This window comes from Streptomyces sp. ISL-94, assembly GCF_018614075.1.
Taxonomy (GTDB): Bacteria; Actinomycetota; Actinomycetes; order Streptomycetales; family Streptomycetaceae; genus Streptomyces.
On the sequence record NZ_JAGGOZ010000048.1, the window covers coordinates 1 to 49,573 of the forward strand.

General features: G+C 72.1%; 45 protein-coding genes and 3 pseudogenes. 24 read left to right on the forward strand and 24 right to left on the reverse strand.

From position 1 onward, the window contains the following. Positions 1 to 390: transposase (locus J7E94_RS17150; RefSeq protein WP_215016319.1), on the forward strand; the 390-nt coding region annotated here is incomplete at its 5' end. Positions 391 to 398: 8 nt separating this feature from the next. Here J7E94_RS17150 and J7E94_RS17155 read toward each other — a convergent pair. Next, complete coding sequence (locus J7E94_RS17155) at positions 399 to 1,124, reverse strand: TetR-like C-terminal domain-containing protein (protein WP_215016320.1); 726 nt, start codon at positions 1,122 to 1,124, stop codon at positions 399 to 401. Positions 1,125 to 1,474: 350 nt separating this feature from the next. Here J7E94_RS17155 and J7E94_RS17160 point away from each other — a divergent pair, with 350 nt between their 5' ends. The 4 genes from J7E94_RS17160 (at position 1,475) to J7E94_RS17175 (ending at position 4,576) form a co-directional block, all read left to right on the forward strand. After that, the gene (locus J7E94_RS17160) at positions 1,475 to 2,038 is read left to right on the forward strand and encodes a hypothetical protein (protein WP_215016321.1); all 564 of its coding nucleotides are present in this window, start codon (positions 1,475 to 1,477) and stop codon (positions 2,036 to 2,038) included. A 103-nt stretch (positions 2,039 to 2,141) separates the two neighbouring features. After that, positions 2,142 to 2,615 (forward strand): hypothetical protein, encoded by a 474-nt coding sequence (locus J7E94_RS17165; protein ID WP_215016323.1) that lies wholly within the window; start codon positions 2,142 to 2,144, stop codon positions 2,613 to 2,615. A 119-nt stretch (positions 2,616 to 2,734) separates the two neighbouring features. Beyond that, positions 2,735 to 3,331 (forward strand): hypothetical protein, encoded by a 597-nt coding sequence (locus J7E94_RS17170; RefSeq protein ID WP_215016324.1) that lies wholly within the window; start codon positions 2,735 to 2,737, stop codon positions 3,329 to 3,331. Positions 3,332 to 3,580: 249 nt separating this feature from the next. Next, positions 3,581 to 4,576, forward strand: a complete 996-nt coding sequence (locus J7E94_RS17175) for a serine/threonine-protein kinase (RefSeq protein ID WP_215016325.1) — start codon at positions 3,581 to 3,583, stop codon at positions 4,574 to 4,576. A gap of 70 nt (positions 4,577 to 4,646) precedes the next feature. On the opposite strand, the gene J7E94_RS17180 is transcribed toward J7E94_RS17175, so the two are convergent. From J7E94_RS17180 to J7E94_RS17200, 5 genes are all read right to left on the reverse strand, one after another. Then, positions 4,647 to 4,880 (reverse strand): response regulator transcription factor, encoded by a 234-nt coding sequence (locus J7E94_RS17180; RefSeq protein ID WP_215016326.1) that lies wholly within the window; start codon positions 4,878 to 4,880, stop codon positions 4,647 to 4,649. A 203-nt stretch (positions 4,881 to 5,083) separates the two neighbouring features. Then, positions 5,084 to 7,519, reverse strand: coding sequence for a SpoIIE family protein phosphatase (locus tag J7E94_RS17185; RefSeq protein WP_215016327.1), 2,436 nt, complete (start codon positions 7,517 to 7,519; stop codon positions 5,084 to 5,086). Between the two features lie 115 nt (positions 7,520 to 7,634). Continuing rightward, positions 7,635 to 8,345 carry a 4'-phosphopantetheinyl transferase superfamily protein gene (locus tag J7E94_RS17190; protein ID WP_215016328.1) on the reverse strand — a complete coding sequence of 237 codons (711 nt, stop codon included), beginning with the start codon at positions 8,343 to 8,345 and terminating at the stop codon, positions 7,635 to 7,637. Positions 8,346 to 8,352: 7 nt separating this feature from the next. Next, on the reverse strand, positions 8,353 to 13,191 hold the full coding sequence (locus tag J7E94_RS17195) for a type I polyketide synthase (RefSeq protein WP_215016329.1): 4,839 nt from the start codon (positions 13,189 to 13,191) through the stop codon (positions 8,353 to 8,355). 32 nt (positions 13,192 to 13,223) lie between these two features. Continuing rightward, entirely contained in the window at positions 13,224 to 15,554 is a 2,331-nt protein-coding gene (locus tag J7E94_RS17200; protein ID WP_215016331.1) for an efflux RND transporter permease subunit, read from the reverse strand. A gap of 222 nt (positions 15,555 to 15,776) precedes the next feature. On the opposite strand from J7E94_RS17200, the gene J7E94_RS17205 reads away from it, so the two are divergent. Further along, positions 15,777 to 15,932 (forward strand): DUF6131 family protein, encoded by a 156-nt coding sequence (locus J7E94_RS17205; protein WP_215016332.1) that lies wholly within the window; start codon positions 15,777 to 15,779, stop codon positions 15,930 to 15,932. Positions 15,933 to 16,035: 103 nt separating this feature from the next. Here the strand turns inward: J7E94_RS17205 and J7E94_RS17210 are convergent, their stop codons facing one another. The 7 genes and pseudogenes from J7E94_RS17210 to J7E94_RS17240 all read right to left on the reverse strand — a co-directional run bounded on the left by J7E94_RS17210 (position 16,036) and on the right by J7E94_RS17240 (position 20,891). Continuing rightward, on the reverse strand, positions 16,036 to 16,599 hold the full coding sequence (locus J7E94_RS17210; RefSeq protein WP_215016333.1) for a hypothetical protein: 564 nt from the start codon (positions 16,597 to 16,599) through the stop codon (positions 16,036 to 16,038). Between the two features lies 1 nt (position 16,600). After that, on the reverse strand, positions 16,601 to 17,143 hold the full coding sequence (locus tag J7E94_RS17215) for a hypothetical protein (protein ID WP_215016334.1): 543 nt from the start codon (positions 17,141 to 17,143) through the stop codon (positions 16,601 to 16,603). A gap of 444 nt (positions 17,144 to 17,587) precedes the next feature. Continuing rightward, positions 17,588 to 18,112 (reverse strand): annotated as a pseudogene (locus tag J7E94_RS34635) (type 1 glutamine amidotransferase domain-containing protein); the annotation flags it as partial. An 81-nt stretch (positions 18,113 to 18,193) separates the two neighbouring features. Then, positions 18,194 to 19,204, reverse strand: coding sequence for a glutathione S-transferase family protein (locus J7E94_RS17225; RefSeq protein WP_215016336.1), 1,011 nt, complete (start codon positions 19,202 to 19,204; stop codon positions 18,194 to 18,196). Between the two features lie 9 nt (positions 19,205 to 19,213). After that, entirely contained in the window at positions 19,214 to 19,978 is a 765-nt protein-coding gene (locus J7E94_RS17230) for a metallophosphoesterase (RefSeq protein ID WP_215016337.1), read from the reverse strand. Next, complete coding sequence (locus J7E94_RS17235) at positions 19,975 to 20,229, reverse strand: hypothetical protein (RefSeq protein WP_215016339.1); 255 nt, start codon at positions 20,227 to 20,229, stop codon at positions 19,975 to 19,977. Before J7E94_RS17235 ends, J7E94_RS17230 begins: the two co-directional genes overlap by 4 nt. Then, entirely contained in the window at positions 20,226 to 20,891 is a 666-nt protein-coding gene (locus J7E94_RS17240) for a nucleotidyltransferase family protein (protein WP_308345191.1), read from the reverse strand. Before J7E94_RS17240 ends, J7E94_RS17235 begins: the two co-directional genes overlap by 4 nt. Before the next feature lie 164 nt (positions 20,892 to 21,055). On the opposite strand from J7E94_RS17240, the gene J7E94_RS17245 reads away from it, so the two are divergent. From J7E94_RS17245 to J7E94_RS17280, 8 genes are all read left to right on the forward strand, one after another. Further along, the gene (locus tag J7E94_RS17245) at positions 21,056 to 21,727 is read left to right on the forward strand and encodes an HAD family hydrolase (protein WP_215016341.1); all 672 of its coding nucleotides are present in this window, start codon (positions 21,056 to 21,058) and stop codon (positions 21,725 to 21,727) included. A gap of 127 nt (positions 21,728 to 21,854) precedes the next feature. Beyond that, on the forward strand, positions 21,855 to 24,287 hold the full coding sequence (locus J7E94_RS17250) for a SpoIIE family protein phosphatase (RefSeq protein WP_215016342.1): 2,433 nt from the start codon (positions 21,855 to 21,857) through the stop codon (positions 24,285 to 24,287). A gap of 450 nt (positions 24,288 to 24,737) precedes the next feature. Beyond that, the gene (locus J7E94_RS17255; protein ID WP_215016343.1) at positions 24,738 to 25,958 is read left to right on the forward strand and encodes an ATP-binding protein; all 1,221 of its coding nucleotides are present in this window, start codon (positions 24,738 to 24,740) and stop codon (positions 25,956 to 25,958) included. After that, a complete protein-coding gene (locus tag J7E94_RS17260) occupies positions 25,955 to 26,356 on the forward strand; it encodes a roadblock/LC7 domain-containing protein (RefSeq protein ID WP_215016344.1) in 402 nt (133 codons plus the stop codon). The genes J7E94_RS17255 and J7E94_RS17260 overlap by 4 nt, the downstream gene beginning before the upstream one ends. Then, complete coding sequence (locus J7E94_RS17265) at positions 26,353 to 26,730, forward strand: DUF742 domain-containing protein (protein WP_215016345.1); 378 nt, start codon at positions 26,353 to 26,355, stop codon at positions 26,728 to 26,730. Before J7E94_RS17260 ends, J7E94_RS17265 begins: the two co-directional genes overlap by 4 nt. Next, a complete protein-coding gene (locus J7E94_RS17270; RefSeq protein WP_215016346.1) occupies positions 26,705 to 27,298 on the forward strand; it encodes an ATP/GTP-binding protein in 594 nt (197 codons plus the stop codon). The genes J7E94_RS17265 and J7E94_RS17270 overlap by 26 nt, the downstream gene beginning before the upstream one ends. A gap of 8 nt (positions 27,299 to 27,306) precedes the next feature. After that, positions 27,307 to 28,656, forward strand: coding sequence for a cytochrome P450 (locus tag J7E94_RS17275; protein WP_215016347.1), 1,350 nt, complete (start codon positions 27,307 to 27,309; stop codon positions 28,654 to 28,656). 225 nt (positions 28,657 to 28,881) lie between these two features. After that, on the forward strand, positions 28,882 to 30,060 hold the full coding sequence (locus J7E94_RS17280) for a tryptophan dimethylallyltransferase family protein (RefSeq protein ID WP_308345195.1): 1,179 nt from the start codon (positions 28,882 to 28,884) through the stop codon (positions 30,058 to 30,060). Positions 30,061 to 30,076: 16 nt separating this feature from the next. Here J7E94_RS17280 and J7E94_RS17285 read toward each other — a convergent pair whose 3' ends face one another. The 4 genes and pseudogenes from J7E94_RS17285 to J7E94_RS17300 form a co-directional block, all read right to left on the reverse strand. Beyond that, entirely contained in the window at positions 30,077 to 31,414 is a 1,338-nt protein-coding gene (locus J7E94_RS17285; RefSeq protein ID WP_215016348.1) for an FAD-dependent oxidoreductase, read from the reverse strand. Between the two features lie 302 nt (positions 31,415 to 31,716). Further along, a pseudogene (locus tag J7E94_RS17290) lies at positions 31,717 to 31,788 on the reverse strand (30S ribosomal protein S14); the annotation flags it as partial. Beyond that, positions 31,787 to 32,473, reverse strand: a pseudogene (locus J7E94_RS17295) (aldehyde dehydrogenase family protein); the annotation flags it as partial. The pseudogenes J7E94_RS17295 and J7E94_RS17290, both read right to left, overlap by 2 nt. Before the next feature lie 54 nt (positions 32,474 to 32,527). Further along, complete coding sequence (locus J7E94_RS17300) at positions 32,528 to 33,856, reverse strand: GAF domain-containing protein (protein ID WP_215016349.1); 1,329 nt, start codon at positions 33,854 to 33,856, stop codon at positions 32,528 to 32,530. A gap of 246 nt (positions 33,857 to 34,102) precedes the next feature. Between J7E94_RS17300 and J7E94_RS17305 the strand changes: the two genes are divergently transcribed. Continuing rightward, positions 34,103 to 34,288: a hypothetical protein gene (locus tag J7E94_RS17305; protein WP_215016350.1), complete on the forward strand. Its 186-nt coding sequence runs from the start codon at positions 34,103 to 34,105 to the stop codon at positions 34,286 to 34,288. Between the two features lie 341 nt (positions 34,289 to 34,629). Here the strand turns inward: J7E94_RS17305 and J7E94_RS17310 are convergent, their stop codons facing one another. Together J7E94_RS17310 and J7E94_RS17315 are read right to left on the reverse strand one after the other, a co-directional pair. Further along, positions 34,630 to 35,019 carry an SAM-dependent methyltransferase gene (locus J7E94_RS17310; RefSeq protein WP_215016352.1) on the reverse strand — a complete coding sequence of 130 codons (390 nt, stop codon included), beginning with the start codon at positions 35,017 to 35,019 and terminating at the stop codon, positions 34,630 to 34,632. A 31-nt stretch (positions 35,020 to 35,050) separates the two neighbouring features. Then, a complete protein-coding gene (locus J7E94_RS17315; protein WP_215016354.1) occupies positions 35,051 to 35,830 on the reverse strand; it encodes a hypothetical protein in 780 nt (259 codons plus the stop codon). Between the two features lie 135 nt (positions 35,831 to 35,965). On the opposite strand from J7E94_RS17315, the gene J7E94_RS17320 reads away from it, so the two are divergent. After that, positions 35,966 to 36,880: an oxygenase MpaB family protein gene (locus tag J7E94_RS17320; protein ID WP_215016355.1), complete on the forward strand. Its 915-nt coding sequence runs from the start codon at positions 35,966 to 35,968 to the stop codon at positions 36,878 to 36,880. A 99-nt stretch (positions 36,881 to 36,979) separates the two neighbouring features. Here the strand turns inward: J7E94_RS17320 and J7E94_RS17325 are convergent, their stop codons facing one another. Next, positions 36,980 to 37,579 (reverse strand): class I SAM-dependent methyltransferase, encoded by a 600-nt coding sequence (locus tag J7E94_RS17325; protein WP_215016356.1) that lies wholly within the window; start codon positions 37,577 to 37,579, stop codon positions 36,980 to 36,982. A gap of 167 nt (positions 37,580 to 37,746) precedes the next feature. Between J7E94_RS17325 and J7E94_RS17330 the strand changes: the two genes are divergently transcribed. The 5 genes from J7E94_RS17330 to J7E94_RS17350 all read left to right on the forward strand — a co-directional run bounded on the left by J7E94_RS17330 (position 37,747) and on the right by J7E94_RS17350 (position 42,797). Continuing rightward, positions 37,747 to 38,526, forward strand: coding sequence for an MHYT domain-containing protein (locus tag J7E94_RS17330; protein ID WP_215016357.1), 780 nt, complete (start codon positions 37,747 to 37,749; stop codon positions 38,524 to 38,526). A gap of 122 nt (positions 38,527 to 38,648) precedes the next feature. Continuing rightward, positions 38,649 to 41,297 carry an ATP-binding protein gene (locus tag J7E94_RS17335; RefSeq protein ID WP_215016358.1) on the forward strand — a complete coding sequence of 883 codons (2,649 nt, stop codon included), beginning with the start codon at positions 38,649 to 38,651 and terminating at the stop codon, positions 41,295 to 41,297. Beyond that, positions 41,297 to 41,740 carry a roadblock/LC7 domain-containing protein gene (locus tag J7E94_RS17340; RefSeq protein WP_215016359.1) on the forward strand — a complete coding sequence of 148 codons (444 nt, stop codon included), beginning with the start codon at positions 41,297 to 41,299 and terminating at the stop codon, positions 41,738 to 41,740. The genes J7E94_RS17335 and J7E94_RS17340 overlap by 1 nt, the downstream gene beginning before the upstream one ends. A 17-nt stretch (positions 41,741 to 41,757) precedes the next feature. Beyond that, positions 41,758 to 42,138, forward strand: a complete 381-nt coding sequence (locus J7E94_RS17345) for a DUF742 domain-containing protein (RefSeq protein WP_069919003.1) — start codon at positions 41,758 to 41,760, stop codon at positions 42,136 to 42,138. Further along, positions 42,138 to 42,797, forward strand: coding sequence for an ATP/GTP-binding protein (locus tag J7E94_RS17350; RefSeq protein WP_251056799.1), 660 nt, complete (start codon positions 42,138 to 42,140; stop codon positions 42,795 to 42,797). The genes J7E94_RS17345 and J7E94_RS17350 overlap by 1 nt, the downstream gene beginning before the upstream one ends. A 35-nt stretch (positions 42,798 to 42,832) precedes the next feature. On the opposite strand, the gene J7E94_RS17355 is transcribed toward J7E94_RS17350, so the two are convergent. After that, on the reverse strand, positions 42,833 to 43,261 hold the full coding sequence (locus J7E94_RS17355; RefSeq protein WP_215016361.1) for a PPOX class F420-dependent oxidoreductase: 429 nt from the start codon (positions 43,259 to 43,261) through the stop codon (positions 42,833 to 42,835). 106 nt (positions 43,262 to 43,367) lie between these two features. Between J7E94_RS17355 and J7E94_RS17360 the strand changes: the two genes are divergently transcribed. Then, positions 43,368 to 43,766: a roadblock/LC7 domain-containing protein gene (locus J7E94_RS17360; protein ID WP_215016362.1), complete on the forward strand. Its 399-nt coding sequence runs from the start codon at positions 43,368 to 43,370 to the stop codon at positions 43,764 to 43,766. A 93-nt stretch (positions 43,767 to 43,859) separates the two neighbouring features. Then, positions 43,860 to 44,732, forward strand: coding sequence for a DUF6397 family protein (locus J7E94_RS17365; RefSeq protein WP_215016363.1), 873 nt, complete (start codon positions 43,860 to 43,862; stop codon positions 44,730 to 44,732). Here the strand turns inward: J7E94_RS17365 and J7E94_RS17370 are convergent. From J7E94_RS17370 to J7E94_RS17380, 3 genes are all read right to left on the reverse strand, one after another. After that, positions 44,696 to 45,097, reverse strand: coding sequence for a YchJ family protein (locus J7E94_RS17370; protein ID WP_215016364.1), 402 nt, complete (start codon positions 45,095 to 45,097; stop codon positions 44,696 to 44,698). The two genes, J7E94_RS17365 and J7E94_RS17370, sit on opposite strands and share 37 nt — an antisense overlap. 8 nt (positions 45,098 to 45,105) lie before the next feature. After that, positions 45,106 to 46,020, reverse strand: coding sequence for an acyl-CoA thioesterase II (locus tag J7E94_RS17375; protein ID WP_215016365.1), 915 nt, complete (start codon positions 46,018 to 46,020; stop codon positions 45,106 to 45,108). A gap of 79 nt (positions 46,021 to 46,099) precedes the next feature. Beyond that, entirely contained in the window at positions 46,100 to 48,622 is a 2,523-nt protein-coding gene (locus J7E94_RS17380; protein WP_215016366.1) for an RNA helicase, read from the reverse strand. Between the two features lie 145 nt (positions 48,623 to 48,767). On the opposite strand from J7E94_RS17380, the gene J7E94_RS17385 reads away from it, so the two are divergent. Beyond that, positions 48,768 to 49,559 (forward strand): metal-dependent hydrolase, encoded by a 792-nt coding sequence (locus tag J7E94_RS17385; RefSeq protein ID WP_215016367.1) that lies wholly within the window; start codon positions 48,768 to 48,770, stop codon positions 49,557 to 49,559. The last annotated feature ends 14 nt before the right edge of the window (positions 49,560 to 49,573 follow it).

A 49,573-nucleotide genomic window follows, 5' to 3' on the forward strand; every position in this document is an offset into this window, starting at 1 on the left:
ATCGCCAGCATGCCCGGCATCGGCCCGCTGCTGGGCGCGGAGTTCCTGGCCGCCACCGCCGGCGACATGAGCCGCTTCGGCAGCTCCGACCGCCTGGCCAGCTTCGCCGGAGTCGCCCCGGTTCCCCGGGATTCCGGCAACATCAGCGGCAACCTCCACCGGCCAAGGCGCTACCACCGCGGCCTGCAACGCGTCTTCTACACCTCCGCGCTCATCAGCATCCGTAACTGCGACGAATCCCGCCGCTTCTACGAACGCAAGCGCGCCGAAGGCAAGCGACACACCCAGGCCGTCCTCGCCCTGGCCCGCCGACGCGTCAACGTCCTGTGGGCCCTCATTCGTGACGGAAAGCGCTTCCAACGTGAACTCCCTGTCACTGCGGCCGCTTGACAAAAGCATTAGGAGGTGTGCTCGCCCAAGGGGACCTCGAGCCCGATGCTCTCGGCCGCCACGGCGATGGCGTAGTCGAAGAACGCGGCCTCGTCCCGGACGCTGTCGTGGGTACGGCTGAAGACCTGGAACACCAGGAGGCCGATCAGATTGCTCCACAGGACGATGCCGCGCTCGATGATGTCCGAGAACGGAGCCTCGGGCACGCCGCCGAAGGCCTCCACGGCCGCCGGCAGGAGCAGCGGCGGGCCGGGCACCGTCCGCCGGGGCGGGGTGAGCGCACCGCGCTCGAGCGCCGACCGCACGATGCCGGCCAGCACCCCGGGCGTACGCGAGGCGGCCGGGACCGTGTCCTGCGGGGCGTGGTAGCCGGGCACGGGCGAACCGTAGATCAGCGTGAACTCGGCGGGGTGGTCGAAGGACCACCGGCGCAGGGCGCGCGTCACCGCGAGGAGCCGCGCACCCGCTGACGCCCCGGCGTCCCCGGCGGCCTGGTCGGCCTGCTCCATCGCGGCGCCGGACGCGTTGTAGGCGTCGATGACCAGCGCGGTCAGCAGGTCGTCCCGGTGCGGGAAGACGGCTTCTACATCGGTGAGGGCGAGACCGCTGTCGCGCGCCACGGCGTCCAGGGACAGCCCTCCGCCGCCCAGCTTCTCCAGCTGCTGACGTGCGGTGTCCTTGATCACCGCCGACGGCGTCGCGTGGTCGGCGGTGGAACTCGTTGCGGAATCCATGGCGGAACCGTACCCGTCGGCACCGGCCGTCGTGAGCGCGGTCCCACGAGCAGCTCGCGCAGGCGATCCGATCCGGCCACAGGGGGCCCAGCGATGCGAGGGAGCCGCTTCGGGGGGCTTTTATCCGACGTTGAGGAGGGCGTCAAGTCCCGACTTTCCGCAACATGACCGGGGGGTGCCCCCCGGGGTTTATTTGTGGAGCGGAAAGGCCTCACCGGAAACGGAACGAGGCACCAGGGCAGAGACGGAAGGCCTCCTCCCGGAGGGTTCCTCCTCTCCCCGACACCACCGCACCGTCCCGAATCCCCGGGCACACCTCAATGAATCATCACGTTAATTAGGAGAACATCATGAACCGCAAGATTCGTATCGCGACGCTGGTTGCTTCCGCTGCATTCATCGGTGGGGGAATCGTCCTTCCGGCCTCCGTGGCAACGGCGGCTCCGATGCCCGGACACGTGGCCACCGCGCTCCCGCTCGACGGAGGCGCCGGAGGCAAGGGTGGTGCGGGCGGCAGCGGCGGCCTCGTCGGAGGCGGCGGCGGTTCCGGCGGTGCCGGCGGCGGCAGCGTCCTCGGCACCGGTGGTAAGGGTGGCGAAGGCGGTACCGGTGGCGACGGGCTCCTCGTCGGTGGCGGCGGCGGTGGCGGCGGCGGTGGCGGCGAAGGCCGCATCGGCGGCGCGGGCGGCGGCGGCGGCAAGGGCGGCGCCGGAATCCTCCAGGGCGGCGGGGGCGGCGCCGGCGGTGGCGGCGGCGACGGCTGGCTGATCGGCGGCAAGGGCGGCAAGGGCGGCACCGGCGGCGCCAGCATCTTCAAGGGCGGAGCCGGCGGCGACGGCGGCGCAGGTGGCCTCGGCGGCCTGATCGGCGGCCTCGGCGGCGACGCCGGTGCCGGTGGCGCCTCCCTCTTCTAATCCGAGCACCGAAACGGGGTGGAGGCCTTCGCGGCCTCCCCCCCACCCTCCACCCGCTTCCCTCCCGCACCTCTACTTCTTGATCACACCAACGGAGACCCCCATGTTCACGATTTCCTGGCAGCGTCCGCTCATCCTGGCCGCGACCTCGTTCGCTCTGGTCACCGGTACTGCCGTCGCCGCTCAGGCGTCGGAGCACCACGCTCCGGCAAGCATCAGCTCGTCGGCCGTGGCGGACCTGCCCGCACCCTGCGGGGGCGGCGGCGAAGGCGGCAAGGGTGGAGAGGGCGGCAAGGGCGGCAAGCCCGGTAAGCCGGGTCAGCCCGGCAAGCCCGGCCGGTCCGGCGGATGCAGCCTGCGTTTCGAGGACCTGCCGGACAAGTCGAAGTCGGAGCTGACGGTGGTGGACAAGGTGCGCATCGTGCTGACTCTGCTGGCCGACGACTCGGACAAGACGCAGGAGAAGATCGCTGACAAGTACGACATCTCGAAGGAGGAGCTCGACACCTGGAAGGAGCACTACGAGGAAGGCAACTGGTTCGCGCTGATGGGAGAGGACTTCCCCTTCTCCCACTGAGGAACAAGGGTGGGAACGCAGGGGAGGAAGGGCTCCCCGGCCCCCTGTGGGCCGGGGAGCCCGTGTCTTTCGGTACCGGAATCACCCACTGAATCAATTTCTTCGCAAGGGAGAATCTCATGCGCGTGCACTCTTGGAAGTTCCGTCTCGGTATGGCCCTCTCGACGGCTCTGATCGGTGCCGGTGCCATGGCGACCACCGCCACGGCGGCTCCGGCAGCCCCCGCGGCCCAGGCCCTCGCCGGCCGGCAGCACGGCCTCGCCTTCCCCGACGGCGACAGCGGGCAGCGCGGCGACCGAATCAGCGCCGGCACGGTGCTCGGCAAGCTCCAAGGGGGCACCGGCGGCGTCCAGGTGGGCAAGGGCAGCGTCCGCGTCGGCGACAAGGTCTGCGCGGGCCAGTGCAACGGAACGGTCAACGGCACCAACGGCAGCAACGGCGGAGTCTGCGCCGGGCTGTGCGACGGCAGCGCCAACGGCGGCGCCGGCACCAACGGCGGGCCGGGCGGCAACGGCCAGAACGGAGGCAAGGGCGGGGTCTGCGTCGGGACGTGCCGCGGCAGTGTCAATGGCGGCGACGGAGGCAACGGCGGGGACGCGCTGCCCGCCGGCGACGGCGGGGCCGGCGGCTGGGGCGGCGACGGCGGCATCTGCATCGGCCTCGGCTGTGAGACCAGTGGTCAGGGCGGCCGCGGTGGCGCCGGCGGCCAGGGCTGACCGGATCCGGCGGGGTGCGAGGCCGGCGGGGTGGACGTGGAGCCGGTGGGGGGAGCACCTCGGGGAGCACCGCTGGGAGGAAATGCCCGCTCGTCCGAGCGGGCATTCGTGTGGATCACTGGATAGACTTTCCCATGAGCCATGTCGTCCGACTACCGAGGACGGGGTCGACGTGATCGGCACCTTTGCCCGTGGGCACCACAGCGACGCTGAGCCGTTGTCGCGCCGGCCGGCTGCGGGGGGTGTCTGATGGGGGCGGCATCGAATCTGAGCCAGTACACGGGCCGGCCCTCCGGCCTGATCGGCCAGCAGATCGCGGGCTACCGGATCGAGCGACTGATCGGCCGCGGCGGTATGGCGGTCGTCTACAGCGCGAAGGACCTGCGCCTGGACCGCACGGTCGCGCTCAAGCTCATCGCCCCGGAGCGGGCCCGCGACGACACCTTCCGCCGCCGCTTCACCCATGAGTCGCGGGTCGCTGCGAAGATCGACCACCCGCACATCGTGCCGATCTACGAGGCCGGGGAGACCGAGGGCGTCCTGTACATCGCCATGCGCTACGTCTCCGGCCTGGACCTACGGGCGATGCTGGACCGGGACGGCCCGCTGCCCGCCGCGACCACGCTGCGCATCGCGGCCCAGGTGGCATCCGCACTCGACGCGGCCCACGCGCACGATCTGGTGCACCGGGACGTCAAGCCCGGCAACGTCCTGATCGCGGCGGGCACCGACAGCGACCACCCGGAACACGTCTATCTCACCGACTTCGGACTGACGAAGAAGTCGCTCTCCCTCAGCGGGATCACGAGCGCGGGCGAGATCGTCGGCACGCTCGACTACATGGCGCCGGAGCAGATCTCCGGCCGGCCGGTGGACGGCAGGTGCGATCTCTACAGCCTCGCCTGTCTCGTCTACGAATGCCTCACCGGCGGGCCGCCCTTCCAGCGCGAGGAGGACATGGCACTGCTGTGGGCGCACCAGTACGACCCGGCTCCGCTCCTGACGGAGCGGAAGCCGGGTCTCGCTCCCGCTGCCGACGAGGTCATGGCGAAGGCCCTGGCGAAGGCCCCCGAGGACCGTTACGAGTCCTGCCTGGAATTCGTGGCGGCCCTGCGCGCCGCGACCGGGACCGGCGCCGGCGCGGGCGCCGACCCGCACCCCCCCGCGGGTCCCCGGCCTTCCGGGGTTTCGCGGGGCCCCGTGCCGCCACCGGAGCCGCCGGCCTGGGCCGGGGCGGTCTTCTAGGGGTGTCACACAGGAGCGCCGGCCGCCCTGAGGGCGGCCGGCGCTGCTTGACGACTGGGGTGGCTGGAGGTCACAGCCCCAGGGAGATGGCCAGTCGGGTCATCTCGGCTGTGGTGTTGATGCCCAGCTTGGCCCGGATGCGGCGGAGGTAGGCGTCGACCGTGTGCTTGGAGAGCCCCATGAGGCGGGCCGTCTGGAGGTAGGTGCAGCCTGCGGCGATGTAGCGCAGGGCCTCCTGCTCACGCGGGGCCAGCGCGGGTGCGGGGGCTTCGGCGACGTGCGGCATGGTGAGGGTGAGGCTCATGGGATTTCCTCCGACGGATCGGTCAGGTCATCGCTGCTCACTCCCTCGGAAGCAGAGGGACATCTACCGGAATGTCGGTTTTTGTCCCTAAGAAGACCTTGACCGGTCGACTTCATGAGCTTGTCCGTCGACTGTCACAGCCGTGTCACAGGGAACGTTCTCACGCATAATCCGCAGCACCCGACGCCGCAGCACCCGACGCCTCAGAACCCGACGAGGGACTGCTCGGCCCAGATGGTCTTCCCCACCGGGGCGTGCCGGGTGCCCCAGCGCTCGGCCAGCTGGGCGACCAGCAGCAGGCCCCGCCCTCCCTCGTCGAAGATCCGGGCCCGCCGCATGTGCGGGGCGGTGTTGCTCGAGTCGGAGACTTCGCAGATCAGGGTGGTGTCCTCATGGATCAGCCGCAGCTGGATGGGCGGCTCGCCGTAGCGGATGGCATTGGTGACCAGTTCGCTGACCAGCAGCTCGGTGACGAAGGAGGCCTCCTCCAGCCCCCAGGCCGTCAGCTGGTCGGTGGCGTGCCGGCGGGCGTGGGCGACGACGGAGGGGTCGGAGGACAGGTCCAGGACGACGACCTTGTCCGCGTGCAGGGCCCGGGTCCGGGCGACCAGCAGGGCGACGTCGTCGTCGGGGCGGTGGGTCAGCAGGGCGGTCAATACGCGGTCGCAGACCGTTTCCAGCGTCGAGGCGGGACGGGCGAGGGCCGCGAACATCTTGTCCAGGGCCTCGTCGATGTCGTAATCACGGTCTTTGAGCAGGCCATCGGTGTAAAGGGTGAGGATGCTGCCCTCGGGAAGCTCGACCTCCACGGTCTCGAAGGGCAGGCCCCCCAGGCCCAGCGGCGGGCCGGCCGGGACGTCGAGGAGGTACACGGAGCCCTCCGGGGAGACCACGGCGGGCGGGGGGTGGCCGGCCCGGGCGACCGTGCAGCGGCGGGTGACCGGGTCGTAGACCACATACAGGCAGGTGGTGCCGATGCCCCCGGCGGCGTCCCCGGAACCGTCCCGGTCCGTGTCGTCGGCGGACAGGTGGATGATCAGGTCGTCGAGGTGGGTGAGCAGCTCGTCGGGCGGCAGGTCGACATCGGCCAGGGTGCGTACCGCCGTGCGCAGCCGGCCCATGGTGGCGGCGGCACGGATGCCGTGGCCGACGACATCGCCCACGACCAGGGCCACCCGCGCGCCCGACAGCGGGATCACGTCGAACCAGTCACCGCCCACACCGGCCTCGGTACCGGCGGGCAAGTAGCGGGAGGCGATCTCGACGAGTGCCGCCTGCGGGGGGAGCGTATGCGGGAGCAGACTGCGCTGCAGTGTCATGGTGCTGGTGTGCTCGCGGGGGTACCGGCGCGCGTTGTGGATGCTGACGGCCGCGGTGTTCGTCATCTCCTCGGCACGCGACAGGTCCTCCTGCTGGAAGGGCTCGCGGCTCTGATGACGGCTGAAGACGGCCAGGCCGAGCGTGATACCGCCGGCGCGCAGCGGCACCACCATGATCGAGTGGGTCCCGTACGCGCCGGTCCAGCCGGCTGCGGGGTCCTGGGCCACCCATCGGATGATGGCCGGATCGGTTGTCCCGAACACGGCGCCCCGCCCCGTGGCCAGACACTCCACGGGGGGCGACAGAGCCGGATAGACGGTCGTCTCTCCGACCGCGACCTGGGACTCCGGGCTTCCTTCGAGGATCGAGCGCACCGCGGTACGGCACACGGTGACCGGTCCCGCCACGGTCCGGGAGGACGGCTCGTCCCCGCGCGGGAGCGGGTCCAGCAGGTCGACGGCCGCGAAGTCGGCGAGCCGCGGGACTGCGGCGTCGGCCAGCTCCTGCGCGGTGCGGGCGCTGTCCAAAGTCGTACCGATACGGGCGGCGGCGACGTTCGGCACGAGCATCTGCGGCAGATCGCCCTCGATTTCGGTCTTGTCGTGCGCGGCCAGGGACACGGCGCGCACGCGGCCGTCCGGGTCCCGCAAGGGCGCCAGCGTGGTGGCCCAGCCGTGCTCCGCGCTCGCCCCCGTGGGGCGGACGAAAGCATCCACGTACTGCGGCTCACCGGTCTCCAACGCCAGGCGCATCTTCCGCTCGGTCTCGTCGCTCACGGGATCCGGCGCGAGCTCCGGCAGACGCAGCCCCCGCATCTCGGCCTCCGTGAGGCACAGGGTGCGCTCCATGCCGGCGTTCGCCCGCACCAGCCGCAGGTCCGCGTCGAAGACCGCCAGGAAGCACGGGGACTGGGCGAACGCCCATTCCTTCAGCGATGCGTCCCAGGCGGGGCCGGGCTCGCCCGCCACGGCGGACACCACGGTCCACTTGGCGGTCCCGCCCGTGGACGTCCAGCGGTGCGCGATCAGCCCCACCTCCAGCCGCCGGCCGTCCCGGTGCCGCAGTGCCACGGTGCCGCTCCACCGCTCCTCCTCGGCCGGGATCCGCTGCGCCGCATCACCGGCGCCTTCGGCGAGCAGGTCGGCAGCGGGCAGCCCCACCACCTGGGAGGGGGCGTAGCCGAGCAGCCGTTGGGCACCCTCGCTCCAGTCGGTGACGGTGCCCTCCTCGTTGACGGTGGCCGTGGCCGAGTACGCCGACTCAGGGGAGAAGTCCGTCTCCTCCGGCCGCTCACCAGGAGAGCTGGGAAGTCGCTCCATCGCCGCTCATCTCGCCCTCGCTAGTTCTTGCCCGCTGTCCCACGGGAACCTGCACGGCCAGGGGCTCCACTGACAAGCATGATCCGGCGGGGCAAGGAGCACCAACGCAGTGCTGTCACGAGGGACACCCAGCCGACCGGGCCGGGGGAGGGGCCGCCGGAAGGTTCGGCGGCGCGGCCGGGTGCGCGAGGACCAGGGCGAGGACCGCGTCTCCCGTCTGCCACACCATCGCGCGGCGCCGTCCGCCGAGTACGGGCGGCCGAAGGCCGAGGATCACGATGCGGCGCGGAGCGGCGCCCAAGATGCCGCTCCGCTCGGCCTTGACCGCGGCTTCCTTCAGCGCCCACGCGCCGGCCATGGCCTCGGGCCGGTCCGTGCCGATGAGGGAGAGCTCCTCGGGCGAGAGGAGATGGTCCGCGACCCTGCGTACCGCGGCGGCCGAGACCGTTTCGCACAGGTCCACTCCGACCGGTCCCGGTGCGAGCGCCGCGGCGACGTGGTGGGCGGTGTGGCTGATGGAGACGTGCACGCCGGGCATCGGACGGCCGCGGACGACGACGCGAGGGCTGCCGTCGTCCCGGGGGAGGATCTCCACCTCGGTCGCCGGAGCGCCGAGCGCTTCGCCGGCCAGGCGCTTGGCGAGCAGCCGGCCGGCCGCCCACTCGGCCTGCCGCCAGACCGGCAGCGCGTGGACCACGCGCTGTTCGGCCGGTGAGAGAACCGGTGCCTGGTGGAGGTCGGGGCGCCGGGCCACGATGACGGAGGCTCCGCCCCATCGGTGGATGCGGCCCGGCGCCGGCGGGATCGACCGGAACGTGGTGTCCATGGCGGGATCAGGCGGCGCGGGCCGTGTCCGGGTGCCGCAGCCCCAGCGCCAGCGCGGTCACGGTGTGACGGATCTGGTCGGGCGTGTGGTCAGAGGTGATGAAGAAGCGCAGCCGGGCCATGTCCTCGGGCACGGCCGGGTGGAGGATGGGGTTGACACTGATGCCCTGCTGGAACAGCGTCTCCGCGAGCCGCAGGGTCTTCAGCGAGTCCCCGACGATGCACGGGACGATCGGCGTGTCGTGGCTGTCCCCGATGGAGATGCCCGCCTCGCGCGCCAGGCGGACGAACAGCGCGGCGTTCTCCGCGAGGCGTGCCACCCGCTGCGGCTCGGCCCGCAGCACGCGCAGGGCCGCCAGGGACGCGGCCGTGTCGGCCGGCGTCATGCCGGCGCTGTAGACGAACCCCGGAACGGTGTAGCGCAGGTACTCGATCACGGAGCGGGTCCCGGCGACGTAGCCGCCGCAGCTCGCCAGCGCCTTGGACAGCGTGCCCGACCACAGGTCGACGGCTGAGCGCTCCATGCCGTGGTACTCGCCGATCCCGCGCCCCGTCGCGCCGATCGTTCCGATGCTGTGGGCCTCGTCGATCATCAGCAGCGTGCCGTGCCGGCGCTTGACCTCGACGAGGGCGGGCAGGTCGGCGATGTCGCCGTCCATGCTGTAGACGCCCTCGATGACGATGAGCACCCGCCGGTACTGGTGGCGGACCTGCGTGAGGATGGCGTCGAGGGCTTCCGCGTCGTTGTGGGGGAACGGCCGCCGGGTCGCGCCGGAGAGCTTGCAGCCCTGCAGGATGCTGTCGTGGGACAGGGAGTCGTGGATGACGAGGTCCCCGGGCCCGACGAGGTGCCCGATCACGGTGACGTTGGTGGCGTGCCCGTTGGCCAGGGTGATCGAGGCCTCGCATCCGAGCTGGTCGGCGAGTTCCGCTTCGAGTTCCAGGTGGAGCGGACGGCTGCCGGACAGCAGCCGGCTGGCCGACACCGACGTGCCGTAGCGTTCGATCGCTTCCTTCGCCGCCTCGTTCACCCGGGGGTGCGTCGCCATGCCCAGGTAGTTGTAGCTGGAGAACGAGACGAGCTCCCGGCCGTCGATGACGGTCGTGTCCGTCATGCCGCCTTCGTGGACGAGGAAGTACGGATTGGGCAGCTCCATCTCCTGGAGCGTGGCGATGCGCTCGGTGTGGGCGGTGATCTCCGGAAAGCACTCGATGCGCGTGTCCTCTTCGGGCAGCGCGGAGGTGGTGGGGGCGGCCGGGGAGGCGGCCGGCTCCGTCCGGTCCGTGTGCGTCGGGTCGGAGTGCGGGGGCACCACGGTGAGGTGGGCGGGCGGCGTCGGCGGGGCGTCCTCGCCGTCGTCGGCGCGCTGTCCGGGGACGGCTGCCGGCGGGGCGCCCGCGGGGCCCCTCGCGATCAACGCGGCGATCTTCCCGACGGTCGGCCGGTCGGCGGCCTTTTCGTCGAACCTCCACTGCGGCCACAGCCGCTTGAGGGAGACGAACAGGTCGGTCAGCATCAGCGAGTCGAAACCGAGATCGTCGATCAGCAGCTGGTCGTGGTGCAGATGTTCCATCGGGAAGGCGCTGATCCGGGCCACGTGGGCGAACACGGCGTCGGTGACCTCGTCGATGCTTCCGGTCGGCGCAGGCTGTTCGTCTGCCGGTGCGCGGGAAGCGGGCGGGCCGGCGGCCTCGGGGAGGGCCGCGGGGACCTCGGGGACCTGGGAGGTCTCCGGAGCAGGGACGGGCGTGGAAGCGGGCACAGGTGCGGTTTCGGCTGTCGGAGGTGCGACGACCGGCGCGGCGACCGGGGCGGCCGGTGCGGCGTGGTTCTGCGCGGGGAGGGCCTCGGTGAGGCGGCTGAGCAGTGTCGCCTGCTGCTGGACGAGCGTGAGCAGTTCGGCCATCGGGTCGTTCGCCGTGTCGTTCACGGGGTGGTCCACGGGGATGTTCATCGAGTTCTCCTGAGGCGGTGCGGACTGGGTCATGAGGGGGGAGGCGGGGGAGGGGTCCTTCTTCGCGGGGCGCCCGGCCGACGTCCAGTAGGACTGGGTGTCGAGCTTCGCCACCGGCAGGTCCAGCAGACGGCGGTCCGCCGCGGGCACCCATGCGCGCGGGTCGACCGGGGCGCCCAGGACCGCGAGCCGGGCGAGGGCCAGAACGAAGCTGCGTCCGCTGTCCGGGGCCGCCCCTGCGGCGGGGATGACGTGGACGTCGCCGTGGCCGACGAGGTTGCGGCGCACGGAGGAGAGGAGCGAGTTGCCGCCGGTCACCTGGAGGAAGACGCGGGCCCCCTGGTCGTAGGCCGTACGCACGGCATCGTCGAAGTGGACCGGCGTGGACGCGTGCCGGGCCCACAGGTGGCGCAGTCGCTCGGGGTCGGTGCAGACCTCCGCGTTCACGGACGAGACGAACGGCAGGACGGGGACGGCGATGGTGCGGTCGGCGAGATCGGCGCGCATGGGCTCCTCGACGGAGGCCAGCAGCGGCGAGTGGAAGGAGTTGGACACCTCGAGCGTCACCGTGACGACCCCGGCCTCGGCGCAGGACCGCCGCACCGCGTCGAGCCCTCGCGGTGCACCGCTGACCACGACCTGCCGCGGCTGGTTGAAGCAGGCGAGCCACACGTCGTCGATGCCGTCCATGAGTCGGCGGCAGGTCTCCCTGTCGGTCTGTACGGCGAGCATCCCGCCGCGGAGCTCGGTTTCGGCCTCACGGAGGGTCGTGCCCCGGTGGACGAGCAGCCGGATGGTGTCCTCGTCGGTGAGCGCTCCGGCCGCCGCGGCCGCGGCGAACTCTCCGACGCTGTGGCCGAGCGCGAGGTCGGGAGTGACGCCGCAGCCGGCGAGGAGACGGGTGGCGGCGATCTGGACGGTCCCGAGCAGGGGCTGGCACACCTCGGTGGCGGCGATCCGCCGCCTGAGCTCCTCGGCGTCGCCGCGGGGGTTCGCGGCCTGGCCGTACAGCAGATCGGTGAGGTCGAAGCCGGTGTCCCGGCGGGCCACCGCGCTGAGGAGGCCGACCGTCGTCCGGAAGCCGGTGAACCTCTCGTAGAGGTCCTGCATCATCCCCGGCCGCTGACTGCCCTGCCCGGGGAAGAGGAAGGCGATGCGGCGCTGCGCGGCCGGCAGGGGGGCGTCGGCGGCGAAGGCGCCGTCGCCGAGGTCGCCCCTGGCGCCGTCCTCGAGCTGCTGGCGGGCCTGGCGCAGCCGCCTGGTGAACGCCTCCGTGTCGGCGGCCACGATCGCGAGGCGGGCCGTCAGCGGCTTGCGCGAGCCCAGGGTGTGCGCCAGTGCCGCGATCGGCACGCCGGGCGCGCGCTCCACCGCGTCGAGTACCTCGCCGATGTGCCGGTCCAGCAGCTCGGGGCTGCCGGCCGACAGCAGGACGAGCTGCGGTCCGGTGCCTCCCGTGCCTCCCTTGCCTTCGGCGCCGCCGGCGTCGGCGGTGCGTGCCGAGGGGTGGCAGAAGGGCGCCGCGGGCGGCTCCTCCAGGACCACGTGGACGTTCGTGCCGCCGAAACCGAACGAGCTGACGGCGGCACGCCGCGGGGCGGCCGCGCTCGGCCAGGGCCGCGCGGTGTCGGCGAAGCGCAGGCCCGCGGCGGAGATGCCCAGCTCCGGGTGGGGGGTGGTGTCCGGCTGCGGCACGATCGTGCGGTGGTGCACGACCAGCGCCGTCTTGATGAGTCCGGCGATGCCCGCCGCGGACAGGGAGTGCCCGATGAGGGCCTTGCCCGCGGCGAGGTAGCACAGGCTGGTGTCTTCGTCGGGGTACTCGGTGCGCAGCCGGCGCAGTGCCTCCACCTCGGAGCGGTCGCCGGCGGCGGTGCCGGTGCCGTGGGCTTCCAGGAAGCCCACGGAGGACGGGGCGACCCCCGCGTCGTCATAGGCCCGGCGCATGGCGCGCAGCTGGCCTTCGGGGGCGGGGGCCAGCGGCCCGGGGGACGCGCCGTCGTTCGCCGAGCCGATGCCCTTGATCACCGCGTAGACGCGGTCGCCGTCGGCCAGCGCGTCGGCCAGCGGCCGTACGATCACGGCACCCGCGCCCTCGCCCAGGACGAAGCCGTCGGCCCCCTCGTCGAACGGGCGGCACACCCCGGTGGCGGACAGCGCGCGGAGCTTGGAGAAGCCGACCAGGCTGTCGGGCGTGAGGTTGACGTACACGCCGCCGACGACCGCGATCCGGCAGTTGCCCTGGCGCAGCTGGGCGATCGCCTGGTCGAGGGCGACCAGGGAGCCGGAGCAGGCGGCGTCCACGGCGAAGCTGGGGCCGCCGAGGTCGAACTGCCGGCTGACGGTGCCGGCCGCCATGTTGAGCAGGCTCCCGGGAAGGGTGAACGTCTGGATGGCGCCGAGCTGCGCCGCCTGCTCCCTGACGGCGTCGAGGCCGCCGCGGTCGTCCGCTGCGAGCGACTCCTCGGCCAGGGTGATGGCCCGCAGGGGGGCCGTCATGAGGTCCTTGTAGTCGGACACCGACATCCCGATGAAGACCCCGGTGTTCTCGCGGTCGAAGTCTCCGCGGCCCAGCCCCGCGTCGTCGAGTGCCTCGCGGGCGACGTCGAGCACCAGCCGGTGCTGCGGGTCCATCGCACGGGCGCGGGCGGGCGGCACCCCGTAGTGCAGGGCGTCAAAGCGGTCCACGTCGTCCAGGAAGGCGACCTGGTCGGTGTAGGCGGCATTGCGGGCCGACGGGTTGTCGGGCGAGTGGAAGGTCTCGTGGTTCCAGCGCTCCCTCGGGACGGCGGAGAACTGTCGTTCGCCGCTCATCAGGAGCTTCCAGTAGGCGCGGATGTCGGGGGCGCCGGGGAAGCGGCAGCCGAGTCCGGTGATGGCGATGTCGGTCATGAGGGGTCTTCCTTGCGGTGGCGCCCTGATGGTCAGCGGCGCGCGTGGACGGGGGAGTGGATGCGGGTGTGCGTGTGCGGGTCCGGATGGGCGCGGGCGGCGGTACGGACCGGGATGCGGCCCGGGGGGCACCGGCCTGGCGGGCGTCTCCCGGCGGTAACCGGGGGCGGAGGTGGCGCCGGGCGCGGGACCTTGCGCCGCAGCAGCCGCGGTGCCCACCAGTTCAGGTCGCCCGCCAGCCGCATGAGCGCCGGTACGAGGACACCGCGCACGAGCGTGGCGTCGAGGAGGACGCCGAGGCCCGCGCCGATCCCGAAGAACTGCAGGAGGGAGACCCGGGAGGTGCCGAAGCTCAGGAGGGTGAACGCGAGCAGGGAACCGGCGGTCGTGACGATGCCGCCGGTGTGCGCGATGCCCGAGATGATCGAGCCGGCGTTGTCCTCCCCGGCCTCGTGCGCCTCCTTGATGCGCGCGAGGACGAACACCTCGTAGTCCACCGAGAGTCCGAAGACGATGCAGAACAGCAGCACCGGCATGGTCGTACTGAGCGGTCCGGGGGTGAATCCGAGCAGGTCGCGCAGATGGCCGGACTGGAAGATCCACACCATGGCCCCGAGGACGGCCACGAGGCTCAGGGCGTTCAGCGCGATGGCCTTCAGCGGCAGCAGCAGGCTGCGCGTGAAGCCGAGCAGCAGCACGAAGGTGGTGAGGGTGATCACGGAGAGCGCCGGCGGAATCCGGTCTCCCACCGTGTCCTTGGCATCGACGAGTACGGCGCTCGGTCCGCCGACGAGGACCTCGCCGCCGGCCGGGGCGGGAGTCGCGCGGATGTCGTGCACGAGCTTCTGGGCAGCGCGCGACTGGGGGTCGGCCAGCGGCACCACGGAGAGCAGGCTCGTTCCGTCACCGGCGGGCACGGCGGGCACGGCGGGCACGGCGGTGGATCCGGCAGAAGCGGAGGCCGCCGCCTTCTCGCCGTTCCGGAAGCTGCCGCCGGGCCCCCCGACCTGGGCGACCTGGGGCAGCGCGGACAGCCGGCGGGCGTAGTCCTCCTGAGCCGGCGCGGACGGGGCACCGGTGAGGACGACCGTGAGCGCGCTGGAGCCCTTCATGTCGAACGCCCCGCGCACCAGGTCCCCGGTCTGCCGGCCGGCCGTGCTCACCGGCAGCGCCCGGTCGTCGGGGGTGGCGAAACCGGCGTGCGCGAACGGCCCGGCGAGCACCGCCAGGAGTCCGATCACCGGCAGCGCCGCGAGCAGCGGGCGGCGTACGACGATCCGCGCCAGCCCCTCCCAGAAGCGCGACCCCGAACCCTGCCGCACCCGGCGGCGCCACGGCACGGCCCAGGCGTTCACCCGGTGCCCGAGCAGCGCGAGCAGGGCGGGCAGCACGGTCATGGCGCTCACCGCCGCGATCGCCACCACGGCGATGCCCGCGTAGGCGAAGGAGCGCAGGAAATACGGCGGGAAGACCAGCAGCGTCGCGAGCGCGGCGGATACCGTCGCGGCACTGAACCCGATCGTGTGGCCCGCGGTGCGCACGGTGCGTATGGCCGCGTTGCGCGGGAGGTAGCCGAGGGCGAGCTCCTCACGGAACCGCGAGACGACCAGCAGCCCGTAGTCGATGCCCAGCCCGAGGCCGAGCGCCGTGGTGAGGTTCAGCGCGAAGACGGAGACGTCGGTGACGGCGCCGAGGGCGCTCAGGACCAGCAGCGTCCCGGCGATGGCCAGGACCCCGATCAGCAAGGGCAGCGCAGCGGCCACCACACTGCCGAACACCAGGACCAGCAGGATCAGCGTTCCCGGCAGGACGACGGACTCGGCGCGCTTCAGGTCGGACTCCGAGAGGTCCTGGAGCTCGGCGTCGACGAGCGCGGTCCCTCCGGCGTGCACCGTCAGGGCCGTCGTGGAAGCCGCCGGGCCGGTCAGCTCCTTGCCGAGCTGCTTGACCCTGGCTCCGAGCTGCTCCCCCTCGCCGTCCACGTGCGCGACCAGCATGGCCGCGCGGCCGTCCCGGCCGCGCAGCTCCGGCGCGCCGCCGGTCCAGTACGAGGTCACGGCGCTCACCTGCGGCTGGGCTGCGAGGAGCCTGGTCAGGTCCTCGCCCGCGGCCCGGGCCGCCGGGTCGTCGACGGAACCGCCGCGGGCCTCCGCGACGACGACCAGGTTGGGGGACGCACCCAGGCGCTCGGCCGCCACGAGGGCGGCACGGCTGGACTCGGATCGGGGGTCGTCATATCCCTGCGTCTTCAGCCGGCCGGTCGCGTCCGCGCCGAACACCGCGGAGAGCACGAGGAACACCAGCGCGGCGAGCAGCACGAGTCGGGGGCGGCGGGTCACGAAGACCCCTGCGCGACGGGACATGGCTGCCTCTGCTCCGGACGGGTGTCGCTCCTGCTCTGGTGCAGGGCGGCGGATATCCACCGTGCCCGGAGGAGGGCTGAGGCCGTAGCCCCTGCTGTTCGTTACTTGACAGGAGCAGGTGAGGCGGTCTCCGGGGGTTCGGACTTTCGCCGGAGAGGCGTGAAGCGCCTCAAAAGTGGTACACGCAGGGAGTCCGGACTTGCGTAGGACAAGGAGAAACTCATGATCATCCTCGGCGTAATTCTGCTGATCGTCGGCTTCGTCACGGGGCTGTCCATCTTGTGGACGATCGGCCTGATCCTCGTCCTGGTGGGTTTGGTGCTGTGGGTGCTCGGCGCGGTGGGGCACGCGGTCGGAGGCCGGCGGCACTATTGGTGAATGCCCGCGGCCGCGGTCGCGGCGCGTTCAGCTCGCCACAACGCCCGGCAGGCTGCCTCTCACGAGTGAGAGGCAGCCTGCCGGGCGTTGTGGCGCAGTGCGCTCAGGTCTTCAGCAGGCGGTTGAAGAACGAGCGGTAGTGCTGGAGCGCCATCCGCAGGTCCTCCGTGGCCACGTCGTCGCCGCGCTGCCACTGGCCCTCCAGCTCCTGCTTGTACGTGGCGAAAGTCCCGGCGAGGCTCTGCATGACCTCGGCCACCAGGGTGTCCGCCGAGGTGACCGCGGCCCGCGGGTCGTCGACGAAGCGGCCCTGGATCTCGCTCCAGGCCGTGCGGTACCGCTCCGCGTCCCCGGGGGCGAGCAGCGGCTGCTCCTCGTCGCTCCCGGCGTCTGCTCCGGTCGCCGCCCCGTCGTCCGCGGACCCCGCGTCCCGATCGGTGGCGGGCTCGCCGATGTCCTGATCGGTCATGGGCTCGCCGAAGCCCCGATCCGTGGTGGGCTCGCCGGCATCCCGGTCGGTGGCGGATTCGCCGGGCATGGCGTCCCCGGTCGCCTGGCCCGGGTAGACCGCCGTCTCCCGCTCCTCGCCCGCCTGATCCGCCTGTGCGAGATCCTCCGTGCTCAGGCCGGATGTGGTCTCCCGTTCATCGTCGTCGTGGGTCTGCATGTCACTGGCTCCTCTGATCCGTGAGCAGTTCCTCGAACAGGGCGCGGTAGTGCACCATCGCCCCGCGCAGCTCCTCCGTCGTCGCCTGTCCCTTCGCACTCCGCGCCCTGACCTCGTGCGCGGCCCGGTAGTGGTCCAGCGTGCGGCTGTGCTCGACCGACAGGTCGCGGACCGCTCCCCGGTATCCCTCGGTCGGGTAGCCGCGCTCCGTCATCAGCCTCGACACCAGGTCGTCGGCTTCGTCGACGGCGCCCGCAGGACGGTCCACGAAGTGCTCCTGTACGCCGCTCCACTCCTCGGAGTAGTGGCGCCGCCGCGCGGGGGGGAGTTCCTTGATCTCGAGCTGGTCGTGCCGTTCCTCGCGGGCGTGCAGCTCGCGCTCGGCGGCCAGTGCGCCGCCCTTCTCCTCCACCGTGCGTTCGTACTCCGGGCCGAAGCGGTCGCGCAGGTGGCGCCGCCGCGCCAGGAGCCACAGAAGGGCGGATAGGGCGATCACCACGACCACCGCGGCCGCGATAACGGCTATGAGCGTGTTCGTCGACATGTTGGGCCTCCGTCCTGCGGCCTTGAGCCGCCTGCATGGGCCCGGCTGCCCATCCTCCGGGTGGACAAACCAGGCATATCTTGGCGGGCGCTCCCAGGGGCGGCCTCACATGTGCCGGTTGGCGTAGTACTGCTCGATGAGGCGGATGGCGGCGACATCGTCCTCGTGGCGTCCGCTCTCGAAGTCGGGCGAGTCCTTGACCTCCGCCTTGGTGGCGGAGAGATGGACCGTCCGGTTCCCGGTGTCCACCCGGCCCACCACGTCGACCGGGACCAGGACATGACGCCCGAAGATCCACGGACCGGTGTCGACGACGAGGTGGTCCCGGCCCGCCTCGGGCGAATGGCGGTCCACCGTGCCGATGTGCCCGTCGGACGCCTCGACCCGGTAGCCGATCAGCGTGTCGTCCGTGTCCTGCGGGTCGTCCCGCCGCATGTGCCGGTCGAATTCCCGGACGACGGCGGCGCCGAAGGCGTCCAGGTCGTCCGGCTTCCGGCTGGTGATCAGCGTGGACGGCGCCGCCCGGCAGACCCGTACCGGCTCGTCGACCCAGGTGCCGCCGGCGTTGCGGATGTCGGTGGCCAGGCTCGGCCACGAGGTCAGCGTCCGCCCCCGTACGACACCGGCCTCCACCAGCATCCAGGGGGCGTGGCAGATCGCGGCGACGGGCTTGCCCTCGGTGAAGAAGCTGCGGGTGAAGCCGACGGCGCGCTCGTTCATCCGCAGGGCGTCGGGGTTGGCGACTCCGCCGGGCAGGACGAGCGCGTCGAAGGCCTCGGAGGTGTCACCGGCGAGGATGTGGTCGACGGTGAAGCGGCCGGCCCTGTCGAGGTGGTGGAAGGCCTGGACCTGTCCGGCCTCGGTCGAGACCAGCTGGGGGTTCCAGCCGGCCCCTTCGACGGCCTTCCACGGTTCGGTGAGTTCGACTTCTTCGACGCCTTCGCGTGCGGTGAGGAAAGCGATGCGCACCTGTTCCACCTCCTTCGGCCCCCCGGACACGTACACGGCTTTCGTTGCCCCCTGCGCGACGCCTGCCCCGGCGTGGGCCGTTCAAGCACCGAGGGGGGTGTGGCCGGCCGGCACCGCTTCCTCGGGCGCGACCGGCCCGGGCGGGCTGCCGTCGCCGAACGGCCGCCCGCCCAGCGCGGTCCGGCCGTGCGGTGCCGTCCAGCCCGACAGGTCGGGCCCCTCGGGCACGATGCCGGTGGGGTTGATGTCGGAGTGCACGAGGTAGTAGTGCCGCCTGATGTGGTCGAAATCGACGGTGTCGCCGAAGCCGGGTGTCTGGAACAGGTCCCGCGCGTACGCCCACAGCACCGGCATCTCGCTCAGCTTGTGCCGGTTGCACTTGAAGTGGCCGTGGTACACGGCGTCGAAGCGGACGAGGGTGGTGAACAGGCGCACGTCGGCTTCGGTGACCGTGTCGCCGACGAGGTACCGGGAGCCCGCGAGCCGGGCGGACAGCCAGTCGAGCCGGGCGAACAACCGCTCGTACGCGTCGGTGTACGCCTCCTGCGATCCGGCGAACCCGGCCCGGTAGACGCCGTTGTTCACGTCGCGGTAGACCACCTCGTTCACCGCGTCGATCTGCGGCCGCAGCGCGGGCGGGTAGAGCGCGGGCGCCCCCGCCCGGTGGTGGGGCGCCCACTCCAGCGACAGGTCGAGCGTGAGCTGCGGGAAGTCGTTGGTCACGACCTTCCCGGACGTGACGTCCACGATCGCAGGCACCGTGATGCCCCGGTCGTAGCCGGGGTCGAGCGCGAGGTACGCCTCCTCGAGCCGCTCGATGCCCAGTACGGGGTCACGCCCGCCCGGATCGAGGCCGAAGGTCCAGCTGTGCTCGTCGTGCACGGGTCCGGCGACGGCCATCGGGAGCGCCTGTTCCAGCCCGAGCAGGCGCCGTACGATCACCGCCCGGCTCGCCCACGGACAGGCGCGGCTCACCACCAGACGGTAGCGCCCGGGCTCCGCCGGGTAGCCGTCGCGCCCCTCGGCGGTGATCCGCGTGGTGACGTACCGGCTGTCGCGGGAGTACTCCTTGCCAGGGCTTACATAGCTCACGCCCTGCGCCTACCCCAAACCCCAGCCCCCACCCGCCTCGGGTCCGTGCCCGTCCGGGGTGACGTGGTAGACGGCGAAGGCCCGGTCGATGACGGGCATGGCGACGTTGCGCACGCGGACACCGCCCGCCGTCATACCGTGCTCGGTGCCCTGGTGGGCGTGCCCGTGGATGATCAGGTCGGCTCCCTCCTCGTCCACCGCCTCCGCCAGGAGGTAGCTGCCGAGGAAGGGATAGATCTCCCGCGGCTCACCCGCCAGGGTGTCCGGTACGGGCGCGTAGTGGGTGAGCGCGATGCGCAGCGTGCTGCCCGCTTCGCGCAGTTCGCGCAGCGCCCGGCCGAGGCCTTCGGCGTAGCCGCGGGTGCAGCGGATGAAGTCCTTCATCTCCGGTTCGCCGAACTCGCTTCCGCTGCGCCCCGCGAAGCCTCCGCAGAAGCCCTTGGTGCCCGCGACGCCGACCCTTCGGCCGCCGAGGTCGAGGAGCACCCCCTCGCCCTCCAGGACGTGCACGCCCGCTGCCCGCAGCTCCCGGGCGACGGCCGCCTGCTGATTGCTGTGGTAGTCGTGGTTGCCGAGGACCGCGACCACGGGAACCGGCAGCCCGGCCACCTCCGAGGCCACCACCCGGGCTTCCTCCGCCGTGCCGTGCCGCGTCAGGTCGCCGGCCAGGAGCAGTACGTCGGCGCATTCGCCGAGGGTGTCGAAGGCCGGCCGCAGCAGCCCGGCGCTGTCCGTCCCGAAGTGGATGTCCCCTATCGCCGCCACGCGGATCATGACAGCTCCTCCGAGTGGTCGGGCGGGCCGGGGCGGCTCACCGTGAGGTCGTCGTACCAGTCCAGGCCGGCCAGCTCCTCACCGGCCACCCGCAGGACCGCTGTCCGGCACTCCTCGTCGGTGACGCGGCCCCGTACGACGGCCCGCGCGCCGTGCATCTCGACGCGTACGCCGATTTCGGCGGTCTCCTCGCGGGCCAGCCGGTCGAGCAGGTGCTGGATGCGGTACTCGGTGATCTCGGAGCCGGTCATGACGCTCCCTCCGTCCGCTCCGGGCGGTCGATGACGTGAAGCCGTTCGAGCAGGTAGAGGAAGGCGTCGGACAGCGGCGCCGCCCGGTGGTCGTGATCGATCCGGTCCCAGTCGATCTGTTCGCGCAGCATGCGGGCCATGGGCAGCAGGTCTCCGAAGTCGCAGTAGTGCTCGCAGAGCGCGGAGAGGCGGCTCTCCATCAGGTCGGTGGGCGCCAGCACCGGCATCCACACGGAGTCCACCGCCTTGACGCTCGCCCGCTCCAGCAGTTCCGTACTGACCGGGCGCCGGGCCAGCTCGAAGATCAGGTCGATCTCCTCGCCACCCGAGCGTCCTTTGACCAGCCAGTCCTCAGGGGCGCGGCGCATGGCGATGCCGCCGCTCTCCATGGCCTCGATCACCGCGTCGGCGTCTTCGGGCCGGACACAGAAGTCGGTGTCGTGCTGGAAGCGGGCCGGCAGGCCGTGGGCGAAGGCGGCCACGCTGCCGGCCAGGGCGAAGGGCTTCCCGGTGCGCTTCAGCAGCGCTGCCACGTGCTTGGTGGTCTCCAGGATCGCCTGGGTGTGGTCCCTGGGCAGCGGACCTTCGGCCGGTTGCGGCGGGCTCAGGCCTTCCGGCGGGTGGATGCCCGTCGGGGTGCGCGGGATGGTTTCACGGGTCACGGCGCGCCTCACTATCCGTGTCACTGTCGGCACCGGGCGCCTAACCCGTCCGGCGCCGCCGAAACCACCTCTCGCCCCCGGAATGGTGCGGATGAAGGGGTGAGGAGTGCGGGGGAGCGCGGCGGGTAGGCGCCCCCCATGTTCCGATCCGGCGGGAGGCGCGTATGAACCGGGCAGCGCTGTTCGACGTCGACGGCACCCTCGCCGACACCAACCACCTCCATGTCACCTGCTGGTGGGAGGCGTTGAGACAGGCCGGCCACGACGTCGCCATGCACGACATCCACCGTGCGATCGGCCTGCCCGGCGAGGACCTGCTCGCGCACCTGCTGGGCGAGGACCGCGACACGGACGAAGACGACACGCTGACCGCCGCCCACGACACCCTCTACGGCACGTATTTCGACCGGCTGCCCCCGCTGGACTCGGCGGCCGAGCTCCTGCGCGAGCTGGACCGGCGCGGCTGGCGGGTCGTGCTCGTGACCTCCGCGCAGCAGGCCGAACTGGACGCGCTCCGACGGGCCGTGGACGCCGACGACGCCATCACCGCGACGGCGAGCTCCGACGACGTGAGCGAGGGCAAGCCCGCTCCCGACCCGGTGCACCACGCCCTCGGCCTGGTGGACGCGCCCGCGCGCGGCGCCGTGTTCGTCGGCGACACGGTCTGGGACATGAAGGCGGCCACCCGGGCCGGCGTCGCCTGCGTGGGCCTGCTGTGCGGCGGCATCCCGCGCGCCGACCTCGAAGAGGCGGGGGCGCAAGCCGTGTACCGGCATCCCGCCGATCTCCTCGCCCACCTCGCCGACAGCCCGTTCGGCGTCCCGCCGGCCCACTGACCGCTCCGGGAATCCCCGGACGCCGTCGGCGCCCCGTTGCTCACAGCGAGCCCATCCTTCGCGTGCGGCCGTGACGCCCCGCCTCGCCGCAGCATCCGCCACAGCCGGGAAGTGGCATGCTCAATGTATGGAACGCGACCCCGTGACGGCCGAAGCGGGTGACAGTGCGGCACGCGAGGTGCTGGCGCTGGCCAAGGTCGTGGCCCGGCTCCGTGCCGAGGTCGGGGAGCTGGAGGCCACGGCCTCGACGACGGCCGTCGTCGAGCGGGCCAGAGGCGTGGTCATGGGCCAGGCGGGCGTCCCGGCGGACGCGGCGTACGAGCTGCTGCAGGCGCGTGCCGTACAGCGCCGGCGGACCCTGCTGGAGGAATGCTGGATCACCGTGGGCCAGACCGGCTCCGCTCCTGTGCCGGCAGCGCCGCGGGCCGGGGCGGCCGATCCCGGCACGCCCGCCGAACCGCCGGAGCCGGACCTCTCGCCCTTCATCACGGGCCGCTACGTCCGCGGCGGCGGGTGGCAGACCGGGCACCGGCTGCTCCTGGCCCGGCTGGCCGAGGGCCTGGCCGGCACGCGTACCGCGGACGACGTCGCGGAGCTCTTGCGGGCGGTACTGTGCGAGGCGGCGGACGTGGACGCGGTGATGATCTACACCGCGGCGGTCGCCGGAAGCCTGGAGCTGGCCGGGCGGGCCGGCGTCAGCGATGCGCTGGCCGAGCAGAGGAGCCACATTCCCCCGCTGAGCGGTGTCGCAGCGCTGGAGGCCATCTCCGCCCAGTCGGCGGTGTGGCTCGAAGATCCCGGGCCGGACGCCGCCCGGTACCTGCTGATCGGGGATCCGCCCGGGCGGTGGCCTTCGCGTGCATGGGTCCCCGTACCCGGCCGTCGGCCGATGACGACGGTCGTGGGGTTCTTCCGCACCGTGCCGGGCCCCTTTGACGGCCGTACCCGGACCCTGCTCCGGCGGGCCGTCAGGCTCTGCGGCGGTCCTCTCCGGGAAGACCGGGGCCCCCACGGACTCGTCCCCCTCCACGCGGACGTCGAGGCCGTCCAGAGGGTGCTGGACGCCCTGGCCGGGCCGGCGGTCCTGCTCACCCCCCTGCGGGCCCACACGGGGGAGGTGGAGGACTACCGGATCGACGCGGCGGCGCCGGAGTCGGTCGACGTGGCCGGTAGGACGGGCAAGGAGCTGGTCGGCCGGCTGGTCCTGGAGACCTATCCCACCGTGGCGGGCACCGCCCTGTGGGACGGATACCTGGACACACTGGCCACGGGGACCGCCTACGAGGGCGAGCCCTTCACCTATGAGGAAGTGACCGCCGGAGTCGCCCGGCAGTCGGTGTACTCGGTCCGGGCGTCCCGGCTGGGCGACCGGCTGGTCGTCTCCTGGATCCGCCACGACACCACCGAACGCGAGACGCGCCGGCTGACCGACATGCAGCGGCTGGGAAACCTCGGCTGGGCGGGCTGGAACCTGGTCACGGACACCATCGCCTGGTCCGACCAGGTCTACGCCATCTTCGACCGCGACCCCGCCCTGGGGCCCATGCGACTGGAGGAACTGCCCCAGCACCTGGTGGCGGAAGACGTTCCGAAGCTGGGCGCGGCCGTCCGGCGGCTGCTGCGCGACGGAGAGGCCGTGGACCAGCCCTTCCGCGTCACCACCACGCAGGGCGTACGGCACCTGCGGATCGTCGCGGAGGCGCATCGGGACGCGGACGGCACACCCGTCGAGGTACACGGCTTCTTCCAGGACCTCACGCCGCAGCGGGAGGCCGAACTCGCCCTGCTCGAGAGCGAACGCGCCAACCTCGTCCAGCGCGGCATGCTGAAGGCCGAACGTGCGCTCGCCGCCCGGCTCCAGGACACCCTGCTGCCGATACCCGAACAGTCGCTGGAACTCGCGGGCCTCCGCATCGACGTCGCCTACATCCCCGCGGACAGCGGATTGAACGTCGGCGGCGACTGGTATTCCGCGATCGAACTGCCGGACAAGAGCGCGCTGTTCGTCGTCGGCGACATCGCCGGCCACGGTCTGGCGGCCGTCGGCACGATGGCGCAGCTGCGGTTCACCACCAAGGGCATGACCATCACCGGCTCGGCCCTCCCGGACGTCCTCGGGAGGCTCAACGCCCTCCTGTGCCACACGGCTTCGGATCCGGACGGCGCCACCGCCACCATGGCCATGGGGCGCTACCAGCCCTGGGACCGCCGCCTGACCTGGGTGCGGGCCGGGCATCTGCCGCCGCTGCTGATCCGGGGCGGAGAGGCACGCTTCCTGCCTCAGCCCGACGGGACCCTCCTCGGCGCCGACTTCGACTCCGCGTACGGGCAGGACATGCTCGACCTGCTGCCCGGTGACCACCTGCTGCTCTACACGGACGGCCTCGTGGAGGAGCCGGGTGAGGACATCGACCTGGGGCTCGCCCGGCTCGCCGACACGGCCCTGCGGCTCCTGCGCGAGGGCCGGGGTGAAAGGCTCGCCCGTTCGCTGGCCGCGCTGCGGCCGGGACGCCGGGACGACATCTGCGTCCTGGACCTCCACGTGCCCGACGGACCCTGATCGAAGGAATGCCCGCAGTGGATGAGGCTCTTTTCCGAACGCGCGCCGGCATGCCGCTCGGTGGCGTGAACTCGCTCCGCGCAGCGGCCGGTTCGGCGGGCGTCCGGCAGATGCCCGCGTAGCCTCCGCCCCGCGCGGCCGTTCGGCCCGTCCGCGCAGATCGGTGCAACTGGGCGCCTGCGGCCGCCTCATGGCCGGATGAGGGCGTTCGGCACGGCGTGGCAGCGCGGCGGAGTTGGAGCAATTTGGACCGTAAATGCATGAATTGACGATCAGTCAAGTGTTCGTGCCGGTGATACGATCATCGCGCTTACGAGTGGCGGATGGGCGCAAGACGACATCTCCGGCCATGGGGGACATCCGGGCGCCAACCCGGTACGGATGGTCCGCCCGGTCCGCCCGCATTGACGGAATGCGGCAGCTGGTCGTCAGTCGCCTGAAGAGAGTCTTATGACGTACTACATACAGAACCCAGTGCTCTGGGTCCTCCTTGTCGCCGTCCTTGGCGCAGTCACCGTCATTGTTCGCCAACGCAGAGCGGCGCGGGCATTACAGCGGGAGTTCCAAGGACTCAGGAGCCATTATTCCGAGCTGGAAAACAGCTACGCGAAGTCCGTCGAAGCGGAGAAGGAGCGGGCCCAGGACGCGACGAAAACGGTCCTGAAGTCCGCGATGCGGACGCTTCAGGGCCTTGCCGCCGAACAGCAGTTGATCATTTCCGGTCTGCAGAACAAGTACGGCGAGTCGGTCATTCTCCAGGACCTCCTGGAGATCGACCACACCAATTCGCAGTTCGGGCGGCGCGCCCAGTCCATCGCCGTGCTGTGTGACGGCTGGCTGGGACGGACGCGCGAGGTCGCCTCGGTCTACGACGTGGTCCGCAGCGCGCAGGGCCGGATCCGTCACTTCCGGCGCGTGGAGATCCTTTCGCAGGTCGACTTCGGCATCACCAGCCGAGCCGTCGAACCGGTGGCGCTGGCTCTCGCCGAACTCCTCGACAACGCCACCAGCTATTCCAGCCCGGACACCGTGGTCGAGATCAATATCCGTACCGTTCCCAAGGGAATTTGCATCGTCGTCGACGATGCCGGCGTCGGCATGAACGAAGAGGAAAGGGCCAGAGCCGCAAAGCTCCTGTCGAGTGAGCGGGTCTCCGGCGTTTCGGACCTCGGCAGCCCGCCGCAGTTCGGTTTCGCCGTGACCGGCGTGCTCTGCGAGCGCTTCGGCTTCGAGGCGTCCGTGGATTCCGACTCGCCGTACGGAGGCGTCCGCGCGGTACTCCTCCTGCCGCACGAGCTGCTCACCGGAATGCCGGAGAGGAAGGCCCCGGCGCCGGCCGCACCCGTGGCCTCGGCCGCACCCGTGGCCCCGATGGCCCCCGCGGTCTTCGCCACGGACCCGCGCGGCCCCGAACCCGCGGTGGCCGCGTCCACGACCGTAGACGGTCTGCCGAAGCGCCGCCGCAAGCGGCCGATGGCCATCGTGCCCGGCAACACACCCGCCACGGGCACGCCCATGCCGACCCGCTCCGGCGAGGAAGCCGCGGCGATCATGGGGGCGTTCCAGCGGGGCACGCAGTTCGGACGGGCCACACGCTCGGACGCGGTGGATCAGACGGGCAGCACACGTGACGCACGTGATGCGAGCAGCGAAGGGCATGAGGTCTCGTGAACGACGATCTGTCATGGATGCTTGACAGCGCCTTGGAGATACCCGGGGCGCTGCACGCGGTCCTCATCTCCGCCGACGGTCTGCTGATGGCGCGGACGAAGGACTTCGGCAGGGACAACGCGGACACCGTCGCCGCCGCGATGAGCGGCGTGCAGTCGCTCAGCCGCTCGCTCGGGTTCTTCGTCGAGGGAGGCCACCAGCAGTGGCGGCAGACGCTGGTCGAGTTCGACGGCGGCTGGGTCTTCCTGATCTCCGCCGGGGAGGGCGCCTACCTCGGGGTCTCGGCCTCACCGGACGTCGACATGCAGGACATCACCTTCCGGATGCAGCAGCTCGTCAACCAGCTGGGCAAGGTCCTGATGACGCCGCCGCGTGAGAACCTCGGCGCCCGGTCATGAGGGGCTTCGACGAACCGGGGCCCGAGGCGGCCGATTTAGTCCGCCCGTACGTCATCACCAAGGGGCGCGGCCTGCCCGCCGAGGAGCAGCTGTCCCTGATCACCCTGGTCACCGCGGTGAGCGACCACCAGCAGCGGCCGACCCGGCTTTCCCCGGAGGAGCAGAACCTGCTGGACCTGTGCAGCGTCGGCTATCTCTCCGTCGCCGAGATCGCGGGACACACGCGGCTGCCCATGGGTGTCGTGAAGATCCTCCTCTCCGCCCTCACCGAGGGCGGCTACCTCATCACCCGGCCTCCCGTGCAGCGCGCCCCGCTGGCGGACACACAGATCCTTGAGGAGGTGCTGAATGCACTCCGCACCAAGTTTGGATGAGCGGGCGTACGTCCGCGGCGGGGCGACGAAGACCGCGGTGAAGATCCTCGTCGTCGGCCACTTCGCGGTGGGCAAGACCACCTTCATCGGCGCGATCTCGGAGATCCCCCCGCTGTCCACCGAGGAGACGATGACGCGCGCCGCCGAGTCGTTCGACGACCTCGGGGGAGTCCGCGGCAAGACCACCACCACGGTGGCGATGGACTTCGGCCGCCTGACCATCAGCGACCGCGTCGTGCTGTACCTGTTCGGAACCCCCGGGCAGCAGCGCTTCGTGCAGATGTGGGAGGACATGGCGCGCGGCGCACTCGGAGCGCTGGTGCTGGTCGACCCCGAGCGGCTGGCCGACTCCTTCGCCGTGATCGACCTGATCGAGCAGTACGGCCTCGACTACGCGATCGCCATCAACCGCTTCGACGGCACACCGGACCACGAGGTACGGGCCCTGCGCGAGGCGCTGGACCTGCTCGACGACACCCCGGTCGTCACCTGCGACGCGCGCGACGAGAAGTCGTCCGCCGACGCATTGATCACCCTTGTCCGGCATCTGCTGGACCGCGCTCGCTAGGAACAGACATGGACGCTCAACCCACGGCCCCCGTGCCCCCGCCCGGGTGCCCGGCCCACACCGCCGGTGGCCGGGTGCCCCTGCACGGGCCGGAGTTCGCCGCTGATCCGCAGGCGTACTACTCCTACCTGCGCCACTTCGGCCCGACCGCACCCGTGGAGCTCGCTCCGGGGGTGGAGGCCACGCTCGTCACCGACTACGCGACGGCGCTCCAACTGCTCCAGGACTCCGGCTCCTTCCGCAAGGACGCCCGTCGCTGGCGGGACCTCGCCGAAGGCCGGATCAGCCCGGACAACCCGGTCGTGCCGGTGCTGGCGTACCGGCCGAACTGCATGTTCAGCGACGGCGCCGAACACCTGAGGCTTCGCCAGGCCGTGACGGACAGCATGGCCCGCGTCGATGTGCGCCGGCTGAGCCGGAGCACCCAGCAGGTCTCGGACTACCTCATCTCCCAGTTCGGCTCCCGGGGATCCGCCGACCTGCTCGGCGACTACGCCAAGCAGCTTCCGCTGTTCGTGTTCAACGAACTCTTCGGCTGCTCCGCCGACATCGGCGACCGCGTGGTGTTCGGCATCACCGGCATGTTCGACGGCGTCAACGCCGACAAGGCGGTCGAGGTGCTGTTCGGAGCCGTCCGCGAACTGGTGGTGCTCAAGCGGGCCACACCGGGTGAAGACGTCACCTCGTGGCTGATGCAGCATCAGTCCCGGCTGACCGACGAGGAGATGGTCCACCAGCTGGCTCTCCTGCTGATCGCGGGCAACGAACCGCTGCGCAATCTCATCGGCAACACCCTGCACCGGCTGCTCACCCACGACGAGTACGCCCACAAGGGCGGCCTCATCGACGAGGCCATCGACGACACGCTGTGGGAAAACCCGCCGATGCAGAACCTCGCGCCGCACTATCCGGCGCACGACATGGAGTTCGCGGGGGAGAAGCTGCGGGCGGGTGATCTCCTGCTGGTCGGTTTCGCGGCCGCCAACACCGGGCCGGCGCTGACCGCCGCGCGGCAGTCCGGCAGCAACCGGGCTCACCTGGCGTGGAGCGCGGGCCCGCATGCCTGCCCGTCGAAGGACCCCGCCCGGCAGATCACCGTGACCGCCATCGAGAACCTGCTCAACCGGCTCCCCGATGTCGAACTCGCCGTGCCCGAGGACAGCCTCACCTGGCGCCCCGGCCCCTTCAACCGGGGCCTTGCCACACTGCCCGCCCGGTTCACCCCGGTCGGAACGGCACACCGGGGCGTCCCGCAGGCACGCCCGGAGGCACCCACGTCCCCCGACGAGGCGCAGGCGGACCCCAAGCGCGAACGCGCGGGAAAGTGGAGCCAGTTCCTCAACTGGCTCACCAGGTGATCCACGCAACACCGGCCGACTCCTCCACCACCGCATGAAAGATCATCCTCGGGGGTAGTGAGCAACGCGTTGTTCCGTCCTGCTCACGAGGTAAAGGAGGTGTTCGTGGACCACATATCCGCCGACGCCGCTTTCATGCAACCCCCCACCGAGCTGAACCCCCTCGATACCCGCCCGACCGGGCGGGTATCTTCTTGGGCGCCCAGGCCCGCGGCGGGAGGGTCGGTGACCGCCTTCCCGGCCGAAGTCCCGAAGGCCACCGGTGTGGAGACACTGGGCGGCCATACGGCGAGACAGGTGCTGCGGCTCTGCGAGGCCGCGGGGCTGAACGGGGCCGACTCCGCGGCCTACGCGCGGACGGTGCTCACGGCGCTGGGCCCCGTCGCCGAGCGGTCGCTCGATCTGCCGCCCCCCGACGACTCCTTTCTCTCCGACGACCACACCCCGGTGGAGTTCTCGCTCGCCTTCGTACCGAACGCGGATCCGACCCTGCGCGTGCTGCTGGAACCGGGGTGCGGTGCCGAGAGCCTGGAAGAGAACGGGCGCACCGGTCTGCGGGTCGTCCGCGAGATGGCACAGCGCTGGGGATTCAGCACCAAACGGCTGGACGAGCTGGAGGACCTGTTCTTTCCGCCGGACCCCGAAGGCCCTCTCGCGCTCTGGTGCGCCCTGGAACTGGTCCCCGGCGGAGTCCCCAGGGTGAAGGTGTATCTGAACCCCGCGGCGTCCGGGCAGGAACGTTCCGCCGACACGGTGCGGGAGGCGCTGGACCGGCTCGGCCACCGGCAGGCGTTCACGGCGCTGCCCGAGGGCGACCGCCACCTCTTCTTAGCCTTGGACCTGGGTGACTGGGAAGAGCCCCGGGTCAAGGTCTACCTCGCGCACCACGACCTGTCGGCCACGGAGGCGGCCGGCCTGTCCCGAGTGGGCGGAGGATCCGGACGCTCCGGACAGACGGAGATCAAGAGGTTCTTCACCATGGCGGCCGGCCACGACACCGAAGCCGCCGACCTCGAGGTGGAGGACGGACAGGTCCCGCGCCTCGGCCGCCGGCCCGTCCAGTCCTGCCACGCCTTCACCGAGACGGCGACCGGCCGGCCGAGCGGCTTCACGCTGTACATCCCGGTCCGCGACTACGCCGCGCACGACGGCGAGGCCCTCGACCGAGCGGTGGCCGTACTCGGCCGGTACGGCGTGGAGCCCGCCCCGCTCGCCCGGTCCCTGTCCGCGGTCACCTCGCGGAGGCCGCAGGACGGGGTCGGGCTCATCGCCTACCTGGGACTCGCCCACCAGCAGGGCCGGCCCCCGCGGGTGACCGCCTACATCTCCTCGGAGGCGTACGCGGTGAAGCCCCCGATGGCGGTACCGTCCCCGCGGCGCGACGCTGTCCCCGTCTCGGGCTGATCGGGACAGGCAGGGCCTACGCGTCCTGCAACTCCCGCAACTCGCGCAAGTACGTGCCGACGTCGACCTGGATGGAAGCGCCTTGGGTCCGCCCGTAGCGCTCCTGGATCCCGTCCAGGTAGGCGCCGATCTCCTCGCGCATGACATCCGCGGACGGCAGGGAGACATCGCCGTCGACGATCCGCGCCACCCACCGGGCCTGGGCTTCCACGAGGCGTGTGATCGAGCCCACGGGGCGGATCAGGCCGACGAAGTAGAGCCCGGGCCGGTCGGGTGCGACCACACGCTTGTACAGCTCGACCGCCTGCTGCTGCGGACCCGCCGGGAACCCGTCGGGAAGGAAGGGGAAGGCCATGCGGAACCCGGTGCAGTAGACGATCGCGTCCGCCTCCACCGAGGTTCCGTCGGTGAAGGTGACGCGGCTGCCGTCCAGGGATTCGATCGCGGGCCTGGGCATCACCGCGCCGTGCCGTATCCGGCTGAGGATCTCGTCCGAGATGGTCACGGCCGAGGAGAAGATCGGGTGGTCGGGCTCGGGCAGGCCGTAATCGCCCAGCCTGCCCCGGGCCACGAGCAGCGCCTGCTCGACGAAGCGCCGCCGCTCGGGGAAGGACATGCTGTTGAACCACGGGGCATCGGCGATCAGGTCCACGGACATGCCGAAGAGCTGCTTGGGCACGATGTGCAGCCCCCGGCGGACGGAGAGCACGGTCTGCGCCGCGTGCCGGGAGAGGTCCCCGGCGATGTCCACCCCCGAGGCCCCCATGCCCACGACGACGACGCGCTGCCCGGCGAAGTCGCTGCCGTCGCGGTAGTCCATCGAGTGGAGAATCGTTCCTGCGAAGGAGTCGGCGCCCGGCGGCAACTGCTCCGGCAGCACCGCCTCCGTGTTGTGGCCCGAGGCGACGATCACCTGCCCGAAGCGTCGCTCCGCCGTCTCCCCGCGCGCGTTGCGGCTGATGACCGTCCAGCCGCCGCCGCTGTCCTGCCGTACGGAGACCACTTCGGTACGCAGTTCGATGCGCGGCAGCAGTCCGGCCCACTCGGCGAACGACTGCAGATAGGCGGCGACATCGCTGTGCCCGGGGTAGAGGGGCAGTTCGGACGGCATCGGGAAGTCGGCGTAACCGGTGAGCTGTTTGGCACTGTTCAGATGCAGCGACAGATAGGCCGGGCCCCGCTCGCCGGCCCCGGGCTGACGCCAGATCCCGCCGACGTCAGGCGCCTTCTCCAGGCAGACGAAGTCGATGCCCCTGGCCGAGAGGGCGTGTGCTGTCGCCAGCCCTGACAAGCCCGCACCGATGACGCATACGGTCGCGGCAGTGGAAACGTCGACAGCGCCTGACCCGTCCAAGGATCCCCCTCATGTAGCAGCGGTCCCCTGCGGGAACCCGAAGGCCTCACGATAGCGATCACGTTCGAGGCGGAGGTTCCGAGGCCCGGCTTTGGATGCGCTTGAACAGGGGCGAACACCGTGGCGGGTCACGGTGGTTGAGCAGCCGCCGTCCCTGAGGCCGCGCACCGGGCGGGCCGGGACCGGGCGGGCCGGGACTGGGCGGTGCCGTGGCTGCGCACACCGCCCAGCCCGAGACTGGGGCTGCCTCTGCCGGGTGGGAACTCCTCCTGAGGGCGCTGCTTGTGCGGTAGGGGTCTCGCCTACCAGGACGACTTGGTCACTCCCGGCAGGAACCCGGCGTGCGCCTGCTGCCGGGCCCGCACGCGGGAGAGCCAGCGGCCTGCCCGCCTCCTCGCCGAAGCCGTTGACGACGTTCACCACGCCCGGCGGCAGCAGGTCCGCCACCAGGCTGAGCCAGTAGTGCACCGACGCCGGCGTCTGCTCGGCCGGCTTGAGCACCACCGTGTTCCCGGCCGCCAGCGCCGGCGCCAGCTTCCACACCGCCATCAGGATCGGGAAGTTCCACGGGATGATCTGCCCGATGACACCCAGCGGCTCGTGGAAGTGGTAGGCCACCGTGTCGTCGTCGAGCTGGCTGAGGGCCCCCTCCTGGGCGCGCAGGGCCCCCGCGAAATAGCGGAACTGGTCGATGGCCAACGGCAGGTCGGCCGCCAGGGTCTCCCGTATCGGCTTGCCGTTCTCCCAGGTCTCCGCGACCGCGAGGGCCTCCAGGTTCTGTTCCATCCGGTCCGCGATGCGCAGCAGGACCGCCGACCGCTCCGCCACGGAGGTCCGCCCCCAGGCGGGCGCGGCCGCGTGGGCCGCGTCGAGCGCCCCCTCCACGTCCTGCGCCGTACCGCGCGCGACCTCCGTGAAGGTCTGGCCGTTGACGGGGGAGGGGTTCGCGAAGTACGCGCCGCGGGCGGGCCTGACGTACTCGCCGCCGATGAAGTGGTCGTAGCGGGACGCGTACGACATGAGCGCCCCCTCGGTACCGGGCGCAGCGTAACGGGCCATGGAGTCCTCCCACTTGCCGGGCGCCGGCCGCCGTCGGACAGCGCTCGGGGGAGGCTAGGAGCGGGCAGGTTGCGCAGACGTTGCACGCCCGCGACGGCCGGGCCGCGGCGGTTCCCGTACGTCGGCCCCGCGCGCGCCGAGCTCGCGGTCCAGGGCGTGTACGCGGGCCAGCGCGGCCGGCCTGCCCTCGGGCGGCAGCGCCGCGGCCAGGGCCCGCCACGCCTCCGGATCGTCCGCGCCCCACGGATTGCACACCCAGTCGGTCAACAGCCCCGCGTCCGCACGGGCGATGACGGCGGCCCGTGCCTGGTCCTCGATCCGCCGGCGCAGCCGCACGACGGCGGGCTCGGTCGAGGCGGGCAGCAGCGGGCCGGGGTAGTGGCGGAGGGCGGCGGAGACCGCGCCCGCCGCCAGGTGCCGGGTCAGCGCGGTGAAGTCCGCGTCCAGCGGGCCGGCCGTGCGGTAGGGGCGCGAAAGCGGGGCGGAGGATCCCAGCCGGGCGCGCAGCCGCGAGATTTCGGCGCGCAACGTCACCGGTGACACCGACTCGTCTTCGTACAGGGCGATCGCCAGCTCCTCGCCCGACAGACCTTCCGGATGGTGCGCCAGCAGCACCATGATCTCGCTGTGCCGACGGCCGAGGCGCACCGTCCGCCCGCCTGTGACCAGCAGCGCCTCGTCCTGGCCGAGGGCGGTCAGGGTGTCGCCGACGGCCGGCGGTCCGGGGTCGAGCAGGGCCAGCTGGGCTTCCGCGGCCCGCGCCACCGCCCGTACGAAGGCGAGTGAGTGGGGGTGCGCGAGGCCGTCGCCGCCGGTGATGTCGACCGCGCCCAGCAGCCGGCCGGTCCGGGGGTCCCGCACGGGGGCCGCCGCGCAGGTCCACGGATGGACCCGGCGGCTGAAGTGCTCGGCCCCGAAGACCTGAACGGGTTCGCCGACGGCGACCGCCGTGCCGGGGGCGTTCGTCCCCATCGCCGTCTCCGCCCAGCGCGCGCCCGGGACGAAGCCGACCCCTTCCGCGCGGCGCAGCGTGTCCGGTTCGCCCTCCACCCAGAGCAGGCTGCCGCGCGCGTCGCACACCGCCAGCAGGTGTGCCCCGTGCGCGGTGGACTCCCCGACGAGCTCCCGGAACAGCGGCATCACCCGGGAGAGGGGGTGCTCCTCGCGGTACGGCCGCAGCTGCGCCTCCGCCAGCTCCACCCGGGGCGTGCACTCCGGGCTGACGCGGGCCCGGGCACACCGCCGCCAGGACTTCGCGATGACCGCCCGGACCGGGGCTTCGACCCGCCCGTCCCGTGTGAACGCGGCATGGGCCCGCCGCAGTGCGCGCGTGCGCTCGGCGGGATCGGCCCCGCCCGGCAGCGCCACCGAAGGATCGTCCATGTCACCTCCCGTGGTGCCGCGCTACCCGGAGCGCCCCCATCGTCGTCCCGGCACCGGGCCCCGGCAAGCGGTACGTCGGCCAGTCCGGGCCGAAACGCGGGCAGGGGGTGGCTTCACGGGACGCGGGTCCGCTGCGTCAGCCGGGTCCGGGGCGCCATGTGGACCCCGTTCCCGCAGCCGGGAACGGACAGTCGCGGCGGTGCGTTGAGGGGGTAAGTGGTCGACGGCAGGAGGAGGTGTCCGCGGATGTCCACCAGCGGAAAGATCGCGGTTGCCGGAGTCGTGGCAGCCATCGTGTTGTTCTGGACGGTCGGATTCTGGGCGGGGCTGCTGGTCCTGATCGGTGTGCCGACGGCCGCCTATCTCCTGCTGGACTCCTCCCAGCGGCGTCGTCTGCGGGGCATGTCCAGGAGGAAGCAGATCGGCCGCTGACGACGGCGCGCGGGCCCGAGCCGCCGAGGCGGCACGATCAGGCGGCGCCCGCGCTGCCGAAGCGCGCGGCCGCACACCGGCGGTCCGGGTCGGCGGGGCTGCCGGAATGGCCCGGACTACCGGAACGGCCCGGACTACCGGAACGGCCCGGACTACCGGAACGGCCCGGACTACCGGAACCGCCGGGGCTGCCGGAATTGCTGGCTCCGTTTCGCGCGCCCTCCGGGGCACCGGGGCCGCCGGAACCGGTGAGTCCGGCTCGGGGCTTCCGTGGCGGCCGGATGGTCCGCGAGCCGCCGCAGCCCGGGCAGAGCGCGTCAAGCGCCGTTCGGTGCCGCCGCTCAGTAGTAGTCGCGCATCAGGGCGGTCGCCCACTCCGGCTGGCGCAGGTCGCCGCGCGGTCCGAACTCGGCCATGTACGGCTTGATGTCGAGCACCGGCGTGCCGTCCACCGCGTCGAGGCCCTCGACATGGACGTCCAGCCCGTCCACCTTCACCACCCGGCACCGCGAGAGGCCGAGCCGGTTCGGCCGGTTCTTGCCGCGCTGGGCGAAGATGCCGACCAGCGGCCACCCCGGATTGCCCCGGGGGTGCCGCGCGCCCGTTTCGACCTTCTCCACCGGCACGCGGTCGAAGTGGTAGACCACCTCGACGTGCGAGAAGTCCTCCAGCCCGTACAGCGCCTCCGCGCGGCCGCCCACCACCACGCCCACCGGTTCCGACTCCACCATCACGCCTCCCCTCGTATGCTCCATGCCGGCCTCAGGCCGGCCGTACCGCGACGCGGTCGAGCGCCTCCAGCAGACCCGGCAGGTCCGGCTCGCCCTCCCGGGGGACCGCGAGCACCTCGCCCGGCTCCTCGTCCAGCAGGACGAAGGCCGCCTCCCCGGTACGGGCCACCAGCGACCAGCCCGGTCCGTCCGCCCGCAGTGTCCGGGCCCCCTCGCCCGCGAAGGAGGAACGCACCCGCCCGACTGGCGGGGAGGTCCGCGTGTACGCCTGGGCCTGTTCGAGCGCCCGCGCGAGCCCCGGATGCGCGGCGGCCGCGGCCCCGCCGTCCGTCGCCTCGCGCTCGCGCCAGTCGGCCCACTCCCGCGCGATCTGGTCCGCGCCCATCCGCCGCTGCACCGGACCCCACGCCTCCGCCGAGGGCGGCGCCAGCGGCACCCGCCCCGTACCGTCGGCGCCCTGCTCCGGATCGTGCGGTTCCGGAATCCCCGACGCGGCCACCGACAGCTCCAGCGGCCAGCCGGCCAGCGAGATCACGATCGACCGTTCGTCGGGGGACAGGTCGTACTCCATCCCGCAGTCCCAGGAGGCGATGGCCGTGGCCACCAGCGAGACGTCGTCCACGACGACCGTCCAGCGCGCACCCTCCTCGTCCTGGCCGAGCACCAGCCCGTACCCCTCCCCGCCCGGCTCCACGCCCAGCAGGGAGCAGGCCTCGGGGAAGTCGTCGCCCAGGATGCTCGGAAACTGCGCGGGGCTCAGCAGCACGGCGGTCAGCACGTACAGCGAGCCGCCACCCTCGTCGTCGGACACCTGGCCTCCCGGTAGCTCTCTCGTCGGCGCACCTTAACCAGCGGGTAACCCGTGCGTCGAGAGCCTGCGGCCGACGATTTCCAAGGCCGCTACCTGCACGTAGAGTTGGGAACCCGCCACAGAAAGGGACACCCGGTGCAGCGTTACGACCGGCTGAGGGAGATCCTCCGTCTCGACCCCGACAAGGACTTCCTCGCCATCTACCGGCTCACCGCCACCTATGAGTTCCCCTGGGACTTCACCCGTGCGCTGGAGCTCGCCCTGTTCCGCACGTACGCCGTTCCCGCCATCGGCGGCCTGCTGGCCGAGACCGCCGAGTTCACCGACCGCACCCAGAAGCGCTACGACGACACCGCGCTGCTGCTCGACGCGGTCCTGGAGCACGGCTTCGACAGCGACACCGCCCGCACCGCGATCCGCCGCGTCAACCAGATGCACCGCAGCTACGACATCTCCAACGACGACATGCGCTACGTCCTGTGCACTTTCGTGGTGATTCCGGCGCGCTGGCTGGACGCGTACGGCTGGCGCCCGCTGACCCACCACGAGCGCCGGGCGTGCGCGAACTACTACGCCACCCTCGGCCGACACCTGGGCATCACGGACATTCCCGGCTCCTTCGAGGAGTTCGAAGCCACCTTGAACGCCTACGAGGACGCCCACTTCGGCTGGGACGAGGGAGCCCGGAAGGTCGCCGACTCCACCCTCGACCTGATGGCCTCCTGGTACCCGGCGCCGCTCGCCCCCGCCGTGCGCGGCGCGAGCCTCGCCCTCCTCGACGACCCGCTGCTGACCGCCTTCCGGTACGAGCGCCCGCGCCCCCGCGTCCGGCGGCTGGTCCGGGGCGCCCTGCGGCTGCGCGGCCGCGCCGTGCGGCTGCTGCCTCCGCGCACGGCCCCGCACTACGCTCGCCAGAACCCGGAGATCAAGAGCTACCCCGGCGGCTACGACGTGGGCGAGCTCGGCACGTTCCCGGTACCGGGCTCGGGCGGGTGCCCCGTACCGCACCCCCGCCGACCCGCCGGAGCCGAGGCACAGCCTCCGGCGTGATCCCGGGTACGTCCGCGGGTCCCGGGCGTGGGGCCGACGTACGGGCGTATGTCCCCGGTGACGTCACGGGTGAGGTCGCCGACGGCCTCCGGGGTCGGTTCACGGCCGGCGAACGGCCAGCACGAGGAAGCGGGCGTCCTCGTCGGCGTACGAGGTCATCTCCCAGCCCGAACCGGCCAGCAGCGGGCCGAGGTTGTGCTCGGCCCGCATGTCCTCCGCAGTGAGCTCGCGACCGTGGCGGGCGGCGAGGGCGGCTCGCCCGATCGGGTGAAACAGTGCGAGCCGTCCGCCGGGCCGGACCACCCGCGCGAGCTCGCGCAGGTTCGCGCCCGGGTCGGGCAGGTGGGCGACGAGCCCGGCGGCGAACACCGCGTCCAGAGCCCCGTCGCGCAGCGGCAGCCGCGCCACGTCCGCGAGCAGCAGCGCGCCCTCCGCAGCCCGCCCGGCGCGCTGCGCGGCGGCCAGCATCTGCGGGGTGAGGTCCGCGCCGAGCACCAGCCCGTCGGGTCCCACCGCGGCCCGCAGCGGGGTCAGGGCCCGCCCGGTGCCGCAGCCGGCGTCGAGCACGCGGTCCCCGGGCCGCAGCCCGAACTCGGCCACGGCGGTCGCGAACGCGGGCCCGTCCTCCGGGAACTTGCGGTCCCAGTCGGCGGCGCGCACGCCGAAGAACTCCTGCACGTGCGTGTGGTCTTCGCTCATACGCCCATGATCCCCCACCGGGGCGCGGCGTGCGCCTGCGTTCCGTGCGCAAGGTGGTACGCGGCGTGATCGAAGATGAACGTAGCTCTGTCATATTCCAGCAGTTCCAGCTGCTTTCGAAATGCACCCCGTGTTCGCCCCCTCACCCGGACTAGCGTCCGGTGGCCATGGGACACCTGGACCACGCCGCCTACGGCTGGCTGACACCCGCGCTGTCATACGTGATGGCATCGATCGGCGCCGCCCTCGGGCTGCGCTGCACCGTCCGCGCGCTCGCCGCGACCGGACCCTCCCGCCGCAACTGGCTCCTCACCGCGGCCTCCGCCATCGGCACCGGTATCTGGACCATGCACTTCGTCGCGATGCTCGGCTTCGACGTCACCGGCACCGAGATCCACTACAACGTGCCGCTCACCATCCTCAGCCTGCTCGTCGCCATGCTGGTCGTCGGTGCCGGGGTCTTCGCCGTCGGCTATGGCAAGGACCGCGGGCGGGCGCTCGTCCTGGGCGGCCTCACCACCGGCCTCGGCGTCGCCAGCATGCACTACCTGGGCATGGCGGCCCTGCGCCTGCACGGTGAGGTCTCGTACGACCCGCCCACCGTCGGACTCTCCGTCGCCATCGCCGTGGTCGCGGCCACCGCCGCCCTGTGGGCCGCGCTCAACATCAAGTCGCCGGTGGCCGTCGCCGTCGCCTCGCTCGTCATGGGCGCCGCCGTCAGCAGCATGCACTACACCGGGATGACGGCCGTCGCCGTCAGCGTCAGCCCCGCGGACGCGGCCCTGCCCGGCGCCACCGCCATGCAGTTCATCTTCCCGCTCGCCGTCGGGCTCGGCTCCTACCTGTTCATCACCGCCGCCTTCGTCGCGCTCTCCCCGACGGCGGACGAGCGCGCCGCCTCGGCCTCCGCCCGGTACCTGGGGGAGCAGGCTGCGCCCGTGCGCTGAACACGGCGAGGCGGCGGGAGTGCGCAGAGCCCGTAAGGCCGGCCGTAGCAGGCAACGCCTCCGCCGCACCCCACGCGCCCCTACCACCGCACCTGTTGGCACCGCCCCGGAACGAGGAGCCCATGCGCACACCCCGCAGAACACCGGAAGCAGCGGCGCCGCGGCCGCTCGCGCCTGCGGGCGGCCGCGGCAAGGGAACGGGCCGCCGCGCCCACGCCGGGCCCCCGGCCGAGGAGCCGGCGGAGCACGACCACCTCCAGAACCCCCGGTCCGCCGCCCGGACCGCCCCGCACGACCGTGGCCCCCGGCTGCGACTGCGCCCCGCGACCGTCCGCGCGAAGATCGTCTCGCTGCTGATGGTCCCGGTCGTCTCGCTCCTCGCCCTCTGGGCGTTCGCCACCGTCAGCACCGCCCAGGACATCGCCCGGCTCAGCCGCGTCCAGCGGGTCGACACCGAGATACGCACCCCCGTCGCCGCCGCGATCACCGAGCTCCAGGCCGAACGGCGCGCCGCCGTGCGCCTCCTCGCCGACCCCGCCGCCGACCCGGGCGCCGCCCTGGACCAGCAGACCCGCCGCACCGACGCCGCCGTCCGGCGGCTGCGGCTCGGGGAGCGCAACACCGTCGCCGACTCCGGGGACTACCGCTCCGACATCGTGGTCCGCCTGGGCGCGTTCGTCGCCGACGCCGAGGCGCTCGGCGCGGCCCGCAAGGACATCACCGGCCGCCGCGCCACCCCTGAGGCGGCCTATGAGATCTACACCCGCGTCGTCGACTCGGCCCTGGCCGTCGGAGGTTCCCTGTCCGGCGGCGAGGACGCCGGACTCGGACCCGACTCCCGGGTCCTGCTGGAGTTCGGCCGCGCCGCGGAACTGCTCTCCCGGGAGGACGCGCTGCTCGCCGCACCGGGCCAGCGCACCGCCGAAACGCTCCGGCGGCTGACCGGCACCATCGAATCCCGCCGCGCCCTCACCGCCACCGCGGCCGGCGACCTCCCCACCGCCCAGCAGGCCGCCTGGCAGTCCGTCGCCAAGAGCGCCGCCTACGCCGAACTCACCGCGGCCGAGGACCGGGCGCTGGCCCTCGGTACCGCCAAGGAGGCCCGCGGGGCGCCCACCGGCTGGGAGGCCGCCCACGCCGCCGTCGGCGCCTCGATGCGGGAGATCGAGGAGGCCGCGCACGCCGCGGCCGCCGAACGGGCCGACCCCTTCGCCGAGGGGGCTCTCAGCCCGGCCGGAGCCGCCGTCCTGCTGGGCCTGGCCGCCGTCGCCGCCTCGCTCGTCATCTCCGTCCGCATCGGCCGCGCCCTCGTCGTGGAACTGGTCTCGCTGCGCAACACCGCCCTGGAGATCGCCCACCGGGGGCTCCCGCACGCCATGGAGCGGCTCCGGGCCGGCCAGGACATCGACGTCGCCGCCGAGACCCCGCCCGGGCCGCCGGCAGACGACGAGATCACCCAGGTCGGCGAGGCGCTCGCGACCGTCCACCGCGCGGCCCTCAGCGCGGCCGTCGAGCGGGCGGAACTGGCCAGCGGGGTCTCCGGGGTCTTCGTCAACCTCGCCCGCCGCAGCCAGGTCCTGGTGCACAAGCAGCTCACCCTGCTCGACTCGATGGAGCGGCGCGCCGACGACCCGAACGAACTCGGCGACCTCTTCCGCCTCGACCACCTCACCACCCGGATGCGCCGGCACGCGGAGAGCCTGATCATCCTCTCGGGCGCGGCCCCCGGCCGGGCCTGGCGGATGCCGGTCCCGCTCACGAACGTCGTACGGGCCGCCGTCTCCGAGATCGAGGACTACCCGCGTGTGGAGGTCCGTCAGCTCGCCGAGGCCGCCGTCGTCGGCGGGGCCGTCGCCGACCTCACCCACCTGCTCGCCGAACTCATCGAGAACGCCACCCAGTTCTCCCCGCCGCACACCAAGGTGCGCGTCAGCGGCGAGCCGGTGGGCGCCGGGTACGTCCTGGAGATCGAGGACCGCGGTCTGGGGATGGGCCGCCAATCCCTGGATGACGCCAACCGGCGCATCGAGCAGTCCGAGGCGCTCGACCTCTTCGACAGCGACCGGCTGGGCCTCTTCGTCGTCAGCCGGCTGTCGGCCCGCCACGGTGTGAAGGTGCACCTGCGCACGTCACCGTACGGCGGCACCACCGCCGTGGTACTGATGCCGAACTCGATGCTCCAGGGCGCGATCGCGGCCGCCGGCCGGCCGGCTGCGGGAGAGAGCGCGGGGCCGGCCGGGGAGCCGGAGCCGGAGTCGGCCGGGACCGGACTCCGGGGCGGGGCACGGCACGCGTCCGCGCCCGCGCGAACGGCGGTCGCGGGGCCGGTCGTGGCCGCGGAGGAGCCGGCCGCCATGACCGTCGTACGGCAGGACGCGGGCGGCTCGGCCCCGGCCCGCCGGGAGCCGCGCGGCCTCCCGCTCCCGGAGCGGGCCCCCGCACCGCAGGAGCCCCGCCCGGCCCCGGTGGCCTCGCTGCGGCCGCGTGCTCCCGGCGGCGCGGCCGCCCGTACGCCGGTCCAGACGGCTCCCGCCCCCGTCCCTCCGCCCGCGTCGGTGACGGAACTGCCGCGCCGCGTCCGGCAGGCCAGCCTCGTCCCCCAGCTGAGGGAGGCCCCCGCCCCCAACGCCCCGGCCGGCGCACGCCTGCCCGAGAACCCGCCGGGACGCAGCCCGGAGCAGGCCCGGGACCGGATGGCTGCCTACCGGGCCGGCTGGGTCCGCGGCTCCCAGGAGAACTCCCCTCACACAGGCGGCGAAGGAGAAGAGTGATGATCGAACACCCGAGGATCGACCTCGACGGGGTCCGCAGATCCGGCGAGCTCGACTGGCTGCTGGACGACCTCGTCCACCGGGTCCGCGAAGTCCGGCACGCCGTGGTCCTGTCCAACGACGGGCTGGCGGTCGGCGCCTCCAGCGCGCTGAGCCGGGAGGACGCCGAGCACCTGGCTGCCGTGGCCTCCGGCTTCCACAGCCTCGCCAAGGGCGCGGGCCGGCACTTCCACGCCGGGGGCGTGCGCCAGACGATGGTGGAGATGGACGAGGGCTTCCTCTTCGTCGCGGCCGCCGGGGACGGCTCCTGCCTGGCCGTGCTCAGCACCGCGGGCGCGGACATCGGGCTGATCGCGTACGAGATGGCCCGCCTGGTGAAGCGGGTCGGCGAGCACCTGTACACCCCGCCACGGTTCGCGGCGCGGCCGCCGGCCGCCGGCTGAGGGCGGCGGTCCGGCATATGAACGGCCAGTGGTACGACGCCGACGCGGGCCCGCTCGTCCGTCCGTACGCCATGACCGGCGGGCGTACGAAGCCGGGACCGCACGGGGTCCGCTTCGACCTGATCGCGCTGGTCGTGGTGGATCCGGAGGGCACCGACGCGGCGGCCGAGTCGCTGCTCGGTCCCGAACACCGGGCGCTGCTCGGGCTCTGCCGGTCCGAGACCCAGTCGGTGGCCGAGCTCGCCGCCGACGCGGACCTGCCCGTGGGGGTGGTGCGGGTGCTCCTCGGCGACCTGCTGGAGGGCGGGCACGTGAAGGTCAGCCGGCCGGTGCCGCCCGCGCAGCTGCCGGACGAGCGGATTCTGCGGGAAGTCATCGAGGGATTGCGAGCGCTGTGATGGGACTACACGACAACGGGCCGCTCGGGCCGGCCCCCGACACGGCCGCCGATCCCGGGGACGACGGCGAACTGGCCGCGCTCGCCCTGAAGATCCTGGTCGCGGGCGGCTTCGGGGTCGGCAAGACCACGCTGGTGGGCGCGGTGAGCGAGATCCGGCCGCTGCGGACGGAGGAGCTGCTGAGCGAGGCGGGCGAACTGGTCGACGACACGGGCGGGGTGGCCCAGAAGACGACCACGACGGTGGCCATGGACTTCGGGCGGATCACCATCCGGTCCGGGCTGTCGCTGTACCTCTTCGGCACGCCGGGGCAGGACCGGTTCTGGTTCCTGTGGGACGAGCTGTCGCAGGGGGCGCTGGGCGCGGTGGTCCTCGCCGACACGCGGCGGCTGGAGGACTGCTTCCCGGCCGTGGACTACTTCGAGCACCGGCGCATCCCGTTCCTGGTGGCCGTCAACTGCTTCACGGACGCGCGGCGGTACGGGGCGCACGAGGTCTCGCGGGCGCTGGACCTGGACCAGGGGACGCCGGTGGTGCTGTGCGACGCGCGGGACAAGGACTCGGGGAAGGAAGTGCTGATCAGGCTGGTCGAGTACGCCGGGCGGGTGCACACTGCCCGGCTGCTGGACTCGGTGGAGCCGCAGGCCGATTCGGTGTGAACCCGCCCGGGACGGGAGAAAGCCGGGTGTCGGGATCAGTCCGATACGCCGCCGATCGCTATCACCTTGTCGATCGGGACCCGGACGACGAGTTCGCCGGGGACGCCGTTGCGGCGGCCGAAGGCCTCGGCGTGCTCCTCGCCCATGTAGCGGGCGCCGATCCTGGTAGCCCACGTGACCAGCTCGTCCGGATTCTCGCTGATCTCGGCACGGCCCTGGAGCACGACGTAGGAGAAGGGCGGCCGGTCGTCGTCCACGCACAGCGCGACCCGGCCGTCACGGGCGAGGTTCCGTCCCTTGACGGTGTCCTTGCCGGTGTTGAAGACGAAGGAATCGCCGTCGAGTACGAACCAGACGGGAGCGATGTGCGGGCTTCCGTCCGCGCGGACGGTGGAGAGCTTGCCGGTGCGGGTGGAATGGGACGCGAATGCCCGCCATTCCTCTTGAGTCATCTTCTTCGCCATGGGGACATCCTCCTTGCCGGAAAGGCGCTGGTGGGGAAGGCTTGCGCAACAACTACGCGGGGTGAGGCGCGGCCACGTCGGCCGGGTCGACCGGGAGGGGCTGGGAATGGCACTGGACAAGCAGCTCGACTGGCTGCTGGACGACCTGACACGCAGGGTCCAGCAGGTGCGGCATGCGGTGGTGCTGTCCAACGACGGCCTGGTGACGGGCGCGAGCGCGGGGCTGGCGCGGGAGGACTCGGAGCATCTGGCGGCGGTCGCCGCCGGGCTGCAGAGCCTCGCCAAGGGCTCCGGGCGGCACTTCAGGGCCGGGGAGGTCCGGCAGACGATGGTCGAGTACGACGAAGGGGTCCTCTTCGTCATGGCGGCGGGCGCGGGAAGCTGCCTGTGCGTGCTGAGCGCGTCCGAAGCGGACATCGGCCAGGTCGCGTACGAGATGACACTGCTGGTCAACCGGGTGGGCGAGCACCTGGGGGTCGCGGAGCGTCGCGTCACCGGCGGCTGAGGTCCTGGAGTTATCCACAGGTCTCGCAGGGCGTCGTTGCGCTGAGTTACGGTCTTCACACAGAGTAATCACTGCTCGTGGGGGAGGACTGTCATGACGACCCAGATGACGACACGAACGACGACCCGAACGCCGACCCGAACGCCGACGCGGCCGGGGACCGTACAGCGGGACGGCGTGGCCGCGGAGGCCGATGTCCCCGTGGATGTACTGGTGGGCGGGGCGCAAGCCGCCGAGGAACTGGTGTTGAGCCGGGGCGAGTTCGCCCGGGCCGTCCAACTGGGGATCGTGCGCGCCGGGCCGCCGGCGTCCGGCGGGGCCGCGCGCTACGCACGGGCCGAGCTGGAGCGGGTCAGGTCCGCGGAGGATCGGCCGGGCGCCTTGCGCGACCGGGTCGAGACCGTGGCCGGAGCGCAGGCGGCGGCCGAGGTGGTGGGGGTCGGGCCGAGCCGCTTCACCCGGCTCACGCGCTGCGGCCACATCACCCCGGTGGCCTATCGGATCAACCGGTACCGGGCCGTGGTGTGGCTCTATCTCGCTGCGGAGCTAAGGGAGTTCGCGGCGCGGGAGCCGATGATGCTGCGCGGGATCGCACCCCCGCCGGACCGGGAGCTGATGGCGGCCGGGGAGGATCTGCGCCCGCTCAAGTGGCGCGGGCGGCACGTCGGGCTCCTGCTGAGACGCACCGCCGACCCCTGGGAGCGCGCGGCGGTACTGGCCTCGGTGCTGCCGGAGGAGGAGCTGCGCCGGGCCGTGCCCGACCCGGCGGAGCGGATCGTCCTGGCCGCGCTCGCTCCGCCCCCGCCGTACGGGCACCCGCAGATGCCGGCGGCCGCGGCCGTGGCGCTTCGGCTCCTGAAGGCCGAGCCGCCGGAGGAGGTCCACTGGTACCGCACCAGCCTGGACTTCGCGCTGACCGGGGCGCGCGGTCAGTCGAAGTCGACGGGCGAGAGGGGGCCGACGTAGACCCAGGCACCGTTCTCCCGGGAGAAGCTGCTGTGCTCGTGCAGTGAGCCGGTGTGCCTTCCCTCGCTGTAGTGCGCCCGGAACTCCACCGAGCCCTCCGTCTCGAACATCCCGCCGCGTTCGGTGGCGAGGATCTCCAGCCGCTCCCAGCGCTGGCCGGGATCCAGGTCGAGCCGGGCCGGGCGGGTGGAGGGATGCCAGGAGCGCATCAGGTAGGCCATGTCGCCGACGGCGAAGGCGCTGAAGCGCGAGCGCATCAGCCGCTCGGCGGTGGGCGCCTGCTGCGCGCCGGAATGGAAGCGGCCGCAGCACTCGGCGTAGGCGGCGGGCAGCCCGCAAGGACAGGGGAGGGCCGGGGTGGGCATGGGCGTGCTCAGTTCTCGGGGGAGGGCGTGGCCGGCTGGGCCGGTTGGGACGGCTTGGCGGCGTACGGGCGGAAGAGGCCTTCCTGGACCACGGAGACCAGCAGCCTGCCCTCAAGGTCGTAGATGCGGCCGCGGGCCAGGCCCCGGCCGCCGTGCGCGATGGGGGACTCCTGGTCGTACAGGAACCACTCGTCCGCCCGGAACGGCCGGTGGAACCACATGGCGTGATCGAGGCTCGCCATGTCGAATCCGCGCATCCCCCACAGGGGTTCCACCGGGATGCGCACGGCATCGAGGAGGGTCATGTCACTGGCGTAGGTGAGGGCGCAGGTGTGCACGAGCGGGTCGTCGCCCAGCGGGCCGACCGCCCGCATCCACACCGCGCTGCGGGGATCGGCGCCCTTGAGCTCCTCAGGGGTCCAGCGCAGCCGGTTGACGTACCGGATGTCGAAGGGCTGGCGGCGGGCCATCCGCTCCAGCGCCTCGGGCATGGCGCCCAGGTGCTCGCGGATCTCGTCCGCGACCTTGGGGAGCGTGTCCGGATGAGGAACGTGATGGGAAGGCAGCTGGTGCTCGATGCTGCCCTCCTCCGGATGGTGGAAGGAGGCGGTGAGATTGAAGATCGTCTTGCCCTGTTGGACCGCGGTGACACGGCGCGTGGTGAAGGACCGCCCGTCGCGCACCCGCTCCACCTGGTACACGATCGGCACCCCGGGAATGCCGGGGCGCAGGAAGTACGCGTGCAGGGAGTGGACGGGGCGGTCGCTCTCCGTGGTGCGGCCGGCGGCCACCAGCGCCTGGCCGGCGACCTGGCCGCCGAAGACGCGCTGGAGGGACTCCTGGGGGCTGGCGCCGCGGAAGATGTTGACCTCGATCTGTTCCAGATCGAGCAGATCGACCAGTCTCTCGGCGGGGTTCGTCATCAGAGGTTCTCCACTGTCAGGTCCGGGCGGCGCCCGCGGGATGCGGGCGCCGGCGGGTCCGGCGGAATACGGGATGCGGTCAGAGCGCGCCGAGTTCGCCGACGGAGGTGACCCGGATGACCGCCCGGCCCTCCTCGTCGGAGGCCGCGAGGTCGACCTCGGCGCTGATGCCCCAGCCATGGTCCCCGTTGGGGTCGGCGAAGGTCTGCCGGACGCGCCACAGGCCGTGCGCCGGGTCCTCCTCGATCTGGAGCAGCTTGGGGCCGCGCGCGTCGGGGCCGGTGCCCAGGTCGTCGTACTCGTCCCAGTAGCCGTCCATGGCCTCGCCCCATGCGTCGGCGTCCCAGCCGGACTCGGCGTCCAGGTCGCCCAGCACGTTGACGTGGTCGAGGGCTGCCAGCTCCACCCGGCGGAACATGGCGTTGCGGACCAGGACGCGGAAGGCGCGTGCGTTGGCCGTGACCGGCTTGACCTGGTCGGCCTTCTCCTGGGCCTGCTCCGCCGTCTCCACCTCCGGGTTCGCCAGCTGCTCCCACTCGTCCAGCAGGCTCGAGTCGACCTGGCGGACCAGCTCGCCGAGCCAGGCGATCAGGTCCTGGAGGTCCTCGGACTTGAGGTCGTCGGGGATGGTGTGGTCCAGCGCCTTGAACGCACTGGCCAGGTAGCGCAGCACGATGCCCTCGGTGCGGGCCAGCTCGTAGAAGGAGGTGAACTCGGTGAAGGTCATCGCGCGCTCGTACATGTCACGGATGATCGACTTCGGGGAGACCGGGTGGTCGCGGACCCACGGGTGGCTCTTGGCATAGACGTCATAGGCGTGGAAGAGCAGCTCTTCCAGCGGCTTGGGATAGGTGACGTCCTGGAGCCGCTCCATCCGCTCCTCGTACTCGATCCCGTCGGCCTTCATCTGGCCGACGGCGATGCCCCGTTCCTTGTTCTGCTGGGCGGCCAGGATCTGGCGCGGGTCGTCCAGCGTGGACTCCACGACGGACACCATGTCCAGCGCGTAGGAGGGGGACTCCGGGTCCAGCAGCTCGAAGGAGGCGAGCGCGAAGGTGGACAGAGGCTGGTTGAGCGCGAAGTCCTGCTGGAGGTCGACGGTGAGCCGGATCGTGCGGCCCTCCGCGTCCGGGGTGTCGAGCTTCTCGACCACGCCGCCGTCGAGCAGCGAGCGGTAGATCGCGATGGCGCGGCGGATGTGCCGCAGCTGGGCCTTGCGCGGCTCGTGGTTGTCCTCCAGGAGGCGGCGCATCGCCTGGAAGGCGTCGCCCGGCCGGGCGATGACCGACAGCAGCATGATGTTGGTGACCTTGAAGCGCGAGGTCAGCGCCTCCGGGTCGGCGGCGATGAGCTTCTCGAAGGTGATGTCCGACCAGGCGACGAAGCCCTCGGGAGCCTTCTTGCGCACCACCTTGCGGCGCTTCTTCGGGTCGTCGCCCGCCTTGGCGAGCGCCTTCTCGTTCTCGATGACGTGCTCGGGCGCCTGGGCGACCACATAGCCCGCCGTGTCGAAGCCGGCCCGGCCGGCGCGGCCGGCGATCTGGTGGAACTCGCGGGCGCGCAGGGTGCGGACCCGGTTGCCGTCGTACTTGGTGAGCGCGGTGAACAGCACGGTGCGGATGGGGACGTTGACCCCGACGCCGAGGGTGTCCGTTCCGCAGATGACCTTCAGCAGGCCGGCCTGGGCGAGCTTCTCGACCAGGCGGCGGTACTTGGGCAGCATGCCGGCGTGGTGCACGCCGATGCCGTGCCGGACGTAGCGGGAGAGGTTCTGGCCGAACTTGGTGGTGAAGCGGAAGTTGCCGATCAGATCGGCGATCTTGTCCTTCTCCTCGCGGGTGCACATGTTGATGCTCATGAGCGACTGGGCCCGCTCGACGGCCTGCGCCTGCGTGAAGTGCACGATGTAGACGGGAGCCTGCCGGGTCTCCAGCAGCTCGGTGATCGTGTCGGTGATCGGCGTGGTCACGTACTCGTACGACAGCGGGACGGGACGGGTCGCGGAGCGGACCAACGAGGTGGGCCGGCCGGTGCGCCGGGTCAGGTCCTCCTCGAACCGCTTCATGTCGCCGAGGGTCGCCGACATCAGGATGAACTGCGCCTGCGGCAGCTCCAGCAGCGGGATCTGCCACGCCCAGCCGCGGTCCGGCTCGGCATAGAAGTGGAACTCGTCCATCACGACCTGGCCGATGTCGGCGTGCCTGCCGTCGCGCAGGGCGATGGAGGCCAGGACCTCGGCGGTGCAGCAGATCACCGGCGCGTCCGCGTTCACGGAAGCGTCACCGGTCAGCATGCCGACGTTCTCGGTGCCGAAGAGCTTGCACAGGTCGAAGAACTTCTCCGACACCAGCGCCTTGATCGGGGCGGTGTAGAAGGTGACCTTGTCCTGGGCCAGGGCCGTGAAGTGCGCACCCGCCGCGACCAGGCTCTTGCCGGAGCCGGTCGGGGTGGACAGGATCACGTTCGCCCCGGAGACGACCTCGATCAGTGCCTCCTCCTGAGCCGGGTACAGGGTGATGCCCTGGTCCTCCGCCCACGAGGAGAAAGCCTCGAAGAGGGCATCGGGGTCGGCGTTCGGCGGGAGCTGATCAATGAGGGTCACACCCCCCATCTTGCCTGGCTTCCCCCCGGATCAGGGAACCGGCGGATGGAAGGAAGATCATCGACGGTACGCTGTGCCGTCGACGCGGCCCGAACGAAACCTTCAACGGGGCCTGAGCACCACAGAACCGGGGCGGGCAACGACCATGATGGGTCCGGCGCACTCACTGTCAGGGGCAGCGGCCTGGCTGGGGGTGGGTGCGGCGACTGCGGCCGCCGGACACCCCATGCCGTGGCCGGTCCTCGTCGTCGGCGCGCTGATCTGCGCGGGAGCCGCCCTCGCCCCCGACCTCGACCACAAGTCGGCGACGATCTCGCGCGCCTTCGGACCGCTCTCCCGCGGCCTGTGCGAGGTGGTCGACAAGATCTCCTACGCCGTCTACAAGGCCACCCGCTCGCCGAGGGACGCCCGCCGCACCGGGGGCCACCGCACGCTGACGCACACCTGGCTGTGGGCCGTCCTGATCGGCGGCGGCGCCTCCGTGCTCGCCGTGACCGCCGACCGCTGGGGCGTGCTCGCGCTGCTCTTCGTCCACCTGGTCCTGGCCGTGGAAGGCCTGCTGTGGCGGGCTGCCCGGATGTCCAGCGACGTCCTGGTCTGGCTGCTCGGAGCGACCAGCGCGTGGATCCTGGCCGGGGTGCTGGACCAGCCCGGCAACGGCGCGGGCTGGCTGTTCGGCGAGCCCGGGCAGGAGTACCTCTGGCTGGGCCTGCCGATCGTGCTCGGCGCGCTCGTCCACGACATCGGCGACGCCCTGACCGTCTCCGGCTGCCCGGTCCTGTGGCCCCTCCCGATCGCCGGCAAGCGCTGGTACCCGATCGGCCCGCCGAAGCTGATGCGCTTCCGCGCCGGCAGCTGGGTGGAGCTGAAGGTCCTCATGCCGGTGTTCGTCCTGCTGGGCGGCTTTGGCGGCGCCTCCGCCCTCGGCTTCGTCTAGTGCTGTGGCCGGAA

Excerpts from the sequence above, each read along its gene's own strand:
- J7E94_RS17370 (WP_215016364.1), bottom strand. The coding sequence starts at position 45,097 with ATGCCCACCCCGGCCCTCCCCTGTCCTTGCGGGCTGCCCGCCGCCTAC.
- J7E94_RS17345 (WP_069919003.1), top strand. The coding sequence starts at position 41,758 with ATGAACGGCCAGTGGTACGACGCCGACGCGGGCCCGCTCGTCCGTCCG.
- J7E94_RS17355 (WP_215016361.1), bottom strand. The coding sequence starts at position 43,261 with ATGGCGAAGAAGATGACTCAAGAGGAATGGCGGGCATTCGCGTCCCAT.
- J7E94_RS17325 (WP_215016356.1), bottom strand. The coding sequence starts at position 37,579 with ATGAGCGAAGACCACACGCACGTGCAGGAGTTCTTCGGCGTGCGCGCC.
- J7E94_RS17340 (WP_215016359.1), top strand. The coding sequence starts at position 41,297 with ATGATCGAACACCCGAGGATCGACCTCGACGGGGTCCGCAGATCCGGC.
- J7E94_RS17170 (WP_215016324.1), top strand. The coding sequence starts at position 2,735 with ATGCGCGTGCACTCTTGGAAGTTCCGTCTCGGTATGGCCCTCTCGACG.
- J7E94_RS17255 (WP_215016343.1), top strand. The coding sequence starts at position 24,738 with ATGACGTACTACATACAGAACCCAGTGCTCTGGGTCCTCCTTGTCGCC.
- J7E94_RS17330 (WP_215016357.1), top strand. The coding sequence starts at position 37,747 with ATGGGACACCTGGACCACGCCGCCTACGGCTGGCTGACACCCGCGCTG.
- J7E94_RS17275 (WP_215016347.1), top strand. The coding sequence starts at position 27,307 with ATGGACGCTCAACCCACGGCCCCCGTGCCCCCGCCCGGGTGCCCGGCC.
- J7E94_RS17335 (WP_215016358.1), top strand. The coding sequence starts at position 38,649 with ATGCGCACACCCCGCAGAACACCGGAAGCAGCGGCGCCGCGGCCGCTC.
- J7E94_RS17305 (WP_215016350.1), top strand. The coding sequence starts at position 34,103 with ATGTCCACCAGCGGAAAGATCGCGGTTGCCGGAGTCGTGGCAGCCATC.
- J7E94_RS17195 (WP_215016329.1), bottom strand. The coding sequence starts at position 13,191 with ATGACCGACATCGCCATCACCGGACTCGGCTGCCGCTTCCCCGGCGCC.
- J7E94_RS17215 (WP_215016334.1), bottom strand. The coding sequence starts at position 17,143 with ATGTCGACGAACACGCTCATAGCCGTTATCGCGGCCGCGGTGGTCGTG.
- J7E94_RS17210 (WP_215016333.1), bottom strand. The coding sequence starts at position 16,599 with ATGCAGACCCACGACGACGATGAACGGGAGACCACATCCGGCCTGAGC.
- J7E94_RS17175 (WP_215016325.1), top strand. The coding sequence starts at position 3,581 with ATGGGGGCGGCATCGAATCTGAGCCAGTACACGGGCCGGCCCTCCGGC.
- J7E94_RS17300 (WP_215016349.1), bottom strand. The coding sequence starts at position 33,856 with ATGGACGATCCTTCGGTGGCGCTGCCGGGCGGGGCCGATCCCGCCGAG.
- J7E94_RS17165 (WP_215016323.1), top strand. The coding sequence starts at position 2,142 with ATGTTCACGATTTCCTGGCAGCGTCCGCTCATCCTGGCCGCGACCTCG.
- J7E94_RS17310 (WP_215016352.1), bottom strand. The coding sequence starts at position 35,019 with ATGGTGGAGTCGGAACCGGTGGGCGTGGTGGTGGGCGGCCGCGCGGAG.
- J7E94_RS17180 (WP_215016326.1), bottom strand. The coding sequence starts at position 4,880 with ATGAGCCTCACCCTCACCATGCCGCACGTCGCCGAAGCCCCCGCACCC.
- J7E94_RS17265 (WP_215016345.1), top strand. The coding sequence starts at position 26,353 with ATGAGGGGCTTCGACGAACCGGGGCCCGAGGCGGCCGATTTAGTCCGC.
- J7E94_RS17190 (WP_215016328.1), bottom strand. The coding sequence starts at position 8,345 with ATGGACACCACGTTCCGGTCGATCCCGCCGGCGCCGGGCCGCATCCAC.
- J7E94_RS17160 (WP_215016321.1), top strand. The coding sequence starts at position 1,475 with ATGAACCGCAAGATTCGTATCGCGACGCTGGTTGCTTCCGCTGCATTC.
- J7E94_RS17365 (WP_215016363.1), top strand. The coding sequence starts at position 43,860 with ATGACGACCCAGATGACGACACGAACGACGACCCGAACGCCGACCCGA.
- J7E94_RS17245 (WP_215016341.1), top strand. The coding sequence starts at position 21,056 with ATGAACCGGGCAGCGCTGTTCGACGTCGACGGCACCCTCGCCGACACC.
- J7E94_RS17350 (WP_251056799.1), top strand. The coding sequence starts at position 42,138 with ATGGGACTACACGACAACGGGCCGCTCGGGCCGGCCCCCGACACGGCC.
- J7E94_RS17200 (WP_215016331.1), bottom strand. The coding sequence starts at position 15,554 with ATGTCCCGTCGCGCAGGGGTCTTCGTGACCCGCCGCCCCCGACTCGTG.
- J7E94_RS17155 (WP_215016320.1), bottom strand. The coding sequence starts at position 1,124 with ATGGATTCCGCAACGAGTTCCACCGCCGACCACGCGACGCCGTCGGCG.
- J7E94_RS17235 (WP_215016339.1), bottom strand. The coding sequence starts at position 20,229 with ATGACCGGCTCCGAGATCACCGAGTACCGCATCCAGCACCTGCTCGAC.
- J7E94_RS17185 (WP_215016327.1), bottom strand. The coding sequence starts at position 7,519 with ATGGAGCGACTTCCCAGCTCTCCTGGTGAGCGGCCGGAGGAGACGGAC.
- J7E94_RS17250 (WP_215016342.1), top strand. The coding sequence starts at position 21,855 with ATGGAACGCGACCCCGTGACGGCCGAAGCGGGTGACAGTGCGGCACGC.
- J7E94_RS17385 (WP_215016367.1), top strand. The coding sequence starts at position 48,768 with ATGATGGGTCCGGCGCACTCACTGTCAGGGGCAGCGGCCTGGCTGGGG.
- J7E94_RS17270 (WP_215016346.1), top strand. The coding sequence starts at position 26,705 with ATGCACTCCGCACCAAGTTTGGATGAGCGGGCGTACGTCCGCGGCGGG.
- J7E94_RS17360 (WP_215016362.1), top strand. The coding sequence starts at position 43,368 with ATGGCACTGGACAAGCAGCTCGACTGGCTGCTGGACGACCTGACACGC.
- J7E94_RS17205 (WP_215016332.1), top strand. The coding sequence starts at position 15,777 with ATGATCATCCTCGGCGTAATTCTGCTGATCGTCGGCTTCGTCACGGGG.
- J7E94_RS17375 (WP_215016365.1), bottom strand. The coding sequence starts at position 46,020 with ATGACGAACCCCGCCGAGAGACTGGTCGATCTGCTCGATCTGGAACAG.
- J7E94_RS17230 (WP_215016337.1), bottom strand. The coding sequence starts at position 19,978 with ATGATCCGCGTGGCGGCGATAGGGGACATCCACTTCGGGACGGACAGC.